The organism is Terrabacter carboxydivorans, from assembly GCF_039532035.1.
GTDB lineage: Bacteria > Actinomycetota > Actinomycetes > Actinomycetales > Dermatophilaceae > Terrabacter > Terrabacter carboxydivorans.
Genome location: NZ_BAAARE010000002.1, coordinates 57,672 through 112,168, shown reverse-complemented (window position 1 = coordinate 112,168; position 54,497 = coordinate 57,672). Strand labels below are relative to the sequence as shown.

The window sequence follows — 54,497 nt, the reverse complement described above, 5'->3', positions numbered from 1 at the left end:
GAACGCCCTTCAGCCGGCACAACAGGGCCACGCCGTCCGCGAGAGCCGGGCACCCGGCATACGCCATCGGTGGGCATCGCCCGGCTAGCGTGTGGGCCGTGACGACCGCACCCCTGACCAGCGACGACACGAGCGACCGGACGGCCGTCCAGGCCGTGGTCGACGCGTTCTTCTCCGCGTTCGTCTCCGGGCCCGACTGCTCGGAGCGGATGGACCGGCTGCGCGGGCTGCTGCTCCCCGAGGCCGTCGTCGTGCGGACCTGCGGTCTGGAGCCGGCGGTCATGACGGTCGAGGAGTTCATCGCGCCGCGCGAGGCGCTGCTGACCGGCGGCTCGCTCACGGACTTCCACGAGTGGGCGCTCGAGGGGCGCATCGACGTCTTCGGCGACATCGCGCACTGGTTCGGCAGCTACGCCAAGGCGGGCACACAGACCGGCGAGAAGTTCACCGGGCGCGGCATGAAGACGATCCAGCTCGTCCGCACCGCGCAGGGTTGGCGCGTCAGCGCAGCCGCATGGGACGACGAGCGCGAGGGCCTCGAGCTGCCGCACGCCTGACCCACACTGTGGCATTGCGGTTCACTGGGCATCGTGGCTGCGCAGCGCCTGGGGACCGCTCCCCTGCCGGACGGGGGACGGGTGGCGTATGCCGTGACGGGCCGTGGTCCGTTCCTCGTGGTCGCCCCGGGGTGGCTGAGTCACCTCGAGATGGGCTGGGCCATCCCCGTCGAGCGGATGTTCCACGAGGCGCTGTCGTCCGGGCGCACCCTCGTGCGCTACGACCGGCCCGGCTGCGGGCTGTCGGACCCCTACGACGGCCCGCGCACGATGGAGCTCGAGATGGCGACGATCGCTACCGTGACCGAGGCGGTCGGCGCGGACCGCTTCGACCTGTTCGGCTGGTCGCTCGGCGCAGCGGCCGCCGTCCGGTGGACCGCCGAGCGACCGGACACCGTCTCGCGACTCGTGCTCTACGGCGGCTGGCCCGCCGGCGAGTCCATCGGTGACGCCGACAGCCGGCGGCACGTGCTCGGCCTGCTCGCGACGCACTGGGGGCTGGGGTCCGACCTGCTCACCGAGCTCTTCGCCCCCGACGCGGATGCCGGCACGCGGCGGACCCTCGCCACGCCTCCTCGGGCGGGACGGCCGTCGCCCTGCTTCAGCTCGCGTACGCCCTCGACGTGCGCCCGCTCCTCGGTCAGGTCCGCGCGCCGACCCTGGTGCTGCACCGGCGCGGCGACCGGGCAGCACCCTTGACCGGGGGCGTCGCCCTCGCACAGTCCATCCCGGACGCGGATCTCGTTGAGCTCGAGGGTCGCTCACACCTCCCGGCCCTCGGTGACGCGCAGGCGGTGGTCGACGAGGTGCGGCGCTTCCTCGGGCTGCCGACATTGCGCCGTGCCGTGCCGACGGGTCTCACAGCACGCCAGACCGAGATCGCGGCGCTCGTCGCCGACGGCCTGACGAACCGCCAGATCGCCGAGCGGCTCGGCATCTCAGAGCGATCCGCGGAATCACACCTCGAGCGGATCCGGCTGCGCCTCGGGTTCAGCTCTCGGTCGCAGGTGGCCGCCTGGTACGTCGCGCGCACCGGGTAGACCTGCCCGACCGACGCAGTCCCCGGGAAGTGGGGTAGTTCCACGCCTGCGTCTCCCGCCGCGTCCGGCCAGCCTGAAGTCATGTCACGACGCATCGCCTTGCTCGCCGTCTCCGCCGCCGCCTGGTGCGGCTTCGTCGCCGTCATCGTGTGGACGATGGCCTTCCTCGCCGGGGTGTGGCTCCCCCGGACCGTCGACGGCCCGGCCCGGATCCCGACCGGTTGGGCGGTCGCGGTCGACCTCGCGCTCCTGCTGCTCTTCGCCGTCCAGCACTCCGTCATGGCCCGTCGCCCCGCGAAGGCGTGGTTGCGCCGGCACGTCCCCGCCGAGCTCGAGCGCACCACCTACGTGCTGGCCACCGACATCGTCCTCGCGCTGCTGCTCGCCCTCTGGCAACCCTGGGACCAGGCGGTCTGGCACGTCGACGGCGTGGCGGCATACGGCCTCTGGGCGCTGAGCGCGGCGGGCTGGGCCCTCGCGATCGCCGCGACCTACGCCGTCGACCACCTCGAGCTGTTCGGCCTGCGCCAGGCCGGTTGGGGCGCCCGCCCCCGGCCCGACGCCGGCGCGCCCGGGGCGCTGCAGGTCGGCGGTCTCCACGCGATCGTGCGCCACCCGCTGATGACCGGGATGGTGCTCGCGTTCTGGGCCACGCCTCGGATGAGCGCGCCGCACCTGCTCTTCGCCGTCGCCGCGACCGGCTACATCGCCGGGGGGACCACCTTCGAGGAGCGCGACCTGCGCCGGACTTTCGGGGACGCCTACGTGGCGTATGCCGCCCGCGTCCCCGCGTTCGTGCCCGGCCTCCGCGTGGGGCGGGGTGGGATGGCGGTCGCGCCGTCACGCCGGGGCCAAGCCTGACCAGCCGCTCGGCAAGCGGCCGGTGTCACTCCCCCCGGATGCGGTCCGGCTTGAGCACGACCAGGGCCGCCGCGACGACGAGTCCGGCGACGATGCCGACCACGAGGCCGCGACCGACGTCCTTCGTCAACGCGCCACCCATGAGCCCGACGAGCGCGCCGATCGACGCACACCCGGTGAACGTCGCGATGACCTTGGCCCAGAAGGGCGCCTGCACCTCACCAGCCATGCCGCCACAGTAGTGGCGTGCCGGTGCCGACCGGACGGGTCTCAGCCGCGGGAGCGGTGGCGCACCCAGAGAGCCAGCTCGGTCCGCGTGCTGAAGCCGAGCTTGGCCAGGGCGCTGCGCACGTGGGATTCGACCGTGCGCACCGACACGAAGAGACTGTGGGCGATCTGTTTGGTTGGTGCACGCGTCGGCGACGGCCGGCGCTGCGGCCGCCACGTGTCGGCGGTGGTGGCTAGGGTCGGCGGCATGGTGGCCCACCAGCTCACGGTCGAGCACGCGCGTCGCATCGCCGTGCACGCGCAGCTGCTCGACCGGCCGCGCCCGACCGACCTCGTCGCCACCGTCGAGCGGCTGACCATCCTGCAGATCGACCCGACCGCGGCCATCGCCCCCAACGCCGACCTCGTGCTCTGGAGCCGGCTCGGCCGCACCTACGACCCCGCCGACCTGACCAGGGCCGTGGAGCACGACCGCAGCCTCGTCGAGACCGTCGCCTACGTCCGCAGCCCCGTGGACGTGCCGGCCGTCATCGCCGAGGTGCGTGAGACCGAGCCCTACCCGTTCATGGCCGACTGGCTCGAGGCCAACGACTCGTTCCGGCGCGACATCCTCGCCCGGCTCGAGTCCGACGGGCCGCTCCTCTCGCGCGACATCCCCGACACGAGCGTCGTCCCGTGGCCCTCGACGGGCTGGACCAACAACCGCAACATCACCAAGATGCTCGAGGCCCTCGCCCTGCGCGGCGAGGTCGCGATCGCCGGGCGCAAGGGCCGCCAGCGCTACTTCGACCTCCCCGAGCGCGTCTATCCACCCGACCTGCCGCGCCTCACGCTCGAGCAGGCCGTCGCGCACCGCAACGAGCGCCGCCTTGCCGCCCTCGGCATCGCCCGCTCGAGCGGCACCGTCATGCCGGGCGAGGGTCCCTTCGTCGGCGAGGCGGGTGAGCCCGCCGAGGTCGCAGGGATGCCGGGCACGTGGCGCGTCCACCCGGCATACCTCGACGTCGTCGACGACTTCCGTGGGCGCACGGCCCTGCTCAGCCCGTTCGACCGGCTCATCCACGACCGGGCTCGCGCCGAGCAGCTCTGGGGGTTCGAGTACATCCTCGAGATGTACAAGCCCAAGCAGCAACGCCGCTGGGGCTACTTCGCGCTGCCGATCCTGCACCACGACCGGCTCGTCGGGAAGCTCGACGCACAGGCCGACCGCAAGGCCGGCACCCTCGTCGTCAACGCGATCCACGAGGACGTCCGCTTCACCAAGGCCATCACCACGGCTGTCCACCGCGAGATCCGTGACCTCGCCGCGTGGCTGGGCCTCGAGCCCAGCGGCCCCGCCGCGCCCTAGACCGACCACCAGGAGACCCAATGCGCAAGATCGTCGTCTACACCATCACCTCGCTCGACGGCTCCGTCGACGACCCGACGCGATGCTTCCCGCCCGACGTCGACCCCGAGCGTCCCCACCCGCCGACCTTCGACGACGGCCTCATCGAGCGCGAGGCCGCGCTCATCGAGCAGCAGGACGCCGTGCTGCTCGGCCGTCACATGTACGACGAGTGGTCGCGCTACTGGCCCACCTCCGACGAGCAGCCCTTCGCCGACTTCATCAACGGCGTCAAGAAGTACGTCGTGACCTCCTCCCCGCTCACCACCGAGTGGGGCGACGCCGAGGCCGTCACGGGTTCCCTGGCCGACATCGTCCGCGACCTGAAGGCGCTGCCCGGCAACGACATCGGCGTCCACGGCAGCATCGAGCTCGCGCAGTCACTCCTCGCCGAGGGGCTCGTGGACGAGCTGCACCTGGCCGTGGCGCCCGTCGTCGACCCGGAGGGTCGGCGCCTCTTCGAGCGGGCCACCGGCCTCCAGCGCCTCAACCTCGTCAGCGCGACGCCGACGCCGACCGGCGCCCTCTGGCTCGTCTACCGACCCGCCGGCGCCGAGTCCCGCTGACCCAGCGTGCGGTTGACGCGGTAGCCGCGCACGGCCCGCTTGGACTGCGCCGACAGGACCGACCCGTCGCTCTGGTGCGAGAGCACCGACAGCCTCGACATGTTCGACAGCAGCGAGGCGGCGCTCATCGACGACCCGATCGACAGGAACGACGCGAACGAGCCCACGCTGCCGATCGACAGCACCGACCCGACGCTCCCGATCGAGAGCACCGACCCCGTCGACCCGATCGACAGGAACGAGTCCCGCGACGCGATCGACCACTTCCCCCTGCGTGACCTCGGCATGCGGCCCAGCCTAGGCACGGCATGCCGCCGGCCATGCCGAAACGCCCCCCGACCAGACCTCCCCTCGGTCCGCGGCTATCGCGCGGCGCGACCGCGGGACGGAGGAGGGGACGTAGCCTTGGCGACCCGCACGCGGGCCGGGCGTATGCCGTGTCGTCCCGTCTTCTCGCGCGCGCCGTCCCGCTCGACCCTCAGGAGCCCGCATGACCGTGCCGCCCGTTGACGGCCCGACCGAGCCGCCGCACGTCACCGAGACGCGGACGGCCTACGACACCGTGGCCGTCGACTACGCGAGGCTGCTCGAGGGCGAGCTCGCGCGCAGCCCGCTCGACCGGGCGCTGCTCGGGCACTTCGCCGAGCTCGTCGAGCTCGAGGGAGGCGGACCCGTCGTGGACGTCGGCTGCGGCCCGGGGCGCATCACCGGCCACCTCGCGGCCCTCGGTCTCGACGTCAGCGGCATCGACCTGTCGCCGGGCATGGTGGCGGAGGCGCGTCGCCGCCACCCCGACATCGACTTCAGCACCGGGAGTCTTGCCGCGCTCGACCTCCCCGACGCGTCCGTCACCGGCGTCGTCGCGTGGTACTCGATCATCCACACCCCGCCGGCGTCGCTCCCGCAGGTCTTCGCCGAGCTGCACCGGGTCATGCGCCCGAACGGCCTGCTGCTGCCGGCTTTTCAGGCCGGGGGCTTCTCCGTGCGGCACGAGCAGGCCTACGGCCACACGGTGACGTTCGAGGCGCACCGGCACGACCCCGACCACGTGGCGGGCCTGCTCGCGCAGGGCGGGTTCCGGGTCACCGTCCGCACCGAGCGCGCCGCCCAGGACTACGAGAAGACGCCCCAGGCCTTCCTCCTCGCGCGACGCGGGTGACGCCGGGGCACCGGGCCCGGCATCTTGTCCAACGTTCGGAAGGAATCGAACGAGTCGGCCGTTGTCGACTCAGACGTCCCCGACCGGGGAACCGACCGAAGAAGGAGCTGAGCGTGCGCGCGATCTGGAACGGCAAGGTCATCGCCGAGAGTGACGACACCGTGGTCGTCGAGGGCAACCACTACTTCCCGCGTGAGTCCGTCGACGAGAGCGTGCTGCTCGACAGCAGCACGCAGACGACGTGCCCGTGGAAGGGCCAGGCGTCCTACTTCTCCCTCGCCGTCGACGGTGAGACCAACCGCGACGCCGCGTGGTACTACCCGACGCCGAAGAGCGCTGCCGCGCAGATCCAGGACCGCGTCGCCTTCTGGCGCGGCGTCACCGTCACCGACTGAGGACCGGCGCCCGCGGCCGCGGCGCCGTCAGGCGGTGTGGCGGGCCGCGAGCGCGCGGGCGATCCGTTCGACGAGGTCGTACGGCACCCCGTCGGCGTAGAAGAACTGCACGGTGTCCTTCGTCGCCCGGTGAGGTGCGACCTCGGCCTCGAGGTCCGGGTCGAGCGCCCCGACGGGGTAGAGCCCGACGTGCTTCTTCCATCCCGCGAAGTGGATGCCGTAGCGGTCGGCGAACATCACGGCCGGCATGCCGTAGCGGATCTTCTCCTCACCGCCGGGCACGCCTCGCAACAGTGCCGCTCGCACCTGCTCGAGCACCTCACGCTGCTCTGCAGGAAAACCGTGGAGGTATGCCGGCACGGACGTCGGAGCCGCCGTGGCCTTCGTGGCGGCCTTCGTCGCGGCCTTGCTCGTGGACGTGGTCGTCGCCTTCGTCGTGGCCTTGCTCGCCGCCCTTGTCGTGCTTGGTGTTGCCGGTGGCGTGTCCGTGTCGCCCATGGGTCCCCTCACCGTCCCCTCACGTCCGGTCGTGGCCTCGTGACCGTGGCTCTGTTCTGCGGCCTTGTCTCGCCTGCCACTTCTCGGTCGGCCCGACCTCATCAGTGTGACCGACGACGTGCCGCTGCGGCCATGCTCGATTCGCCGGACACCGCTGCGCGGATCGCCTAGCGTGAGCCGATCACCAGGGGATCAGGGAGCACGATGCGCAGGACCAAGGGACTCGTCACGATCGCCGCCCTCGTGGCGCTGGCCGCGATCGGCGGCAACGCGGCGCGCGGCTCGGACGACCTGACCCCTGCCGGCCCCACGGCTGAGCCGCCCGTCACGGTGACCCACACCACGGCCCGTCCAGCGGTGGCGAAGCCGACGACCACCCCGCCCGCGAAGGCACCAGCCACGACGCCGGCGACCAAGCAGACGACGGCGAAGACCACCGCTGCCGCCACGACGTGGACGGTGACCAAGGTCGTCGACGGCGACACGATCTGGGCCTCCCGCGGTGGCGTGACGCAGAAGGTCCGCTTCATCGGCATCGACACCCCGGAGACGGGCCAGTGCGGGTTCACCGAGGCCCGCAACGCCCTGCGCGGGATCATCGGCGGCCAGCGCGTCACCCTGACCCCGGGCGCCCGGACCGACGTCGACCGCTACGGCCGAGCCCTGCGCTACGTCGACGTCAACGGTGTGGACGCCGGGTTGCGCCTCATCAAGCAGGGGTATGCCGTCGCCCGCTACGACTCGCGGGACGGCTACGGCTCCCACCCGCGTGAAGGCGCCTACGTGCGCGCCGATGCCGTGAGCCCCAAGGCCGCCTGCGCCGACCCGAACGCCGCCAGCACGTCGGGCGGCACGAGCGGCATCTCCGGCGGCATCTCGGGTGCGTGGCCACAGGCGGGCGACAAGTACCCCTGCCCCCGGTCGCGACCGGTGAAGGGCAACGAGAACTCGATGATCGCCCACGAGCCGAGCGACCGGTACTACAACATCACCAAGCCCGAGCAATGCTTCGCGACGATGGCCGACGCAGAGGCGGCCGGCTTCCGCCCCGCCAAGGTCTGACAGGGCGCCGTCCATCGGGATCATCACCCTGGTGTGGCGCCGCTGGCGCCGACCGCCCACGCGGCCGGCTTCGGCCCCCGCCAAAGGGCTGAAAGGTCTTCGCCGGTTTCCGCCCCGCCCGCCGCCGATCCCCCGCAACACGCCGGGAAACCGTCATACCTCGCCGGCTGCAACCGCCTGAGCTGACGGTCCCCGGGTGTGTTGCCGGAGCGGGGGCTCGAGATGGTCAGTCGGCGAGGGTCGGCGAGGGGTCAGCCGGGGAGGGTCAGTCGTCGAGGCCGAGGATGCAGGCCGTGCCGATGTCGACGAAGCCGACCCGGCGGTAGATGTCGGCCGCCGCGTCCGACCCCGCCGACAGGAAGACCGTCTCGACGCCCCGCCGCCGGCACGCGGCGACGAGGGTGCTCGTGATCGCCGTGCCGTGTCCGCGCCCCCGGTGACCGGGCGGCACGGCGATGCCCATCAGCTCGGCGACGTCGCCGCGAGGGGCCGCCGACCCCGCACCACAGAGGCGGTCGCCCTCGAACGACGCCACGACGACGAGGTCCCCGCGCTCCATCAGCTCGGGCTGCCGGCCGGGGTCCTTCGGCTCGACGTCGTCATGTCCGGCGAACCCCGCCGACACCGACCCGAGCGCGAGCGACAGGTGCGGCTCGGCCGGCCGCAGCTCCCGGGCCCGCGGGTCGCGGGCGACCGGGACGTCCGCCGGCATCGCGAGCAGGGGGTAGCGGTGCGGTTCGTGACCGGCCGCGCGCACCGCGGGCAGCAACGACGGCGTCACCTGCTCGACCCACTCGATCGCCCGCGGCACCCCGAGCGTCTGCTGGCGCTCGAGCACACGGCATACGTCATCGGCGGTGAAGCCGGCCTGACGCCCCAGCCGCGGCCGCGCGTAGAACTGCCACCCGGTGCCCTCGTCGGCGACGAAGAGCGTGAAGGGGCCGACCTCCAGGGCTGTCGCGACGGCGCGCGGGACGCAGTCGTAGTACGTCTCGATGCGGTCCAGCCGCGCGTCGTGAACTCGCCCCATCGCGCCACCATGACAGTCGCCGACCTCTGACGGCGACCGAATTGTGGCCGGTCAGCGCCGTCCGCGACGGGTGCGGAGGTAGTCGGCGACGACGTACTCCCCGAGCCGCGCGATGTCGGGCGTGAAGACGCGACCGCCCGCGCGCCGGGCGACGGCGTCGACGAAGCGCGCCAGCCCCGGGTCCTCCCCGAGCATGAAGATGTTGAGCTGGGCGCCGGACCGTCGCAGCTCGTCGACCTCGGCGACCGTCGCACGCACCGTCTGCTGCGTCGCCGGCCAGTGGAACGTCGGCCGGCCGTCGGACTCGAGGTGCGCGGTCGGCTCACCGTCGGTGACGACGAGCACGACCGGCTCGGCGTCGGGGTGGCGGCGCAGGTGCCGCCCGGCGAGCATCAGCGCGTGCTGGAGGTTGGTGCCCTGGACCCACTCGGGGTCGGCCTCGGCGAGCTCGACGGGGGTCAGGCGTCGCGCCGCGAGGTTGAAACCGATGATCTGCAGCGCGTCGTGCCGGAACCGGGTCTGCACGAGGTGCGAGAGCGCGAGCGCCGTCTGCTTCATCGGCCCCCACCGCCCCTCCTGCATCATCGAGAACGACATGTCGACGCACAGCGCGACCGCCGCCACGGCGCGCCGCTCCGTCTCGGCCACCGCGAAGTCCTCGACGAGCAGCTCCACCCCACCGCGTCCGTGTGCCGTGTCGCCCGTCACCGGGGACGCTCCCCCGCCCGAGCGGGCGTTGCGCTGCAGGGCGTTCGAGACGGTGCGGACCGTGTCGATGGGCAGCTCGTCGCCGAACTCCCACTGCCGGCTGAGGCCGGTCAGCTCGTCGGCCTGGCCGGCGGCGCGGTCGTCGTGGTCGCCGCGGCCGGCAGCCTCGACGCGCTCGAAGACCCGCTTGAGCGCGCTCTCCCCCAGCCGCCGCACGGCCCGCGGCGTCAGGCGCAGGCCGTCGTCGCCGCGCGAGACGTAGCCCTGCCGCTCGAGCTCTCGCTCGAGCTGGCGCAGCGCCTCCATGTCGCGGGCGGCGTCGGCGCCGAGGTACTGCTCGAGCCGCTCGACGTCGACGTCGTCGAGGGTCGCCCCGAAGTAGCTCTGCCCGAGCTGCTCGCCGAGCTGCTCGAGGTCGGCGAGCTCGGCGACCGCGTCGACGGCGTCGCCGTAGCCCATCGGCTCGCCCTGTCCCTGCTGCACCGGGCTGCGCCGGTCGAGCCCGGGGCGCAGCGCCCGCAGGTTGTCGGACAGCTGGGCCATCTGCGAGGCGAGGTCGGGGTCGCCGAGGGCGTCCGACATCAGCTGGCCGAGCTGCTCGCGCTGCTCGGGGGTCAGCGACGCCATGAGCCGGTCGGCCGCGGCCTGCCTGCGTGCGAGGGCGTCGATGAGCTCGTCGACGTTCTCGGGCTGCTCGGGGAAGAGGTCGCCGTGCTTGTCCATGAAGTCGCGGAACTGGTCCTCGGTGTCCTCACCGCGAGCGTGCGCGGCGAGCAGCTGGTTGAGGTCGGCGAGCATGTCCTTGACGGCCTGCATGGCCTGCGGGTCGTTGCCGGACAGCGCCTGCTTGAGCCCCTCGAACTGGGCGCCGACGACCTCGCGCTGGAGCATCTGCTGGATCTGCTCGTAGGTCTGGCGCGCCTCGGGCGAGTGCCACTCGTAGTCCCCGAGCGCCCGGACGGCGCCGGCGACGTCGTCGGGGATCGTCGCGAGGTCCATCTCCGCGAGGCGGGCGTCGTCGCCGGGCTCACCGGAGAGGGTGTCGCGCTCCTCGGCGAGCGCCTGGTCGAGCATGGCCCGCACCTGGTCCAGCGTGCCGCCGAGGTCACCGCGCCGGCGGGCGGCCTCGCGCAGCCGGCGGACGCGCTCGGCGAGGTCGTCGAGGCCGCGGCGCCCATCCATGCCCCGGCGGAGCAGCTCGCGCAGCGACTCCCGCAGGGAGCCGCCGGCCAGCACGTCCTGCCCCACCTCGTCGAGAGCGGAGCGCACGTCGAAGGGCGGCGCGAGCGGGTCGGGTCCGCCGTGCCAGGGCGAGTAGCGGAACCGCCCGTGCACGTCACCTCCATCACCGGGACCCCGCGGCGTCATCGGCACGACCTAGGCCCCGTAGACGGTGCGACCGGCGACGGAGTCCTTGTCGATGCGTCGCGTCAGGTGCAGCCCCTCGAGGACGAACTCGATGGCCGCGGCCACCTGTCCCGGGGTCGCGTCGTCGCCGTGCCCGAGACGGTCGAGGACCTTCGACAGCCCCGACACCGGCCCCACCTGGGTCAGCAGGTCGGCGCCGGGCACGAGCTCGCCGGTCTCGACGACGGCGCCCTCGGCGAAGAGGTTGGTGAAGCCGGTCAGGTCGAGGCCCGACAGCCGGGCGCGATACGTCTCCGCGACCGCGAGGCGCAGCAGGTGCGTCAGCACGTCACGCTCCCGGCCCTCCTCGCCCATCTCGAACTCGACCTTGCCGAGGAGGGTTGGCACGACGGTGGGGACGTCGCAGACGCGCGCCACGGCATACGACTCCCCGGTGCGGGCGGCGCGACGCAGCGCTGACCCGGCCACCCCCTCCGCCGCCGCGATGGCGAAGCGCGCCGAGACACCGGAGCGCTGGTCGACGGCGGACGACTCGCGCAGCCCGCGGGTGAAGCGGGCGACGACCTCGAGCAGGTGCTCGGGCACGTCGGCGACGAGGTGGGACTCCTGCGTGATGAGCGCGACCTCGTCAGCGACCTCGGTCGGGTAGTGGGTGCGGATCTCGGCGCCGAAGCGGTCCTTGAGCGGGGTGATGATGCGGCCGCGGTTGGTGTAGTCCTCGGGGTTGGCCGTCGCGACGAGGAGGATGTCGAGCGGCAGGCGCAGCGAGTAGCCGCGGATCTGGATGTCGCGCTCCTCGAGCACGTTGAAGAGGGCGACCTGGATGCGCTCGGCGAGGTCGGGCAGCTCGTTGAGGCCGAAGATGCCGCGGTTGCTACGCGGGACGAGGCCGTAGTGCACCGTCTCGGGGTCACCGAGGGTGCGGCCCTGCGCGACTTTGACCGGGTCGACGTCGCCGACGAGGTCGCCGACGCTCGTGTCGGGGGTCGCGAGCTTCTCGGTGTAGCGCTCGCTGCGGTGGCGCCACACGACGGGCAGGTCCTCGCCGAGCTCGGCGGTCATCCGCCGGCAGCGCACGCACGACGGCTGGTGCGGGTCGTCGCCGATCTCGCAGCCCTCGACGACGGGGCTCCACTCGTCGAGCAGTCCCGCGAGCGTGCGCATGAGGCGGGTCTTGCCCTGGCCGCGCTCGCCGAGCAGGACGAGGTCGTGGCCCGCGAGCAGCGCCGTCTCGAGCTCGGGCAGCACGGTCTCGTCGAAGCCGACCATCCCCGGGAAGGCGTCCTCACCGGCCCGCAGCCGGGCCAGGAGGTTCTCGCGGAGCTCGCTCTTGACGCTGCGGTGCACGTGGCCGGAGGCGCGCAGCTCGCCGAGGGTGGAGGCGCCGGTGTCGGGGTGGGTCATTGCTTCACGCTACGTCCGACTCCCGACAGTGTCGAAGGGTCCGTCGAGGGCTGGTCGTACGCTCGTCCAAAAGCGGACGAAATGGGCGTAACGCTCGGCCATGGGGATCGTTGACCGGTGGGCGTCGGGCGAGTCCGACGAACGTATGCCGTGTGCCCGGGGCGTCCAGAAGCGTGGCGACCCGCTGGTGGCTCGGTCACTGCACCACCCGCGCGGCACCGAAGAGGGTGCGCGCACACCTCCATGCATCACGGCGCGACCCGCGGATCCCGTCCCGCAGGTCGCGCCGTGGCGCAGGTGGCGCTGTTCGAGCGGTCGAGCGGTTGAAGCCGTGGCGCCGGTGGCTCAGCTCGCCGAGGACTCGCTGCGGTCGCCCGCCCAGTCGGTGTGGAAGCTGCCGTCGCGGTCGACGCGCGTGTAGGTGTGCGCCCCGAAGTTGTCGCGCAGCGCCTGGATCAGGGCGGCCGGCAGGCGGTCGCGGCGCAGGCCGTCGAAGTAGGCGAGCGACGACGCGAAGGCCGGAGCCGGCACGCCGCGCTCGGCCGAGACGGCGACGACGCGGCGCCAGGCCTGCACGCCCTCGCCGATCGCGTCGGCGAACCACGGCGCGGTCAGCAGCGTCTCGAGGTCGGGCTCGGCGGCATACGCCTCCTTGATGCGGTCGAGGAAGCGGGCGCGGATGATGCAGCCGCCACGCCAGATCGTCGCGACCTCACCGAGGTCGAGGTCCCAGCCGTGCTCCTTGGAGCCGGCGGCGAGCTGGTCGAAGCCCTGCGCGTAGGCGACGATCTTGGAGGCGTAGAGCGCGGCCCGGACGTCGTCGACGAAGGCGTCGCGGTCGACCTGGCGCTGCGTCGAGGGGTCGAGGTCGGCGAGATCCGAGAAGGTCTCGCGGACGGCGGCGCGCTGGCTCGTGTGGCCGGACAGGCTGCGGGCGAAGGTCGCCTCGGCGATGCCGGTGACGGGGACGCCGAGGTCGAGGGCGCTCTGCACGGTCCAGCGACCGGTGCCCTTCTGCTCGGCCGCGTCGCCGACGACGTCCACGAAGGGCTTGCCGGTCGAGGCGTCGGTGTGGGCGAGCACGTCTGCGGTCATCTCGATGAGGAAGGACTCGAGGTCGCCTTCGTTCCACTCGCGGAAGACGTCGGCGATCTCGGACGGCTCGAGCCCGAGGACGCTGCGGAGCAGGTCGAAGGACTCGGCGATGAGCTGCATGTCGGCGTACTCGATGCCGTTGTGGACCATCTTGACGAAGTGGCCGGCGGCGTCGGGGCCGAGGTGCGCCGCGCACGGCGTGCCGTCGACCTGCGCCGCGATGGAGTCGACGACGGGCTGGAGCCGCTCGTACGCGTGGTCGGAGCCACCGACCATGATGGACGGGCCGTTGAGCGCGCCCTCCTCACCGCCGGAGACACCCATGCCGACGAAGTGGATCCCCTTGTCGGACAGGGCCTTCTCGCGGCGCAGGGTGTCGGCGAAGTGGGCGTTGCCGGCGTCGACGAGGATGTCGCCCTCGTCGAGCAGCGGCACGAGCTCGTCGATGACGGCGTCGGTCGGGGCGCCGGCCTTGACCATGACGATGATGGCCCGGGGCTGCTCGATGGCGGCGACGAAGTCCTCGATCGTCTCGGCTCCGACGAAGTCGCCCTCGTCGCCGAACTGCTCCACGAGGCTCGTCATGCGCGAGGTCGTGCGGTTGTGGACCGCCACCGTGTGGCCGTGTCGGGCGATGTTGCGGGCGAGGTTGCGCCCCATCGTCGCGAGGCCGGTGACGCCGATCGTTGCGCGTGTCTCCATGAGGGCGGCAACCTCCTCGGCGTCCGGCGCATTCCATGCCGTCCACCCCTCGGCACGCACCACCCCTCCCACCACCCTGCCGACGCGCCCGGCGATGGGGTTGGGTGGACCCATGGACGCGGGAGTGCAGCGGCGGGTCAGGGAGCTGGGCGACGAGCTGGTCGGCGCGCTGTCCGCCCTGCCCGCGGACACCGACCCGGGCGTCCGCGAGGCGCTCACCGACGGCATCGGGTCGCTGCGCCGGCTCGCCGACGTGCTCGAGCAGGCGTCCGCCGCGGCCGCAGCGGGCCGACCGGCGCCCGTCGACGTCGTCGCGCCGGTGCTCGGGGTCGACGGCTGCAAGGCCGGCTGGGTCGGCGCGCTGCTCGAGCCCGGGGCGCCCCGGCCGCGCGTCGTCGTGGCTCCGACCGTCGCCGAGCTCGTCGCGATGGTGCGCGAGTCGACCGGCATCCGCGTGGTCGGCATCGACATCCCGATCGGCTTGCCCGACAGCACGATCCGTCGGGCCGACCAGCTCGCGAGGAAGGCGCTCCCGGGCAAGGCGTCGTCGATCTTCTCGACGCTCACGCGCTCGGCGTATGCCGCGGCGACGCGGCTCGAGGCCGACACCGTCAACCGTGGGCTCGTCGGTCAGGGTGTTGGCGCGCAGGCCTTCGCGCTGCGCGACAAGATCGTCGAGGTCGACGCGTGGCTGCGCACCCGGCCGACCGTCACGGTGCTCGAGATCCACCCGGAGGTGTCGTTCGCGGCCATGGCGGGCGCCCCGATCGCCGCGAGCAAGAAGACCGACGAGGGGCGCGACCGGCGCCTCGAGGCCCTCGCCGCCGCGGGCATCTCGCGCCCGTCCGTGCTCCAGGGATCGGGGTATGCCGTCGACGACGTGCTCGACGCCTGTGCCGTCGCATGGTCGGCCGCCCGGCACGCTGCGGGCCTGGCGCGGTCGCTCCCCGACCCGCCCGAGGTCTTCTCCGACGGCCTCCCGGCCGCGATCTGGGCCTGACGACGGCCCGCCGGCGGTCGTGCCCGAGCATGGGCCCATGCGCATCACGGTGGACGACCTGACCGACCCGGCCGTCATCGACCTGCTCGAGGGGCACGTCTCGCAGCTGCGGTCGATGTCGCCGCCGGAGAGCACGCACGCCCTCGACCTCGACGGGCTGCGGGCGCCGGGCCTCACGCTCTGGGTGGCGCGCGACGGCGACACGGTGCTCGGCTGTGGTGCCCTGGCCGAGGTCGGGCCCGGACACGGCGAGGTGAAGTCGATGCGCACCGCCCCGGACGCGCAGCGCCGCGGGGTCGCCCGCGCCGTGCTGGGCGAGATCCTCGCCGAGGCCCGCCGCCGTGGACTGGCACGAGTCAGCCTCGAGACCGGCTCGGACGACTTCTTCGCACCGGCCCGGGCGCTCTACGCGGCGCACGGCTTCACCGAGTGCGAGCCGTTCGGCAGCTACCGCCCCGACCCGCTCAGCACCTTCATGACCCTCGAGCTCTAGACACTCGAGCTCTAGACACTCGAGCTCTGAGTCTTCGGCGCTGACCCTGCCCACTGTGACCCGACCGGGCACGACGAGAACGAGGTATGCCGTCGCGACCGGCGCGTGACGGCATACCTCGTCTGCGTGGGGTGGAGGGTCAGGCGGTCGCGGCCTGCTCGGGAGCGCGACGGATGAACAGGACGATGACCGCGGCCAGCACCGCGGCTCCGGCGCAGAGCGCGAAGAGCTGGCGGTAGGCGGTCAGCGACGGCACCGCGAAGCTGCCGAGGATGACGGTGTTGGCGGCGAGGATGCTGCCGCCGAGAGCCGAGGCCAGGGAGCTGCCGAGGCTGCGGAAGAGCGTGTTGAGGCCGTTGGCGGCCGCGATCTCCGACGACGGCGAGTGCTCGTTGACGAGCGAGGGGATCGCGGCGTAGCCGATGCCCGTGCCGACGCCGACCACGGTGGTGCCGACGATGACCTCGGTCAGCGACCCGGTCCAGACGATCCGCATGAGCCAGCCGAGGGCCACGACGACCGCGCCGAGGGCGAGCGTGCGCGGGGCGCCCCACGAGCCGATGAGCCGAGCCGCGACCGGGGAGAAGAGGATCATCGCGATGCCGCTCGGCAGCAGGGCGAGCCCACCGGTCATGAGGCTGGCCCCGAAGCCGTAGCCGCTCGCCTCCGGCGCCTCGATGAACGACGCGGTGCCGAGGAACGAGGCGAAGAGGGCGAAGCCGAAGAGGACCGAGGCGACGTTGGTCAGCACGATCGGGCGACGGCGCAGGGCACGCAGGTCGACGAGCGGCTCGCGGATGCGGGTCTGGCTCCAGCCGAAGACGGCGAAGAGGACGGCGGAGGCACCGAGCAGCCAGTAGATGCGGGCGTCGGACCAGCCCCAGGCGGCGCTCTGCGTGAGCGGCAGCAGCAGCGCGAGCAGCGCTGCGCCCATGAGTGCGGCACCGACGAGGTCGACGCGGCCACCGCTGCGCCCCGGCGCCTCGGGGACCATGAGCCGGATGCCGAGGAAGGCGACGAGCCCCGCCACGGAGGTGATCCAGAAGAGGGCGTGGAACGAGAAGTGCTCGGCGACGAACCCGGCCAGCGGCAGGCCGAGGGCACCACCGACGCCGAGCATCGCGCTGACGAGCGCGACCGACGAGGCGACGCGCTCCTTGGGCATCGTCGTCATGAGCAGGCTGATGCCGAGGGGGATGGTGGCCGCGGCGAGGCCCTGGACGGCGCGACCGACGATGAGCAGCGCGACGTCGTCGGTGAGTGCCGTGACGAGCGAGCCGACGGTCAGTGCGGCGAGCGCGACGAGGAGCAGGCGCCGCTTGCCGAACATGTCACCGAGGCGTCCCATGATCGGCACGCTGATGGCCGAGACGAGCAGCGTCGAGGTGAGCAGCCACGAGACGTTGCTCGCGGACGTGTGGAGGTCGGCCGGCAGGGTGGCGAGGACGGGGACGAGCAGGGACTGCGAGAGCGCCACGACGAGCGCGCCGAGCCCGACGAAGACGAGCTGGACGTTGGCCCGACCGGCGGCCGGGGTGGGGGTCACCTCCGAGGTGGCGCCTGAGGGGGCGGGTGCTCGGGTCGAGGCAGCCGCCTCGGGCGGCTCGGTGCTGACGGACATGGGTTGCTCCTACGAGATCTGGGTGTGCTGGCACTGTACGCCCAATGTGGCACTCAGTGTCACTCAAGCCACTTGATGACAGTCGGTGCTAGGGTGGGCGCCATGACCACGCCCCCGACGAGCCTTCGCGAGCGCGCCCGCGGCGCCGTCCGTGACGAGGTGTCGAGGCAGGCGTGGAGCCTCTTCGCCGAACAGGGCTTCGAGCACACGACCGTCGACCAGATCGCCGAGGCGGCCGGCATGTCGCGCCGCACCTTCTTCCGCTACTACGACAGCAAGGAGGAGCTCGTCCTCGAGCGGCTGCTCGAGTCGGGCGAGGCGGTCGTCGAGGCGATGCGCGGACGGCCCGCCGACGAGTCCGCCTGGGCGGCCCTGCGCCGCGCTCTCGACGCCATCGTGACCGTGCAGGAGACGCACGCCGAACGCTCGCGGCCGCTCCAGCTCATGCTCCACCGCGAGCCGGTGCTGCGCAGCACCGTCACCGAGCAGCACCGCCGGTGGCTCGAGGCGCTGACCCCGCTCGTCGGCGAGCGCATGCCCCGACGGCGCTCACACCGGGGACCGGACGTGCGCGCGGCCGCCCTGACGAGCAGCGCCCTGGCCTGCCTCGAGATCGCCCAGGCGACGTGGGCCGCCGACCCCACCGTGCACCTCGCGCCCCTGCTCGACGAGCTCATGGGCGCGGTCTCACCGCTGGCCTGACTCCTCGCGGGAGCGCGACGAGGTATGCCGTCGCGACCGGACGCGACGGCATACCTCCACTCTCGCGGGACGGGGTCAGCCGGAGACGGCGGTCCGCAGGGCTCCGGCGGTCGCGTCCCAGCCGGGCTGGGTCGGGTGGACGAACTCGGCCGTGTCGCGACCGGGGGTGCCGACGGGCACGAGCCACGCCCTGGAGTTGTCGGCGACGACGTGCGGGTCGAGCCCGTGCACGCGTCCGCCCCAGGCCTGCTTCACCGTGTCGACGAAGTGGTAGTTGCCGGCACCGGGCTCGGCGTTGAGCTCGGCGATGCCCTGGGCCTGGAGCTGGTCGCCGAGGCGCTGGAGGTCGTTGAGGGCCTTGCCGGCGTCGTAGACCGGGGCGGCCTCGGGGATGCCGTAGCTCTCGGTGTTGATGAGGAACGGGTAGCTGAGCAGGTAGACCTGCGCGTGGCCGCCCGACTTCTGCTCGACGGCGCGCAGGGCGTCCTTGGTGCTCTCGACCATCTGGGGGGCCTTGGCCGTCGCGGCGTCCAGCGCCTGCTTGCAGCTCGTCGGGTCGCGCAGCGTCAGGCAGTCCACGACGATCGTCGAGAAGCCGATGTCGTTGCCCCCGATGGTGACGAAGACGTAGTCGGTGTCGGGCGTGACCGCGTCGATCTGCGCCCGCGTGGTGAGCTGGCACGAGACGGTGCCGGTGTAGAGGTCGTTGACGCCGGCGCCGGCGACGAACGTGTAGCGGTAAGAGAAGTCCGGCTGGGCGGGCACGCCGCACAGCCGCTCGGTCTGGGCCCGCTTCAGCCACTCGCTCTGCTGGTCGGGGTAGGCCGCCGGGTCGATCGAGTAGGTCGCGGACTTCGTGAACGCGTTGCCCAGGTCGCGTGGGTGGAGGATGTCGGCGACGACCCCGCCGCTGCACGCGACGTCGGTGTAGCTCGCACCGATGGACGTCGCGACCTGCGAGCCGTAGTTGTCGGGCGAGCGGTAGCAGTCACGCTCCTCGTAGGTCCCCGTGCCGTTGCCGGCCGAGTAGGAGTCGCCGAGCTGGACGACCTGGGGCGTCGTCGTCGCCGAGGCGCTCGTGACGGGCGCCAGCGCCGCCGTGGCGGCGAGGGTGCCGCAGGCCACGACGAGGGCGGCCGCAGCACGGCCGAGACGGGTGGTGCGTGGGGAACGGGGCACGGCTGGACTCCTTCGTCCGGTGTCGGTCTCGTAGAGAGAACGAGGCCGTCGCCGGGGAGGTCACGCGGCAGGCCCGGCGCAGCGCCCCACGGAGGTGGCCGTGGAGGTCACCCCACGCACGAGGAGGTATGCCGTCACGACGGGCGTGACGGCATACCTCCCTCTCGTGTGGCTGGGCTCAGCCCTGCGCGAGCTGGGACACGTCGTCCCACTTCTCCCACGTCTCGATCCGCGAGGCGTAGTCCGCCTTGGCGATCGAGAGCGGAGCGGCGCCGAAGAAGACGCGCAGCGGAGGCTCGTCGGCGTCGACGACCTTGAGGACCGCTGCAGCCGACGCCTTGGGGTCGCCGGGGCCGGAGGTGTTGCGCGCCGCGCGCTCGCGGTGGGTGCGCTCGCGGATGTCGTCGTAGGTCGACAACGGCTCCGAGTGCTTGGCCGACGGGCCGGCCCAGTCGGTGGAGAACCCGCCCGGCTCGATGAGGGTGACCTTGATGCCGAAGGGCGCGACCTCCTGCGCGAGCGACTGGCTCAGGCCCTCGAGCGCCCACTTCGACGCGTGGTACGCGCCGACGATCGGGAAGGCGGAGATGCCGCCGATCGAGCTGACCTGGATGATGTGGCCCGAGCCCTGCTCGCGCATGATCGGCAGCGCGGCCTGCGTCACCCAGAGGGCGCCGAAGAAGTTCGTCTCCATCTGTGCGCGGACGTCGTCCTCGCTCAGCTCCTCGACGAAGCCGAAGTGGCCGTAGCCGGCGTTGTTGACGACGACGTCGAGGCGGCCGAAGCGCTCGTGCGCCTGCTTGACGGCGGCGACATCGGCGTCACGGTCCGTGACGTCGAGGGCGATCGGCAGCAGCCGGTCGCCGTAGATCTGGGCGAGGTCGTCGAGGGTGCTGGTGTCGCGGGCGGTCGCGGCGACGTTGTCGCCCCGCTCGAGGGCGGCGGCCGCCCACTCGCGACCGAACCCACGGGACGTTCCGGTGATGAACCACGTTTTCGTCATGCGTTCGACGCTATGACTTCGAGTGCGCTCCAACGCAAGCCGTGCCGGCGCGGACGGCCGGGGGGGCATGGGTGGGCGCGGGTGGCCGTGGGTGGGCGTGGGAGATAACGCTTTCGCCACGTCAGTCACCGAACGGACACGATGGGGTCTCTCCGGCCGGAGGCGCACTCGTCGTGGCTATAGCGTTCGGACCATGCCCACCCGCCTGCGCCGATCCGGCGCTCTCCTCGCCGTGCCCGCCGCCGTCCTCCTCGCCTCGTGCGGTCCGGGCCAGGCGAGCCCGGCAGCGCAGACCAGCGCGTCCTCGGCCACGTCGACGACGCCCTCGTCGACGCCCACCACCTCGTCCGCGGCCCCCACGAGCGCGGCCCCGCCTGCTGCGGCCGCCCCCAAGCGGTCCAAGGCGTCGCTGGAGAAGGCGCTCCTGGGCATCGACGACCTCCCGGCCGGGTTCTCGGTCGAGCCTGCCGACCAGAGCGGCGAGGGTGGCCCCGCGGTCTCGTCGAAGGACCCGCGCTGCAAGACGCTCGTGACGATCATGAACGCCGACAGCGCTCCCGGCGCGACCGCCAACGCTGCGACGTCGTTCTCCGGCGGCCAGGACGGTCCGTGGATCGACGAGCAGCTCGCGGCGATGGGTGGGGCCGAGCGCGTCTCGGCCTTCCACGCCCAGGTCCGCGCAGCCGTCAAGGCCTGTTCGAAGCTGACGCTGCGACTGCCCCAGGGCACCTCGACGATGGCGGTGCGCACGGTCAAGGCCCCGACGATCGGCAAGGACCCTGTCGCCTTCCGGATCTCCGCCCAGGGCGGGCCCCTCGACGGGTTCGAGTCCACGCAGGTGGCGACGGGTGTCGGTGACGTCGAGCTGATGATGAGCTTCCTCGGCGCCGTCCCCGACGACATCGACGGAGGCACCCAGGTGGCCTTCGACAAGGCCGAGCAGACGCTGGGGGTCAAGGCTTCGAGCGTGAGCTGACCCCCTTGGCAGCTGCGCAGACGGTTCTGAGCATCTCCCGGGCCCGACGTCCCTAGAGTGACGCCATGGTCGACGTCAGCAGCCGTCCCGCCCGGCTCGCGGCCGAGCTGCACCGGCGCGGAGCGCAGTTCGTGGTCGTGGGCAGCACGGCGCGGTGGCTGACGGCGGGTGGCGGCTCGCCCCGCGACCTCGACGTGGCCGTATGCCCTGTGGACCTCCCCGCACTGGCGCGTGCCCTCGACAGCCTGGGGGTGAGGACCACGGTAGATCGCCTGGCGAGGGGCGGCCAGTCGCACGTCGACACGTCATGGGGACCCCTGGACGTCTTCGTCGACGACGCGCTGCGGTGCCGGGTCGGGACGTACGCCCGCGGAGGTCGCACGTGGCAGCTGGCGGTGCTGCCGGCATGACCCGCCGCCCGACGGCGAGCGGCCTCACGCCGTTGGAGGTCACTCTCCTGCAAGCGATCGAGGATCTCGGTGGGGTGGCCTTCGGAACGCACGTGAGCACCCTCCACGTGCTCGAGCGACTCGAGGCGGCGACCGGGCTCGGACGCCGTTACTCCGAAAGGGTTCTGGCCGACCTCGTCGCCGACTGGGTACGGCACCTCCCGCTCGTCGACGGCGACGGCAACTTCGGTTCCATGTCGGGCGACGAGGCGGCCGCGGCGCGCTACACCCGTGTGCGCCTCTCACCCGTTGGTGCGCTGACCCTGAGGTCCGAGCGGGGTGAGGTCGGCCCGCTCCCGATCGACCTCATCGAGGGCTCCCTCTACCGTGGCGGTCTCTTCGCACCGCTCGACCCGGCCACGACCATCCGCGCCGTCCTCGTTGGTGCCGGCAGCGGTGGGGTGCCCCGCACCCCCACCGGCACGATCACCGCCGACCCGGCCGGCGTGGACAACAGGGACGGCCGGTGGGTGCAGCGCTACCAGCTCGGTGCGACGATCCGTACGGGTCGTGACCACGCCGAGCTGGTCATCACCTCGCCACCTTTCCTCGTCGCGACCGACGCGCTCGTTACGAGCCTGTGGGACCGCATCGAGCAGGAGCAGCGCCGCACGGAGCTCGGCAACCTGTCCCTCCCAGGCACACCTCCCTCCGTCGCCGGCGACGAGCCGGTGCCCATCCGGGACGTCGTGGACGCGACGTCCGGACGCACGGGGACCTGGGTCGTGGTCTACCCGAAGGAGGGTGTCGACATCATCGACGCCGTCGACTGGGTCAGAGCGGTGTGGCCGGTCACCGTCCACGTCGACTGCCTGGCGGGTGACGAGATCTATGACCGTTTCGCGGACTGGCTCGACCTCGACAAGAGCGGCGTGCACGCCCTCGATGAGCTGCTCAACGAGGTCGAGCCCGACGACGACTGACCGCACAGGCCGTCGAGATGAAACACGGCTGTCACGCGGACCTGACCGAGGCGCAACGTATCGGGTGCAACGTGGTGGTGACGGCTTCGCACGCGTGATCGCGAAGTGCATGCGATGAGGCCGCCGCGGGGTCGTCTGCCGTGATCCGCGTCCCCGCGAAGGAGCAGCCATGAACCGCATGAGGTCGATCGTCCGCTGGCTCGACGACTACACGCTCTGGGCCTTCAACCCCACCGCCCGTTCGAGGTGATGCCGGCACCGACGCACGTGCCGACATCACCTCGAACCAGGTGAGGGTCAGGGGGCTGGCGTGGTCCGGGCGGTGCGGGCGAGCCACTCCAGCGCGTCCTCGGCCGTGCGTAGTACGGAGATGTGCCCGTCGTCGGGCTGGAGCCAGAGCTGCGCACCCGGGATCGTGCGGGCGAGCCACTCGCCGTGCGTCGCCGGCACCATCCGGTCCGCGCCGCCGTGGACGACGAGGGTCGGGGCGGTGATGTCGGCCGGGTCGAAGCCCCAGTCGTTCACGTAGGCGAGGTCGTCGTCGATGAGGGCTGCCGGACCGGCAGCGAGAGCCGGCCCGACGACCGACCCGAGCCAGCCCCAGGGCCCCGAGAACGCCGCCTCGTCGGCGGGCACGAAGCCGAAGTCGACCTCGCCCTCCGGCACCTGCGCGGCGGCGGCCTCGTGCGCCTCCTTCGTCGCACGCCCGGCGGCGGCCGCGCGCAGCGACGCCTCGCCCCCGGGCGCCATGCCGGCGAACCAGTCGAGCCCGGGGGCACCGAACGGAGCCACCGGCGAGATGCTGACGACCCCACGGACCCGGTCGCCGAGCAACGCCGCGGGGGCGAGGTCGTGCGTGCCACCGCCCGAGTGGCCCATCACCGCGAAGGAACCCACTCCGAGAGCGTCCGCGACGGCGGCCACGTCCCGCGCCGCAGAGGCGACGTCCCGGTCGGGGCGCGGGGTCGAGCCGCCGTAGCCGGGGCGGTCGTAGGACACCCACCGGACCCCGAGCCGCGCCGCGGCCTCGAAGAGCGGGCGCGGCGGGGCGCCGACGTTGGGCGTGCCGTGGTGCCAGACGACGACGAGCGGCTCGACGCCGGGCATGCCGGGGTCGCCCGTGTCGTAGACGTGCAGCACGTGCCCGTCGCCGAGGTCGACGTCGCTCTCGGTCACCGGGCTCGTCGGGCTCGTCTGGGTCGTCGGGCTCGTCGGGCTCATCGGGGTCTCGCTCACAGGGCTTCGGCCTTTCGTCGGAGGTGGTCCTGCTCGGGGATGCTCGTCGTCAGGCGCGACGCGAGCAGGTAGCTCTCGCGGGCGCGCTCGGTGTCACCGGCCAGCTCGAGCAGGTGCGCGCGGACGGCGTGCAGCCGGTGGTGCCGGGCGAGGCGCTTGTCGTGCTCGAGGTCGTCGAGGAGGGCGAGGCCCGCCGCGGGTCCCTCGACCATGGCGAGCGCCACGGCCCGGTTGAGGGTGACGACGGGGCCGGGTGCCAGCTGCTCGAGCAGCCCGTAGAGCGCGAGCACCTGCTCCCAGTCGGTCTCAGCCGCCGACGGCGCCTCGTCGTGGACGGCCGCGATGGCCGCCTGCACCTGGTAGGGGCCGAGCCGCGTCCGGGTCAGGGCGTCGGTCACGAGGGCGACCCCCTCGCGGACGTATGCCGTGTCCCACCTCCCGCGGTCCTGCTCGGCGAGCGGCACGAGCTCACCGGCAGCGTTCGTGCGCGCCGGCCGCCGCGCCTCCGTGAGGAGCATGAGGGCGAGCAGGCCGGCCACCTCGCCGTCGTCGGGGCGGAGCTCGCGCACCTGCCGGGTGAGCCGGATCGCCTCTGCCGTCAGGTCGACCCGATTCAGGGCGTCACCGCTGCTCGCCGTGTGACCTTCGGTGAAGACGAGGTAGAGGACGTGGAGCACCTCCCGCAGCCGCTCGGGCACGTCGTCGGGGGCGGGCATCCGGAACTCGGCGCCGGAGTCGCGGATCTGCTTCTTGGCGCGGCTGATCCGCTGGGCCATCGTGGCCTCGGGCACGAGGAAGGCGTGCGCGATCTGGGCCGTCGTCAGCCCGCCGACAGCCCTGAGCGTCAGGGCGATCCGGGCTGCCGGGGTGAGCGCCGGGTGGCAGCAGAGGAGGAGCAGCGTCAGGGTGTCGTCGTGGTCGGGCGACCCCACGGCATACGCCGCCGGAGCCACGAGGCTGTCCGCGGGCGCCCGGGTGGCGTCGGCGATCTCACGACGCTCGCGGGCTTCGTCGCTGCGCAGGCCGTCGACGAGGCGCCGCGAGCCGACGCGGATGAGCCACGCCTTGGGGTCGTCGGGCACCCCCTCCCCGGGCCACTGCCTGGCGGCGGCGAGGAGTGCCTCCTGCGCGGCCTCCTCGGCGCGGTCGAAGTCCCGGTAGCGGCGCACGAGCGCACCGATGACCTGCGGCGTCACGCTGCGCCACAGGTCGTCGGTGACCACGGCTCCGCCCATGTGCCAGTCCTCCTCAGAGGTCCTCGGCCGATCCGCCCATGAGGGGACGCACCTCGACGGCGGCGAACCGCGCGTCCGGGAATCGTCCGGCGATCTCCTCCGCCCGCTCGGGGGACGCGCAGTCGACGACGAAGTAGCCCGCCATCTGCTCCTTGGACTCGATGAACGGCCCGTCGGTGACGAGACTCTCCCCCTCACGCACGCGAACGCTCCGAGCGGTGAGCGGGTCGGCGAGCGCCTGGGCCGTGACGAGCTCGCCCGACTCGCTGATCTCGGCCATCAGCTCCTCGAAGTCGCGCAGCATCCCAGCACGCTCGTCGCCGGACATCGCCGCCGCCTCGGGCGTGCGCAGGAAGATCGGGTGCCCCCACGTCTGCGGGTTGCTCCAGATCATCAGCAGGTACTTCATCTCGACTCCCTCGTCGCGCCGTCGTCGCACGGCCTCGGCATCGCGCTGTCATCGGGACGTCGGAACGGCCAGCGCCATTTCGACACCGGTGCCGACCCTTCCACAGACGACCGGCCGTCGGGTGCCGCGATAGCGTCGCAGCGTGTCCGCCGACGGCCAGCCCGCCCCTGCCCCGACCGCCCTCGACGAGCGCGCCGCGGAGGCCGAGCGGTCGGTCACGGCCCTCTTCGGGGGCTCGCTCGGCGGCCTGCCGCTGACCCACCTGGCCAGCATCGCCCACCCCGCGCCGACCGGGCCGGGACCGCTCGGACGGTTCCGCGGCACGTGGCACTACTGGTGGCAGGCGCACTACCTCGACGCGGTCGTCGACGCCGGGCTGCGCGCCCTGCGCACCGGAGACGTGGCCGCAGCCCGGGCGCGCGCGGCGCTCGGCGACCGGCTCCTGGCGACCATCCGGCTGCGCAACCGCGCGCGGTGGACCAACGACTTCTACGACGACATGGCGTGGCTCGCGCTCGCCTCGGGCCGGCTGCAGGGTCTCCATGCGCAGATCGGCCGCACGGCCCGCAGCCGTCGGCTCCGATCGGCCGACCGGCACCTCACCGAGCAGCTGCGCGCCGCGCACACCGACGACCTCGGCGGCGGGCTCTTCTGGAGCCGGGACCGCGACTTCAAGAACAGCCCCGCCACGGGCCCGGCTGCCCTGCACCTGGCACGACTCGGCGGGACGGCCGAGGCGCGCCGCCTCGTCGACTGGCTCTACGCGCGCCTCTGGTCGCCGGCGAGCGGGCTCGTGCTCGACGGCATCCGGCTGAGGGCGGGGACCGAGGTGCTCGTGCCGGACGTCTGGTCCTACAACCAGGGCACGGTGCTCGGCGCGCTCGTCACGCTCGGGGACCCCGGGAGCCTCGGTCGCGCGGCCGCTCTCGTCGCGGCCGTCGACGAACGGCTCACCGTCGAGGTCGACGGCATGCGGGTGCTGCGGACCCACGGGGGCGGGGACGGCGGCCTCTTCACCGGCATCCTCGTGCGCCACCTGGCCCTCGCGGCCGGCACCGCGGCCCTCGACGAGGCGTCGCGGGCGACCGCCGCCCGGCTCGTGACCGGCACGGCCGACGCCCTGTGGCGCGGGCGGGGCAGCCTGCCCGTCGCCGGGCGCCGGGACCCGACCGCCTTCCCCGTCGAGCCGGGTGGGCACCCGCCGGCGCCCCCGCTCGAGCTGTCGCCGCAGCTGCAGGCGTGGACCGTCCTCGAGGCCGCCGCGACGCTCGCCTGACCCGACGAACGACCCTCCGTATGCCGTGACGCCCGTTCGCTGCGTGTCGCGCAGCGTGTCGCCCGACCGGTTGCACCGACGGTCGCCGGTCGCCCGCGGAGGTCTCGCTTCGGGCACGAAGGCTGGGAGCGGGCTGGGAATCGCGCCCCTGCGGGGTGAGACTCGAAGGTGCGCACCCGCCGAACCGTCACCGCTGCCGTCGCCGGCCTGACTGCCGCCCTGCTGCTCGGCGCCTGCTCCGCCGTGGGGCCCACCGACGACCGTGGCAACGGCACCACGGGTCCGCGGCCCACGGCATACGCCAGCCCGTCGCGCGCGACCAGCACGTCCCCGACCGTTGCGCCCAGCTCGACGTCGAGCGGCCCCCTCGGGCCCACGCCAACACCCTCGAAGGCGGCACCCGACCCCGCGTCGATCGACGCGCTCATCGCGACGCGCTACGTCGCCGGCGACCTGAGGCTCGGGCGGGAGCAGGGCAGCACCAGCGCCTACCGGCAGTACTTCGTGACCTACGAGAGCAACGGGCTGACCATCTCCGGGCGCATCAACATCCCGCGCGGCACGGGGCCGTTCCCGGCGGTCGTCCTCGCGCACGGCTACGTCGACCCGGCCGTCTACACCAACGGCGAGACGATGCTGCGGGAGCGCGACCACCTCGCCCGACACGGCCACGTCACCCTGCACATCGACTACCGCAACCACGCTCAGTCCGACAAGGACCCGCGCAACGACGCGAACCTGCGCGCGGGCTACACCGTCGATGCGATCAACGCCGGGCTCGCGCTGCAGAAGGCCTCCTACGTCGACCCCCGACGGCTCGCGATCGTCGGGCGGTCGATGGGCGGCGGGGTCGTCTACAACGCGCTCGTCGTGCGGCCCGGTCTCTTCCGCGCGGCCGTGGCCTACGCCCCGGTCAGCTCGGACACCGTCGACAACTTCGACAAGTGGGTGCGCCGGGACGCCTCCCGGTCGGGCGCGGCACGGGCGGTCATCGGGCGGCTCGGCACCCCGGAGGCCGATCCGGCTGCGTGGGCGGCGACGAGTCCCCGCACGTACTTCGGGCGCGTCACCGAGCCGCTGCTCATCCACCACGGCACGGCCGACGAGGAGTGCCCGCTCGCCTGGTCGCGCGAGTCGGTCGCCGCGCTCCGGGCCATGGGCAAGTCGGTCGAGCTCGACGTCTACCCCGGCGGCCGGCACACCCTCACCTCACCGCAGTGGGACACCTCGATCCGGCGCACCGAGGCCTTCCTCTCGAAGCACCTGACCTGACAACGTCGCTCAGCGCTCGGACAGACCCAGCAGTCGGGCACCGTTGTGCCACAGCACCGCCCGCATCCAGTCGTCACCGAGACCGAGCCGGGCGAGCGCCTCGAGCTGGTGGGCGTAGGCATACGGGATGCTCGGGAAGTCCGAGCCGAGCACGACCCGGTCACGCAGGCCGGCGAGGCGCTCGACGTAGCCCTCGGGGAAGGGTGCGAAGCGGTTGGTGAAGTCGGTGCCGTTCATCGTCGTGTCGAGGTGCACGCCGGCGAACTCGTATGCGAGGTCGGCGAACTCGTGGTACTCCGGCATGCCGAGGTGCGCGATGACGAGCACGAGGTCGGGGTGTCGGCGCAGCACCTCCCGCACTGCTTCCGGTCCCGTGTGGCTGCCGCGGAGGGGCGCCGAGCCGGCGTGGACCACGACGGGCACGCGTGCCGCCTCGAGCCGCGCCCACGCCGGCTCGAGTCGCTCGTCGTCCGGGGTGAAGTCACCGACCTGGACGTGCATCTTGAACAGGCGCGCACCGTCGTCGAGCGCTCGGGCCACGTAGTCGCCGACGCCCGGCTCCGGGTAGAAGGTCGCGCAGTGCACGGCATCGGGCACGCGCCGGGCGAAGTCGGCGCACCAGTCGTTCAGCCACTGGGCCATGCCCGGCTTGTGCGGATAGGCCAGCGCCGGGATCGCCTTGAGCCCCAAGGTGCGCAGGGTGTCGAGCCGCTGCGCCTCGTCGTCGCGGTAGGTGACCGGCCACGGCGCGCCGTAGTGGGTCTCGGCCTCGTCGAAGTAGCCCCACACCTTGCGCTGCATCGAGTCGGGCAGGAAGTGCACGTGGATGTCCGCGAGCCCCGGGAGCCCCAGTGAGGTCAGGTAGGCCGGCACCGCGGCATCCGTCGTCGGGCCCGGTGTCGTCGTCGTCGCGTCTGCCGTCGTCACGTCTCGCAGCGTAGGACGTGCCCGACCGCCGACGGATCACGGGCCGACCGGGACCGTGACGCACGAGCGCGCCACCGCCCGAGGGCGGCAGCGCGCTCGTCGACGCTCGTCGACACAGGCAGGACTCAGTCGGCGAGGGCACCCATCGGGTCCCACGCGGGCAGCACGATCGGGTCCTGGTCCAGCGCCGCCTGCAGCTCGGCGGGCAGCGCGTCACGACGGACCGCCACCTCGAAGACGAACTCGGCGAACCACGAGTCGTTCATCGTCATGAAGCCCTTGTCGCCCTTCTCGGTGCCCCAGCTGTTCTCGACGCGCCAACGACGGGGCACGTCGTCGTGCAGGTCGACGCCGGTGAAGAGCATGGCGTGCGTCATGAGCGACTCGTGGTGGAGCAGCCGGTCGGCCTTGCCGAGGCTGGGCTGGGTGCCGTAGAGCGCGGCGTGGTCGAAGAGCGCTGCGTCCCAGACGCCGAGGTCGGCGTGGGACATCTGCCCGGTGTCGCAGCCGAACCACACCGGCTCGCCACCGACGATGGCCTGCGCGGCAAGGGACTTCATGAGGTCGGGCTCGACGTTGAGGTAGGCGACGGGCGGCGCACCGACGACGTTGCCGAGGTGCTCGACGGTGAACGTGCGGCCGTACGGGCTGGTGGCGCGCGGGTCGTTGACGAGGCAGACGTAGTCCTCGAGCGGCACCGTCACGTAGCGCTCCGCGAACTCGAGCGGGGTCATGGCGCCGTCGCGGTGGAAGCCGCCGTCGCTGTCCTTCCACTGCCAGACGAACGACTCGGGCGGGGTGCCGAGGTGGATGCACAGCAGCCGGTGGATCGAGGCGAGCACCTGCTCCTTGGCGTCCTGCAGGTCGTCGTCGCCCGCGCCGCCGGCAGCGAGCGCCCGCAGGTCGCGCGCGGCCTGGCGCAGGATCGTGGAGATGTCGCGGTTCATCAGGCGCGTGTTGCTCGAGCTCTTCGTCTCGGGCATCGCGACCTTGGGCACGAGGCCGTGCTTGACGACGAGCGCGACGAACATGTTCCACTGGCCGCCGTCCTCGGCGGGGGTCGCGAGCAGGTGGGCGACCGTGCGGTCGTCGACGTCGCGGTCGGCCGTCGCGATGACCGACTCGAGCCAGTGGTTGGCCTTCTCGAACTTGTCCCAGAAGAGCAGGTGGTTCTGCGAGAACTCGAAGTCCTTGACGCCGAGCTTCTCCCGCGCCCCGGCTCGCAGCAGGTTGGTGCCGGCGAACAGCCAGCAGCGTCCGCTCTTCTCCTGCGACGTCGCGCTCCAGTCGTCGAGCAGGTGCGACACCGAGTGGTCGATGCCCGTCACGACCCTGCGGTCGAGCGCGATGTCGTCGACCGAGGTCGTCGTGACGGCGTTCTGCAGCATCCGTGCGGTGGGGTCGGCCTCGAACGCCTTCGTGAGGCGCTCGACGAGGTCGGGGGCGAGGTCGTGCGGCATGGGCCACTCCTTCGAGCTTCTCGGGATCCTTGCATCGTATGCCGGAGGTTTCCGTCCGCACGGGGGCTCCGTCCCGCGGGTCGACGATGCGTCCCGACGCGGCACGTCCCTGCCCCAACTCCCGTCGAGTGAGCGCCTCGTCCCAGCCCTCTCAGGCTCGCGCGCGGGCCGCGTCACGCGCCTAGCCTCGAAGGGGAGAGACGTCGCGGCGGCTCGAGCCGCCTGGAGGTGGACGCACCGTGGAGACCGAGCTGTTCGTGCACTTCGCCGAGATCGCCGGCGTCTTCGTCGGGTTCGGCGCCCTCATCAGCCTGCGCAGCGCACACGTCACCGACGTGCACGACGTCGTCTACCTCGAGGCCGTGCTGGCCCTGGGTGTGTGGGTGGTGGTCTCTGCCCTCGTGCCGGTCGTCGTGAGCAGGTACGGCGTCGTCGGCCACGCCCTCTGGCTGCCGGCGGCCCTGCTGGCGCTCGCGATCTGGGTCGTCTTCCTGGTCTCCTTCACCCGGAGGCCCGAGACGAGGGCGCTCAACCGCAGCGTGGAGCGCCTGGACCGCTTCTTCCCCGTCGTCGGGCGGGCCCGCTCGATCGAGCGGTCGCGCGAGATGACCGAGCACGCGCTGCGCTGCCGGGCGCACGACATCGTCGCCTGCCCGCGCTTTGCGCAGCACGTGGCCGACCTGACCGAGGGCCACGCGCCCAAGGCTCGCATCGCCGACTGGTCCTAGCCGCTCACGCCGAGAGCGAAGGTCCTTGGCGGGACGCCGGCTCCCGGCGAGGATCGGGCCCATGAGACTTCTCGTGCTCGGAGGCACCCACCACGTCGGTCGCGCGTTCGTCGAGGCGGCCGTCGCCCGCGGAGACGACGTCACCACGGTCACCCGCGGCATGAGCGGCACGCCGGTCGAGGGCGCCGAGGCCCGCCACGCCGACCGGCTCGACCCCGACGCCCTGGGCGCGGCACTGGGTGACGACGAGTGGGACGCCGTCGTCGACACCTGGTCGGCGGCGCCGGTCGCGGTCCGGACCTCGGCGCGTCTGCTGCGCGGACGCGCCTCGCACTACACGTACATCTCGTCGTGCTCGGTCTACACCTGGCCGATCGCGCCCGGGTACGACGAGAGCGCACCCGTCGTCGACGGGGACGCCGGCTCGCAGGACGCCTCCGACTACGCCGCCGCCAAGCGGGGTGGGGAGCTCGCGGCCCTCGCCGAGTTCGACGGCGACGTCGCGATCGCCCGGGCCGGGCTCATCCTGGGACCGTACGAGATGGTCGGCCGGCTGCCCTTCTGGCTGGGACGGGTCGCCGCAGGAGGTCGCGTGCCGGCGCCGGGTCCGCGCGAGCGACCGCTGCAGTACGTCGACGCCCGGGACATCGCGGACTGGGCGCTCGGGTCCCGACCGGTCGGCACCTTCAACACCGTGAGCGCGACGGGCCACACGACGATCGGCGCCCTGCTCGAGCAGGTGCGCGCCGTGACGAGCAGCGACGCCGAGCTCGTCTGGCTCGACCCGGAGACCGTCGAGGCCGCGGGCGTCGAGCCGTGGACCGAGCTGCCGATCTGGGTGCCACCCACCGGCGAGCTGGCCGGGCTGCACGCCCTCGACACGTCGGCTGCCGCGGCGGCCGGGCTGCGCTGCCGGCCGATGCCCGACACGGTGGCCGACACGTGGGCCTGGCTGGAGCGCGAGGGGCTGCCCGAGCGGCCGACCAACCGCGGCGGCGGTCCGATGGACGCCGCCGCCGAGGCCCGCCTCTGGGCCGCCCACGCGGCCCGCACCGCCACCTGACCCCGCCCCCCCTCGAGTGGCCCCGTCGTCACGGACGGCACACCACGCGCAGCACCCCGCTCCCCGATCAAGTGGCTCGGGCGTCACCCGCGTCGCACCCTCCACGCCACCACTGTGACGACGAGGCCACTCGACGGTCAGGTGTGGCGGTGGCGGCGGGGGGCGCGGTGGTGACAGCGGTCAGCGGGTGCGGGCGCGGTGGGCGGCGGCCTTGACGCGGCTCTGGCACTGGGTCGAACAGAAGCGCCGGGTGCCGTTCTTCGACCCGTCGACGTAGACGCGGTCGCACCCGGGCGCGCCGCAGAGGCCGAGCCGGCCGCCGAGGTCGCTGCCGAGCGCCACGGCGAGACCCGAGGCCAGGCCAGCCTGCCACCCGCGGACGTAGCCGTCGTCGGGCCCGTGAAAGTGCAGCTGGAAGCGCCCATCCGCGTCGGGGTCGAGCCGCGGACGCGCGGCGGTGGACTCGAGCAGGGCGTTGACGATGGCGGCGGCCGTGGCGAGGTCGTCGCCCGCCGCGGCCTCGAAGACGGCGCGAGCCTGCGGCACGAGCTCGAGGAGGGCCTCGGTCTGCGCCGCCGTGGGCCGCGAGCGCCGGTCGGGGGTCGACGTCGCGTCGGCCACGGCCCGCACGAGGTCCGTCCCCACCGGAGGGGCGTATGCCGTCCCGCGGGCCTCGCCGGGGCTGGCGAGGTTGACGAGCGCCACCGCGACGTCGAGGAGCCGCTCGACGTGACTGTCGAACTTCATTTGACCAGTCACCTGTTCGATCGTAGGTTCATGACTGCCAAAGTATAGTTCGACAGTCAGGAGGCCTTCCGTGAGCGCCACCCCACGAGCCCTGCGCATCCGACGACCCTCCCGACGGTCCTCCCTGCCGTCACGGCTGTGGGTGCTCATCGCCGCACGCTGCGTGAACCGGCTCGGCGGCTTCTCGATGGCCTTCCTCGGCGTGCTGCTCGTGCGCGAGCTCGGCGCCGGCCCCGGGGAGACCGCCCTCGCCCTCACCTGCTTCGGCGTCGCGACCATCCCGTCCCGCATCCTCGGCGGCCACCTCGCCGACGGCTGGGGCCACCGGTCGACGATGGTCCTCGGCCTGGTCGGCTGCGCCGTCGCCCAGCTCGTCGTCGCAGCGGCGCCGACGGTCACGTGGGTGCTCGTCGGCGCCATCCTGCTCGGCCTCGCCTACGAGATCGTCGAGCCGCCGACCCAGGCCCTCGTCTCGAATCTCGTCCCAGCACCGGACCGCGCCTTCGCCTACTCCGCCCTCAACGCCTCGCTCGCCGTCGCCGGCGTCCTCGCCGGGCTCGTCGCCGCAGCCGTGTCGGGCTTCGGGCTCCGATGGCTCTTCGTCGTCGACGCCGTCACCTGCCTGGCCGCCGCGCTGCTCGTGGCGACCCGGATCCCTGCAGGGACCGCCGGTGCGGACGCGACCCGGCGCGCGGGGCACTCGCCGGCACACCCGGACCCGAGCCCACGTCTGGTGGGGAACCCGCCCGCTGCCGCGGGGTCGTCACGGGCACGCTGGGTCGGCGCCCTCACGGACCCGCGGCTGCGCCCGGTCGTCGCGTTCGGCACGGTCGTCGCCACCGTGACGATGCTCGTCGTCCTCGGTGTGCCGCTCCTCGTCGAGCAGCGCGGCCTCGCCCCGGCGACGACCGGGTGGATCCTCGCCGCCGGTGCCGCCGCGAGCGTCCCCGGCGCGTGGGTCGCCGCCGCGCTCCGTCGCCGGGTCGACGAGCGGGGAGTCCTCCTCGTCGGCGAGGTCACGGCAGCGGCAGGCCTCGGCACGATCGCGCTCGCCCCCCATCCGGTCGGACTGACCGCCGGGCTCGTCGCCTTCGACATCGGCAGCCTGCTCGTCATCGCCACGACGATGGCGCGTGCCGGCACCCTCGCTCCCGACCACGCTCGGGGCACCTACCTCGCCGTGCTGGGACTGACGTGGGGGCTCGCCACCTCGGTCGCACCGGTCGTCCTCACGACGCTCGGCACGGCATACGGCCCCGGAGCACCCTTCGGCGCCGCGGCGCTCGTGCTCCTCGCGTCGGCGGTGCTGCGCGCCCGTCACGGCCGACCGCGATTGGACCCTACCCTCACGTAAGGGTAGGTTTTGGGCTCGTGCCCCAGTCCCGTGCGTCCACCGACCTGCTGCAGATCGGCGACGTCGCCGACCGCACGGGGCTCAGTCTCCGCACGATCCGGCACTACGAGGAGGTCGGGCTGCTGCCCGAGCCGCAGCGCAGCCCCGGCGGCTTCCGGCTCTACTCGCGGCTGGCCGTCGAGCGACTCCTGCTCATCAAGAGGATGAAGCCGCTCGACTTCACGCTCGAGGAGATGCGCGAGCTCATCGAGGTCCGCGACGAGCTCGCCGGTCCCCGCGTCACCCCTGCACGGCGCACCGAGCTGACCGAGCGGCTGCGCACCTACCTCGCGCTCGTCGAGAGCCGGCTCGCCCGGCTGCGCGAGCGCGTCGAGAGCGCCGAGGTCTTCGCCCAGCAGCTCGCCGACGAGATCGACTGAGCCGCCGGGCGACCCGCCCCCTGAGCCACTCACCACCCGTCCACACGCCGGACACCGTCGTCCCGCAGCCACCGGCCGCACCCCTCGCGCACCGACACCGAGGACGTATGCCGTGCCGTTCCCCCGTGCCCAGCGCACCCCCGCCCGAGGAGCCGACCCATGCCGCCAGCACCCACACCCCCAGCACCCGAACAGACACCAGAGCCGGCACCGGAGACACGTCCGGCACCACCGACGGGCTCCCCGACGGCCGAGGTGCATCGCGCGCCGTTCCCGCACGAGCACGACGTCACGTCGGTGCGCGCCGCCCTGCGCTCCCCGAAGCGCCTGCGCATCGAGGTGCTCGGCGGACTGGTCGTGGCCCTCGCGCTGATCCCCGAGGCCATCTCCTTCTCGATCATCGCCGGCGTGGACCCGCGCGTCGGCCTCTTCGCGTCGTTCACGATGGCCGTCACGATCGCGGTCGTCGGCGGTCGGCCCGCGATGATCTCGGCCGCCACCGGTGCGGTCGCCCTCGTCATCGCCCCCGTCGTGCGCGAGCACGGCATCGACTACCTCGTCGCGACGGTCATCCTCGCCGGGGTCATCCAGGTGCTCCTCGGCCTGCTCGGCGTCGCCAGGCTCATGCGGTTCGTCCCCCGCTCGGTCATGGTCGGCTTCGTCAACGCTCTCGCGATCCTCATCTTCCTGGCGCAGCTGCCCCACCTCATCGGCGTGCCGTGGGTCGTCTACCCGCTCGTCGCCGTCGGGATCGCCGTCATGGTGCTGCTGCCCCGGCTCACCACGGCCGTCCCCGCCCCGCTCGTCGCCATCGTCGTGCTGACCGCCTTCACCGTCATCGCCGCGGTCGCGGTCCCCACCGTCGGCGACGAGGGCCGGCTGCCCGACAGCCTGCCCGGCCTCTTCTTCCCCCACGTGCCGCTGACGCTCGAGACCCTCGGGATCATCGGCCCGTTCGCCCTCGCCATGGCCCTCGTCGGGCTCATGGAGTCACTGATGACGGCGACGCTCGTCGACGACGTGACCGACACGCACTCGTCCAAGACGCGCGAGGCGTGGGGACAGGGCGTCGCCAACATCGTCACGGGCTGCTTCGGCGGCATGGGCGGCTGCGCGATGATCGGCCAGACGATGATCAACGTCAAGGCGTCCGGCGCCCGCACGCGCATCTCGACCTTCCTCGCCGGCACCTTCCTGCTCGTGCTCGTCGTCGGGCTCGGCGACGTCGTGGCCGTCATCCCCATGGCCGCGCTCGTCGCCGTCATGGTCATGGTGTCGGTCGGCACGATGGACTGGCACAGCATCCGGCCGGCCACGCTGCGCCGGATGCCCCGGAGCGAGACCTTCGTCATGGTCGTGACCGTCGCGGTCGTCGTCGCCACCCACAACCTCGCCATCGGCGTCATCGTCGGGGTGCTCGTCGCCATGGTGCTGTTCGCCCGCCGCGTCGCCCACTTCACCCGGGTGGTCGACGTGGCGCACCCCGACGAGAGCACGCGGGTGTATGCCGTCGAGGGCGAGCTCTTCTTCGCCTCGAGCAACGACCTCGTGACGCAGTTCGACTACGTCGGCGACCCCGAGCACGTCGTCATCGACCTGTCCCGCTCGCACGTCTGGGACGCCTCGAGCGTCGCCACGCTCGACGCCGTCACCCAGAAGTACGCCGCTCGCGGCAAGACCGTGACGATCACGGGCCTGAACGACGCGAGCCAGGAGCGCCACGACCGGCTCGCCGGCCACCTGACCGGCGCCCACTGAGGGCCGTCAGGGCCTGATGCGCGCGGGCCACCGGCACCCGTGGCCCGCGCGGAACCGGGACGGGGCCACCCGGCATACGCCATCGGGCGACAGTGCTCAGTGACCGCGGTTGCGGCGGCGGACGTCCTTGGGAGGGCGGCCGCCGGCATACGAGCGGGAGGGGTCGACGACGTAGCCCTGGCGCAGCGCCTCACGGCCGACGAGCATGCGGAAACCCATGCGGTCACGCTTGCTCAGCGTCACCTCGGCGGGCACCGTGCGGCCCGCGAGGGTGAGGTCGAGGGTCACGACGTAGCGCTTGGTGACGTGGCCCGACGAGCTGCGCACGCTGCGGCGGTCGTGGACCGGGCACTCGACGGTCTGCGTGTCGTCGGAGGTGTCCTGCCAGGGGTGCACTGTGAAGCGGACCCACGGCTCGCCGTCGCGCTCGAACTCCTCGACGTCCTCCGCGTGCAGCGACGACGTGCGGGCGCCGGTGTCGACCTTGGCCTTGACCCAGGGCAGTCCCACGCCGGGCAGGGAGACCCACTCCCGCCATCCGACAGGAGTGCTTGAATAGGCCGGCCCAGACACCCGCCCATCTTGGCAGGACCCTGCATGAAACTCGCGATCCTCTCGCGCGCGCCGCGTGCCTACTCGACCCAGCGCCTGCGCACCGCCGCGCTCGACCGCGGACACCAGGTGCGGGTCCTCAACACGCTCCGCTTCGCCATCGACCTGTCCGGGCCCGAGCCCGACCTGCAGTTCCGCGGTCGGCCGCTGTCGGACTACGACGCGATCCTGCCGCGCATCGGCAGCTCGATCACCTACTTCGGCACCGCCGTCGTGCGCCAGTTCGAGCAGATGGACGTCTACACGCCCAACACCGCCAACGGCATCGCCAACGCGCGCGACAAGCTCCGCGCGGCGCAGATCCTCTCGCGCCACCAGATCGGCATGCCCGCGACGACCTTCGTGCGCAACCGAGCCGACGTGATGCCGGCCATCGAGCGGGTCGGTGGCGCGCCCGTCGTCATCAAGCTGCTCGAGGGCACCCAGGGCATCGGCGTCATCCTCGCGCCCGACATCAAGATCGCCGAGGCGATCATCGAGACGCTGCACAGCACCAACCAGAACGTCCTCATCCAGAGCTTCATCAGCGAGAGCCGGGGCCGCGACATCCGCGCCCTCGTCGTCGGCGACCGGGTCGTCGCCGCGATGCGGCGCCGCGCCAAGGGCGAGGAGTTCCGCTCCAACGTCCACCGCGGCGGCACCGTGGAGCCGGTCGAGCTGACCCCGGAGTACGAGCAGGCCGCGGTCCGCTCGGCGCAGATCATGGGTCTGCGGGTCGCCGGCGTCGACATGCTCGAGGGCAACGACGGACCGCTCGTCATGGAGGTCAACTCCTCCCCCGGGCTCGAGGGCATCGAGACCGCCACGAAGCTCGACGTCGCCGGCGCGATCATCGACCACATCGCCGGCCAGGTCGCCTTCCCCGAGATCGACGTGCGCCAGCGCCTCACGGTGTCGACGGGCTACGGCGTGGCCGAGCTCGTCGTGCACGCCGGCGCCGACATCATCGGCAAGACGATCGGCGACTCGGGTCTCGAGGAGGGCGACCTGCAGGTGCTGACCCTGCACCGCGGCACGAGCGTCATCCCCAACCCGCGCCGCCGTGTCGTGCTCGAGGCCGAGGACCGGCTGCTGTGCTTCGGCCGCCTCGAGGAGATGCGCTCGATGATCCCCGAACGGCGCCGCCGGCGCGCCAAGGTGCGCAAGCTGCCGAACGACCCGATCCACACCGTCGCCTGAGACGTATGCCGGGTGCCCGCCACCGCGGGCACCCGGCATACGGCTCGGCGGGTGGTTCTGGTCGTGCTGGTCGTATGCCGTCAGGCGGAGGGCGTGACGTAGACCTTGCGGAGCGTCTCGGTGACGGTCCACGTCGTGGGCTCCCCGGCGTGCAGCCGCACGACGGAGCCGGGGGTCAGGTCGAGCGGCTCGCCGTCAGCGACGGTGAGCACCGCGCGGCCGGAGAGCACGACGAAGACCTCGCCGGCCTCGACGTCGGTGACGGTGCCCGGTGTCATCTCCCAGACCCCGACCTCGGCTCCGGCGACGTCCGCGAGGGAGGTGACCGCTGCGGTCGGCGCGCCGGCCAGCACGTCGACACCCGCGGGGACGGGCTCGTCCAGCGGGCCGCCGAGGACGTCGGCGGCCAGGAGGCGCTGCTGCGCCGCGGGGAGGGGGCGGGAGGGGTCGGTCGTCACGCCGGAGGACTAGTGCGAGCCGTTCTCGTTCCGGTGGCGCACGAGCTCGGCCCGCAGGCGGGCGACCTCGGCCTCGGCGGCGGCCACCCGGTCGTCGGCGCTGACGACGGCATCGTGGGCCTGGTCGCCGGTCGCCTCGGGCACGCCGTCGCCGCCGCGGGCCTCGCCGGCGTCGCGGACCTCGTGCCCGTCGGGCGAGGTCTTCATCTGGTCCACCTCGGACTTGAAGATGCGCGCCGAGCGCCCGAGGCTGCGCGCCATGTCGGGCATGCGCTTCCAGCCGAAGAGGACCACGACGGCGATGGCGATGATGGTGAGCTCCGGCCACCCGAGATCAGCCACGGGAACCTCCTGATGGTCGGCGGGACCGGCTGACCCGGCTCCCGCGCACGCATGCTGAAGCAAAACCGTAGGTTTGCAGGATGGGAACCCGCCGGGAGCGCGCTGTGAACGGGCCGCGTGCGACGGGTCAGGCCGGGTCGGGACCGGTGGCGCGGGCGGCACCCAGGGCACCGAGGGCGTCGAGGTCGCGCTCGGCGTAGAGCCGGTGCTGCCACTCCTCGTGGAGGACGGTGCGCAGCGTGCGGCGCACGGCATACGACTCCGGCTCGGGGTAGCCCGGCTCGAGCACGGGCACGGTCTGCTCGGTGAGGCGCTCGTCGGTGAGGCCGTCGAGCACGCGGCGCACCCTGGCCATCCGGTCGGCGCGGAGCGCGAGCACCTGCTCGAGCGTGGGTCGGGCCTCGCGGTCGCGGGGCACGGGCGGGCTGTCGGGCATGTCGTCGTGCGGCAGGTCGAGCGCGTCCCACGGCTCGGGATCACCCAGGAGCGCCCGGCAGACCCAGGCGTCGGTCGCGAAGACGAGGTGGCGCAGCGTCTCGATGAACGACCACTCGCCGTCGACCCGCTCGTGCAGCTGCTCCGGCGACAGGCTCCGGGCGCGCTCGACCGTGCCGGCCCAGCGGCGCTCGACGACGTCCCAGGCCTCCCGGTAGCCGGCAGCGTCGGTCGGTCGCATCTTGGCCCGGTCCGGGTCGCGCCGGTCGAGCTCGGCCTCGATGAGCGGGGCGACGTCGACGCCGTTGATCACGAGGTTCTCGACGTCGCCGCTGATGTCGACGTCCTCGAGCCAGACGTCGCGGGCCCGCAGGCCGCGCAGGTCGACCATCCGCAGCGAGGCACCCCGGAGGTCGACGTCGTGCAGCCGTGCGCCGTCGAGGTGGACGTCCTCGAACGTGGCACCCGTCAGCCGGACCCTCTCGAAGCGAGTTCCCGTCCGGTCGTCATAGGTCACATCGGTCATCGCTGTTCTCCTTCGCGTCACCGGCAGCCTAGGGGCTGACCCGGACGTTCGGCGTCCGGTCACCCGGTGCTCGTCGCGGCGTGCGCAGGAGCAGCCGGGACCGAGAGGCCGTCGGCCACGGACACGACGAGGCCACCGAGGATGAAGGCCGCGAGGGCGGCCGCGAGCGCCCCGGTCGGCAGCACGGGGATGAGGCGCCGCGCGCCTGTGACGTTGACGGTGCCGGTGCCGCTGTGGTGCTCGTGGGCGAGGGCGTGACCCTTGCCCCGCGCGAGCAGGTAGCGGTTGACGGGGTAGGCGGCGGCGAACGCGGCGACGAGCGAGATCGACATGCCGACCCAGAAGACGGCGTTGACGAGGCCGGCGTTCATGGCGCCGGAGATGACGGCCATGACGATGTTGTCGACGACCTCCATCGTCAGGATCGAGACGGTGTCGGCCGCCAGGACGAGGCGGAGCGCGACGCCCAGCGTGAGGTCGCCGCGCAGCAGGGGCAGGCTCGAGAGGGTGTAGCCGAACACGAAGGCTAGCGCGATCGACAGGGCGATCGTCTGGCCGTTGCCGAGGCCCACGGCGGTGCCGACCACGAGCCCGAGGATCTCGCCGATGGCGCAGCCGGTGAGGCAGTGGAGGGTGGCGCTGGCAGCCATCGAGCCGAGGCCGCTGCCGCCGTGTCCGGCGTGGTGGTCGTGGTGGTGGCCGGCGTGGTCGTGGTGGTGCGTTGCCTGCTGGTCGTGGGATGCGTGGGCTGCTTCGGTCATGGGCTCGATGCCTTCCCGTTTGGCACCGCATACCCCCCATGGGTATGCAGTGCCTCGGGGGAACGCAGCCACCCGGGGATCTGTTCCCGGGCCGACGCCCGGCCCGGCCGACGCTCGTGCCCTGTCCAGGTGCGCCGAGGGCGTGGACGGTCGCCGTCCCGGCCGTGCGTGGAGCACGTGGCGGGGTGCGGTGGGTTGGTGCGCCGGCCCCGGCCCACGCGAGAATGCCGGCCATGACGACGCCGGCCGGTGCAGACGACGTGCACGAGCTCCTCCTCGCCCACGCGGACCGGGCCACCACCGGCCCCCTGGACGACCCGGCCGTCGTCGCGGCCGTCGTCGGCGTCGAGCGGCTCGTGGTCGCCACCGGGTCGACGGACACCCGGGTCCTGCGGGACGCGCTGGAGGGACGTCCCGTGGCGGGCATCGACGCCCGGCAGGCGGCACACGTCGTCGAGCTCGTCGAGGAGGCGCACACCCACGTGGCCGCCGGACTCATCCGGCGCGACGCCGGGCAGCCGGTCGACGCCGGGGTCGTCAACCCGTCCTCCGGGGGCTACGAGATCACCACCGACGCCGACCTGCTCCGGGCCGCGGTGCGCGCCGCGCAGGGCTCGATCAACGCCATGCCCTACTACGGCGCCCGCTACGGGGCCCGGGGCTCACGCTTCGCGACGACGGACTCGGCATGGCTCATCTCCCTCGCCGGGCTCGGGGAGGACCGTGCCGTCGGCCAGGTCGAGTGGCTCTCGCGTGTCCTCGCCGCGCGCGGCATGCCGTCCTGGCTGCTCGAGGTCCATCTCGACGCCCTCGTGGCGGAGGTGCGTTCGGTGGCGGACGAGGCGGCCGTGGGATCGCTGCCCGCCGCCGCTCTGGCCCTGGCACGCGCCCGCCGCCGGCATGTGGGCGACGACCTGATGCGCTCGGCCGACGAGTGGGCCGATGCCCGGGCAGCCGAGCTCGGGCAGCCCCTGCCGGTCCCGCGCGCAGGGGCCCTCATGGCGGCCGCGGTCGCCGACGTGCGGGCCGGGGTGACCCGCGACGACAGCTCGCTCATGGACTGGCTCACCGATCCCGAGCGGGTGCCCGACGCGGTCGCCACGGCGCTGCGCGAGGTGCGTCAGCGCATCCTCGACCACGCCCTCTGACGCGCCGTCGAGGGCGGTCAGGAGCCGCCGACGACGTGCCCCGTCGGTGTCGCACGGAGGTCCCGAAGAACGGGGCTTGACCTTGACGCAGGGGCAGGGTTGCAGCCTTGTCGCATGACCACAGCACACGCCATCGAGACCATCGGTCTCACCAAGTCCTACGGTGACCAGGAGGTGCTGCGGGGCGTCGACCTGGTCGTGCCACGCGGCACCGTCCTCGCCCTTCTCGGCTCCAACGGGGCCGGCAAGACGACCGCGGTCAGGATCCTGTCGACGCTGCTGCGCGCCGACGGCGGGAGCGCGTCCGTCGACGGCCATGACGTGGCCACCGCGCCGGCCCGGGTCCGCGAGTCGATCAGCCTTACCGGCCAGTTCGCCGCGGTCGACGAGGTTCTCACGGGGCGCGAGAACCTCGTCCTCGTCGCCGAGCTGCGTCGACTGGAGCGTCCCGACCGGGTCGCCGAGGAGCTCCTCGCCCGGTTCGACCTCGCCGAGGCGGCAGACCGCCGCACCGCCACCTGGTCGGGGGGCATGCGACGGCGCCTCGACATCGCGATGAGCCTCATCGGCGACCCGCCCGTGCTCTTCCTCGACGAGCCGACGACGGGCCTCGACCCGCAGTCGCGCAACGAGGTCTGGAGGACCGTGCGGGAGCTCGCCGGCCATGGCACGACGGTCCTGCTCACGACGCAGTACCTCGAGGAGGCCGAGCAGCTCGCCGACCGGATCGCCATCCTCCACGAGGGACGGATCATCGCCGAGGGCACCCTCGCCGAGCTGCAGCAGCTCTTCCCACCGACCACCGTCGAGTACGTCGAGAAGCAACCGACGCTCGAGGAGATCTTCCTCGCGATCGTCGGCCCCGACGACGCCGTCACGACAGGAGACCAGCGATGACCACCGACGTCGGGCACGTCACGAGCGACACCACCGTCCTGCTCAAGCGGTCGCTGCGCCACATCCTGCGCAGCCCGGACACCATCATCACCACGGCCGTCACGCCCATCGCGATGCTGCTGCTCTTCGTCTACGTCTTCGGCAGCGCCATCCGCGTCGGCGGCGGCAGCTACGTCGACTACCTGTTGCCGGGCATCCTGCTCATCACCGTCGCCTCCGGGATCGCCTACACGGCCTTCCGGCTGTTCACCGACGTCTCGAGCGGCATCTTCGAGCGCTTCCAGTCGATGCCGATGGCACGGTCGGCCGTGCTGTGGGGACACGTGCTGACCTCGCTCGTGGCCAACCTCGTCTCGCTCGCCCTCGTCGTGCTCGTCGCGCTGGCGATGGGATTCCGTTCCGGCGCAGGCGTGCTCGCGTGGCTGAGTGTCCTGGGCATCCTCGTGCTCTTCACGCTGGCGCTCACCTGGCTGGCCGTGATCCCCGGGCTGACGGCGACGTCGGTGGACGGCGTCAGCGGCTTCTCGTACCCGCTGATCTTCCTGCCCTTCATCAGCTCGGCCTTCGTGCCGACCGAGGGCATGCCCGGACCGGTGCGGTGGTTCGCGGAGCACCAGCCCGTCACCTCGATCGTCGACACCATCCGCCACCTGTTCGCCGGGCAGCCGCTCGGCACCGACGTCTGGGTCGCTCTCGCCTGGTGCGTCGGGCTGCTCGTGCTCGCGTACGCGCTGGCGATGCGCACCTACCGTCGCAAGATCGCCTGACGACGGGAGAATGCCGGCATGCTCACGATCAGCCAGCTCGCGGCCTACGCCGGGGTGACGGTGCGGGCGGTGCGGCACTACCACGCCAAGGGCCTGCTGCCCGAGCCGGAGCGCGACCGCTCGGGCTACCGGCGCTACGACGCGGCTGCGGTCGTCCAGCTCGTCAGGATCCGCGTCCTGGCCGATGCCGGCGTGCCCCTCTCGCGCGTGCAGGAGCTGCTGACGGCGGGCGACGAGGAGTTCGCGGCGGCGGTCGAGCAGATCGACCGCCGTCTGCGGGCCGAGATCCGCGACCTCCAGCGGCACCGGCAGCGGATCGCCCGGCTCGCGGCCGGCGAGAGCCTGGCGCTCCCGCCCGAGGTGGTCGCCTACGTCGACCGGATGCGCGAGCTCGGCTTCCCGGAGCGCCTCATCGAGGTCGAGCGCGACAGCTGGATCATCATCGCGGCCCAGATGCCCGATGCGGTCGCCGCGCTCATGCAGATCAAGCAGACCCAGATCGACGACGAGCCGCTGCGCCGGCTCTACCTCGACATCGGCGACCTCGTCGACTGCGGCCCCGACGACCCGCGCCTGCCGGTGCTGGCCGACCGGGTGGCGGCCTTCATCGAGGCCGCTGCGGCTCAAGGGGAGGGCGTCGAGGACGAGCACCCCGTCAGCCAGGAGCTGGTCGAGCTGCTCGACGCGGCCTTCCTCGAGTCCTTCGCCTGCGCCGGCCGCCTGCTCGAGCTGCTCGAGGAGCGCGGCTGGACGGGCTGGACCGACATCCGACGCATCGAGGCCGCGCACTGAGCCGCACCCTCAGACGGTGAAGACCCACCAGCAGAGCTCGTTGCGCCGCCGCTGGTCGTCGAGGACGAGCTCGCGGACGGCCACCGGGAGCTGCTCGTGCTGCCACGCACACTCGGCTCGACCTGCGGCGTCGGCCTGCTCTGGCTGCGCGGCCGCCCGAACGGCCTTGATGGCGTAGGCGGCTGCACCCAGGTCGTGCTCCGCCACGTGGGCGACGCACGCCGCCTGTCCTGCGGCGTATGCCGCGAAGCGAGCTGCGCCGCGCAGGTCGCGGGCCGCGCCCATGGCGTGACCGCCCGCGGCGCGCGACCGCATCATCGGGACCTCGCCGCGCACCCAGGCACGAGTGTGCTCGATGGCGTCGCGGGGCCGGGGGTCCTCCGCCCGCTCCGCCTCGAAGAGCGGCAGCACGTGCTCGGCGCAGGCTGCCGCCCAGAGCGCGAGCAGGTGGTGGTCGGCATCCGTGAGGGTCCCGCCGCGCCGGACCGTGACGAGGCGGGGGTCGCGCGCCGCGGGGAGGATCACACCCAGCACTCCCGGCGCGAACGCCGTGCCGGGCAGGGTGACCGGCGGTGCGCGGTCACCTCGACGGTCGGCACGGACGTCAGAAGTTGTTGGCCATGTTGGTGAAGCGGCTGAAGTGGCCCTGGAAGGCGACGACGATCGTGTCGGTGGGACCGTTTCGGTGCTTGGCCACGATGAGGTCGGCCTCGCCCTCACGGGGGGAGTCCTTCTCGTAGGCCGCCTCGCGATGGAGCAGGATCACCATGTCGGCGTCCTGCTCGATCGATCCCGACTCGCGGAGGTCGCTCATCGCGGGCTTCTTGTCGGTGCGCTGCTCCGGACCACGGTTCAGCTGCGAGATGGCGATGACCGGGACCTCGAGCTCCTTGGCGAGCAGCTTGAGCGCACGCGAGAACTCCGAGACCTCCTGCTGGCGCGACTCGACGCGCTTGCCCGAGCTCATCAGCTGGAGGTAGTCGATGACGACGAGCTTGAGGTTCTCGCGCTGCTTGAGCCGTCGGCACTTGGCCCGGATCTCCATGAGCGACATGTTGGGCGAGTCGTCGATGAAGAGCGGGGCGTCGGAGACGCGGCCCATCGTCGAGGCGAGGCGGGTCCAGTCCTCCTCGCGCATCGTGCCCTTGCGCATGTGCTGCAGCTGGATGCCGGCCTCGGCCGAGAGCAGACGCATCGTGATCTCGGTGCGGCTCATCTCGAGCGAGAAGACGACGGCAGCCATCTTGTGCTTGATCGCGGCCGACCGGACGATGTCGAGCCCGATGGTCGAGTTGTGGGTCGGGACCATCGACTCGCCGGCGAGGTACAGGTGGTCGGCTGCCTCGACCTCGATGCAGCGAACCGGGACCGACTCGACCGGACGGACGTCGACGATGAAGCGTGACGACCTGCGCGTGACCGACTTGCGTCGCAGCTCCTTGTGCAGCAGCGCCTTCCGCGGCAGCCAGAACACGTCTTCGTCACAGGTGAAGTTGACGTTGTAGGCCGTGGACGAGTCCTCCGAGCGCCCCTTGACCCGCCGTGTCGCGATGGTGCATCGGTAGCCGAGGCTGATGACGAGCTCACGCACGCCCTCGGCCAAGACCCGATTGGTCACGGTGAGCTGGACGCCCCCCGCGTTGGTCACCGTGCCGTCGGTGTCGAGCAGGCCGGCCAGCAGGTCGCGACGCTGAGCCTCGCTGGCTCGGAGGTAGGACTGGGGGATGTGCTTGTTGCCCACCACACCCAGTCCCCGCAGCAGGGCCGTGACGGTGCCGTGCTCCTCGCGACACGCCTGGCATCTCTGCAGGCCGGACGACGGCCCCCCGCAGTCGGGGCAGGACGCCTGCAGGTTGGACCCGCCGAGACCCTTGGACCGACCACCACACGACCGTCCGCAGGTCTTGACCTGAGAGGTCTGCGGGATGAACTCGGTGCCACAGACGACGCACGAGCGGGCAGCCACCGGCGCAACCGGAAGACTCATCGAGTAGCGCATCACGGCAGCCAGTGGCTTCACGACGAGGCCTTCGGCCTCGAGACGCATCACGAGCTCGGGGTCTGCGGTGGTGATCGAGGCCCCGGCGCTCGTGCCGTCGCCGAGCCAGGCTCCGAGCACGTACGGGGAGACCGGCAGCGCACGGTGGTCGAGCTGGAGAGCCTCGGCGTTCGTCACCGAGTGGTTGAGCCTGGCCTCGTTCGTCTTGGTGCGCAGGGACGCGGCGATCTCGGCCGTCGTGCGAACCGACCCCGAGGCCGTGCCGCGGCGCTCGGCCCGCGACTGGGTCAGCCACTGGTGCTGCTCGTCGGCGACGAGCACCGAGCCGTCCGAGAACTCGACCTCGTAGCACGGGCGGTCGACCATGACCTCCGTGGCGGCCACGACGCGAGTGGGCAGTCCGTCCGACCCGATCACGAAGTCACCGACGGAGACCTCGCCCATGGTGGTCCAGCCGTCCGGAGTGACGAGGCGCGTGTCGAGAGCGAGTGCCTTGCCCATCGCGGGTCGGGCGGCGATGACGATCATCTGGCCGGGGTGCAGGCCGTTGGTCAGGGCGTCGAAGTCGGTGAACCCGGTGGGCACACCCGTCATCTCGCCGGAGCGGCCCGACGCGACCTCGATCTCGTCGACGGTGGCCTCGATGACGTCACCGATGGCGTGGTAGTCCTCGCCACCGCGCTTGTCGGCGACGGCGTAGACCTCGGCCTGGGCGGCGTTGACGATGTCCTCGACGTCGCCACCGCCCTGGGCGTAGCCGAGCTGGACGATGCGGGTGCCGGCCTCGACGAGACGGCGCAGCACCGCGCGCTCGGCGACGATCTGGGCGTAGTAGCCGGCGTTGGCGGCGGTCGGCACCGAGGCGATGAGCTGGTGGAGGTAGGCCTGTCCGCCGACGCGTCCGAGGTCACCGCGCTTGGTCAGCTCGTCGCTGACGGTGATGGCGTCGGCGGGCTCACCGCGGCCGTAGAGGTCGAGGACGGCGTCGTAGATGAGCTCGTGCGCGGGGCGGTAGAAGTCGGTGCCCTTGAGCTGCTCGACGCAGTCGGCGATGGCGTCCTTGGACAGGAGCATGCCGCCGAGGACCGACTGCTCGGCCCCGACGTCCTGGGGCGGGAGCCGGTCGTCGGGCGGCCCCCCGTCGCGGCTCGACGACGACGCAAAGGCGCTCGTGCTCAGCTCGTCGAGCGACACGTGCTCCCCTTCCCCTGAGTGGTGGATGACATCGGTGCAACCGGTCCACACCAGTAGACATCGCGGCGCCGACAGCGCCGCGGAGGGGGCGGCGACGAGCCCTGTGCGGCCCGTCCGCTCCCCTCCCCGAGGAGCACCGCCCCACCGTAGGTGCCCTGGTCGGCCGACACCAACCTCAAGCGCCTCCCTCTCCTCCACCCCTGTGGACAACCGGTGGACGGACAGCCTCGACACGCCGTCAACAGGTGTGGACAACGTGTGTGCACAACTGTGGGCATGTGGCGGCGGTCACACCCTTCCGTGCTGGTTGACCTGCACAGATGCCCGTCCACGGGCTGTGGAGAAGAAGTTCCTCACCCCTGTGCGCTGTCCACAGTCGTGCGCGACACGCCCGACCGTGGGGTATGCCGGGTGCCCGGGTCCCGAGGGGTCGTGCTCACAGGCCTGCGGCCGAGGCGTCGTAGTAGTCGCGGTTGCGCAGGCGCGCCGCCGCGGTCTCGTCGAGGACGGCCGTCGCGTCCGCGTGCCACTGGAGCACCGAGGCCGGGCACGAGGCCGACAGGGGGCCCTCCAGGGCAGCCGCCACGGCCTCGGACTTGCCCGGCCCCGACGCGACGAGGACGAGGCGCCGCGCGTCCAGCACGGTGCCCAGGCCCTGGGTCACGCAGTGCGTCGGCACGTCGTCGATGCCGGCGAAGAAGCGCGCGTTGTCGTGCCGGGTCCGGTCCGACAGGCGCTTGACCCGGGTCCGCGACGACAGGGCCGAGCCGGGCTCGTTGAAGCCGAGGTGGCCGTTGGCCCCGATGCCGAGGATCTGGACGTCGACGCCGCCGGCGTCGGCGATGAGCCGATCGTAGGCGGCGGCGCCGGCGACGAGCTCGTCCTCGTCCCGGCCCGAGCCGTCCGGCACGTGCAGGCGCTCCGGAGCCAGCCCCAGCGGGCCGCAGACCTCGCGCAGGAGCACCTCGCGGTAGGACTGCGGGTGCCCGACCGGCAGGCCGACGTACTCGTCCAGGGCGAAGCCCCGGGCGCGCGTCAGGTCGAGCCGCCCGGCTCGCACCGCGGCGGCGAGCTCGGCGTAGAGCCCGAGCGGGGACGAGCCGGTGGCGAGCCCGAGCACGGGCTCGGGACGGCGCGCAGCACCGAGACCGTCGATGACGACCTCCGCGGCTCTGCGGGCCACGTCGGCGGGCGTGGGCAGGACGAGCACCTCCATCAGCCCACCCTCCCACCGAACACGACGCGAGCACCGGCACCGGCACCGGCACCGGCATCGGAGACACCGAAGTCACCGCCCTCCCCAGGGAGATCGAGAGCGACACCGCTCCCAGCGACAGCGCCACCACCCTCAGCGCCACCACCCTCAGCGCCACCACCCTCAGCGCCACCACCCTCAGCGACACCACCCCCGGCGATACCGGCAAGCCCGGCGGGGGAGCCTCGGTGGCACCGGGACCGGCACCGCCCAGACCCAGCCAGGCGGCCCCGAGGGCCGCCACCGGCACGTCCGCCGCCAGCAGCTCGACGCGGTCCGGCAGCCCGAGCGTCTCGATGATCCGCGAGGCCCGCCCGCGACGCGCCAGGTCGGCCCGGACACCGCGGAGCAGGGGCTCTCCGAGGCCCGCGAGGCCGCCGCCGATGACGACGCGCTCGGCACCGGAGGCGAGGGCGAGCACCTGCACCGCGAGGCCCACTCCTGCGCACAGGACGTCGACGGCCGCGGCGGCGAGACCGTCACCGGCCGTCGCTGCGACGAAGGGGTCGCGCGCGCGACGCCGGCCCTCCGGCCACAGCCGCGCGAGCGCGGACCCCGAGGCCACCGTCTCGAGGCAGCCGACCTGGCCGCACGTGCACGGCGCGTCCCCACCGACCGGGAGGTGGCCGATCTCGCCGGCGACACCGTCGATGCCCCGCACGACCACGCCGTCCCGCACCACCGCGGACGCCAGACCCGTGCCGAGGTTGAGGTAGGCCAGCGTCGGAGAGGCGGCAGGTCCCACCGACCCTGCAGGGCTCCCGGCCGGGGTCAGCAGTCGCCAGGCGCCGAGCGCTGCGGCCTTGACGTCGTTCTCGACCGACACACGCACCCCGAGGCGCCTCGACAGCTCACCGCCGAGGTCGAGCGCGTCGACCCCGAGGTTGACGGCGTGCCGGGCGACTCCGCTCACGGGGTCGACGAGCCCAGGCATGCACGCGCCGACCGACACGGCCTCTGAGGATGCGCCGGGCCCGCACAGGACGTCGACCGCTGATCCTGCGCCGCCTCCGTCGAGCACCTCACGGGCCAGGCGCACCGCCACCTCGACGACCGCGACCGGTCCCCGGCCCGACGGCGCCGAGCGCAGCGCGTGCACCTTCCCGTCGTCGGACACGAGAGCCACGGCGGTCTTGGTCCCACCGATGTCGATGCCGAGCCTCGGCCCGGCCGTCATCGCGCCGGCACCCCGAGATAGCGTCCGAGCGCCTCGGCGACGACGACGGAGCCGCCGAAGGTCACGAGGTCGGCGCCGCCACGGGGCCACCCGCAGTCCACGACGATCGTCGGATGTCCTTGCGCACGAAGCCGGTCCGCCACGGTCCACAGGGGGTGGCCGGCCGACAGCCCACGTCCGGCAACGGCGACCTTGGCCCCGGCCGGTACGTCGGCCTCCTCCGTCGTCAGACCCACGGCTCGCGGTCCCCAGGCGACGCGACCGACCGCGAGGTTGGGGTCCGATGCCACCTGCACGATGACCGGCCGCCCCGGCGCGTCGAGCCACGCCCGCACCGCGTCGCCGACCTCGAAGCCGCCGACGAGCGCGCCGTTGAGCGACCCGCGCTCCTCATGCGAACCCTCGCCCCTGGGCGCCACGTCGACCGCGAATCGCCCGGACAGCAGGGCCACTCGCGCCACTGCCTCCTCGAGTCGCGCCACCGGAAGTCGCCCGGACGCTGCTGCCTCGACGACGGCGTCGACGACCTCGAGGTAGCACTCCTCCGTCGTCTCGGACCCCACGCAGAGCAGGTCGCACCCGGCGACGAGCGCACGCACCGCAGCCTCCGGGATGCCGGTCTCGGCGGAGGCGCCGGCCATGTCGAGCGCGTCGGACACGATGACCCCCTCGAAGCCGAGCCGTCCGCGCAGCACGTCCTCCAGCACTGACGCCGAGAACGTCGCCGGACGCTCGGCGTCGATGGCGCTGACCACGACGTGCGAGGTCATGATGCACGCGACGTCCGCCTCGATCGCGGCCCGGAACGGCTCGAGCTCGCGCGCGTCGAGCACGTGCGCCTCGACGTGCACGCGGGGCAGGGCGTGGTGCGAGTCGGTCACGGTGTCGCCGTGGCCCGGGAAGTGCTTGGCGCAGGCCGCGACGCCGACCGACTGCACGCCCGCGACGTAGGCCGCCGAGTGCCGTGCCACGTGCGAGGCGTCGGCACCGAAGCTGCGCACGCCGATGACCGGGTTCTCGTCGGCCGAGTTGACGTCGACGACGGGCGCCAGGTCGAGGTTGATCCCGTATGCCGCGAGCTCGCGTCCGATGGCCGACGCGGAGTCCCGCGTCAGCGCGATGTCGTCCAGGCGGCCGAGGAGCGCGTTGCCGGGCTGGGTCGAGCCGGTCGGGTAGTGCAGTCGGGTCACGTCGCCGCCCTCCTCGTCGACGGCGACGAGGAGGTCCGGGGCGACCGACCGGAGCGACGCGCACAGCTGCGCGAGCTGGTCGGGGCCCACCACGTTGGCGCCGTAGAGGCAGACGGAGGCCAGGCCCGCGGCATACTCCCGCTCGATCCACGCGGGGACGGCGGTGCCGACGAATCCGGGCATGAGCGTGCCGACGGCGAGACGCCGCAGCGCCTCTCGTGAGGTGGTCATGTCAGCCCTTCACCGCCCCGCCGACGAGGCCGTTGCTCATGCGCCCCTGGACGACGAGGAAGAAGATGATGACGGGCACGGCGACGACGGTCGACGCGGCCATGACCTGGCCCCAGTCGGTCTCGCGGGTCGCGCTCGCCTGGACGAAGCCGCGCAGCCACAGCGGCAGGGTGCGGGACTGCTCCTCGGTCATGACGACCAGCGCCACGGTGAACTCGTTCCACGCCTGGAGGAAGGCGTAGACGCCGGAGGCGACGAGCCCGGGAGCCAGCAGCGGGAACGTGATCCGCAGGAAGGCCTTGGTGCGCGAGAGCCCGTCCACCATGGCGGCCTCCTCGAGCTCGACCGGCACTCCGGCCACGAAGCCGCGCAGCATCCACACCGTGAAGGGCACGACGGCCGCGGTGTAGAGCAGCGCGAGCCCGAGGATGTTGTTGAGCAGGCCGATCGAGCTCATCATCTTGTACTGCGCGATGAACAGGCCCTCGGCCGGCAGCATCTGGATGAGCAGCAGCGCGAGGACGAAGGACCGGCGTCCGCGGAACCGGAAGCGGCTGATCGCGAGGGCCCCGAGGAAGGCGACGACGATCGCGGCGGCGACGGTGATGAGGGTGACGGCGAGTGAGATCCCCAGTGCCCGAACGAAGCCCGCGTCCCCGAAGACGGTGGCGAAGTTGTCGAGCGACCCGCCGAAGGGCAGGAAGGTCGGGGTGCTCGACTGGAGCGTCACCTTGTCGAGGAACGCCGAGTTGAGCATCCAGTAGACGGGGAACGCCCAGACGAGGGCGACGGCCACGGCCACGGCCGTGAGCACCGTGCGCCGGGTGGAACGTCGCGACCGGGCGCGGCCGAGGGTGCGGCTCACGACTCCTCCTTCATGAGGGAGCGGACGTAGTACCAGCTGACGGCGACGGTGAGCAGCAGCATGAGGATCGACACAGCGCTGGCCATCCCGAAATCGCCTGCGCCCGTGCCGAGCTGGTAGATGTAAGTGCCGAGCAGGTGGGTCTCGTTGGCCACCCCGCCGGCGTCCTGGAGCAGCTTGACCTGGGTGAAGACGCGCAGGTCCCAGATCAGCTGGAGCAGCAGGACGATCGAGATGACGGGAGCCACGAGCGGAAGGATGATGTGCCGCAGGCGTTTCCACCCGCCCGCACCGTCGATCTCGGCGGCCTCGAGAACCTCCGGCGACAGCTGGGTGAGGCCGGCATAGATCGACAGCGTCACGAAGGGCACGCTCATCCACACGACGATGACCGCGGCAACGACGAAGAACGACAGCGGCTCGACGAGCCAGTTGTGCCCCTGCGCGTCGACCCCGACGCGCTCGAGAGCCCAGTTGAGCAGTCCGTTGCGCCAGTTGACGATCCACGTCCACACCGTCATCGAGGCGACCACCGGCATGGCCCACGCGAGGAGCAGCGCGACCTGCAGCGTCAGCCGCCCGACGCGACCGACCGCACCGATGAGCAGCGCCAGGGCGAGCCCGACGGCGACGGTCGTCAGCGCGCAGACGAGGCAGAAGGCGAGGGAGCGCCCGACGATGACCCAGAGGTTCGGGTCGGTGAGCAGGGCGGTGTAGTTCGCCAGGCCGACCCACTCGGGCGGCTGGCCGAACTGCTGCATCATCCCGAAGTGCTGGAAGCTCGTGACGACCTGCCAGCCGACGGGGTAGCCGAGGGCTGCGACGAGGAGCACGACGGCGGGCACGACGAGCACGGCGGGCAGGTGGCGGCGTGGGCGAGGAGCGGGAGCCGCCGGGAGAGGCGCGGAGGTGGTCTCCGGGGGTGCGGTGGCCGTGGAGGTCATGGGCGGGGCCTTTCGGACCGGGGTCCGGCGGCCGGCTGGGAGGGGTTCCCGGCCGCCGGACGCGGTGTCACGCGGGCGTCAGGTCACTTGAGGTTGAGCAGCGGCGTGATCTCGGCGTCGTACTCCTTGGCGAGCGCCGTCAGGTCCGAGGCGTCGCGGATCTTGGAGAAGAGCTCCTCCATGATCATCTTCGACTCGACCGTCGCCCAGCCCGGAGCGGCCGGGGTGAGCTTGGAGTTGGAGGCCGACGCGATGAGCGCCTTGGCGAACTGGTCGTCACCGAGCGAGCTGACGTAGTCGCTGTTGGCCGGGCCGAGGCCGGCGCCGCCGAGCTTCTTCTGGTAGTCCGGCGAGAAGATGATCTTGAGCAGCTCGCGCGACAGGGCCTGGTTCTGGCTGGCCTTGGAGATGGCGATGTTGGAGCCGCCGGCGAAGACCGGTGCCGGCTTGCCGTCGCTGCCCGGGAGCACGAACGCGCCGAACGTCGCGTCGTTCCACTCGCGGACCTTCTTGCCGTCCTTCTCCTTGAGGTCACCGATCGACCAGTGCGCCCAGCCCGGGGCCATGATCGTGGCGGCCGCGAGCGAGGTCCTGCCCGTGACCTTCTGGTTGGCGTCGAGGATCTCGTCGGCGTCGTTGACGTAGAGCCACGGCGTCTGGTCCTTGGCGTCTGCCGGCGCCTTGGAGGCGTTGCGGTAGAGGTCCTGCAGCTGGGTCAGGCCCTTGACGCTGTTGGGGTCCGAGAGCGTCGAGACCCACTGCCCGTTCTCCTGCTTGGCGAGCTCGCCGCCGTTCGCGAAGATCCACGAGATGCCGTTGCGCCAGTCCTGGCCGCCGAGGAAGAAGCCGGAGAAGTTCTTGATGCCCCGCGGGTTCTTGGCCGTGATCGTCTTGACCGCCGCGTCGAACTCGTCGAGCGTCTTCGGCTGGGCGACGCCGGCCTCCTTCCAGAGGTCCTTGCGGGCGAAGAGGTAGCGCGACCCGAAGTAGTAGGGCAACGCGTACTGCTTGCCGTCGACCGAGCCCACGTCGACGAACGACTGGAGCAGCTTGCTGCCGCCGAGCTGCTGGTAGAGGCCGGAGACGTCGCTGAAGGCGCCGACGTTGGTGAAGGTCGGGCTCTGGGTGTTGCCGAGCTCGGTGACGTCGGGGGTGTTCTTCGGGTCGGGCAGCGCCGTCGTCAGCTTGGTGACGAGGTCGGGCCAGGTCTGCTCCTCGATGGCGAGCGTCGCGCCCGTCTTGGCCTTGAAGGTGTCCTGCAGGTAGGTGCGCAGCTCCTTCGGGGTGTCGGAGCCGGCGAGCCAGAGGGTGATCGTCTTGCCGGCGTTGCCCGCGGTTCCCGACGCGGGCGGGTCGGTGGCCCCGCCAGTCGCGCCGCCACCGCACGCGGTGAGCACGAGGGCCGCGGTGGTCGTGGCCACGGCCAGACCCAGGG

57 protein-coding genes and 1 pseudogene (2 of these 58 cut by a window edge) are annotated in these 54,497 nt (G+C 72.5%); 28 read left to right on the top strand and 30 right to left on the bottom strand.

Annotated elements, in window-relative coordinates; genetic code table 11:
* From ABD297_RS02490 to ABD297_RS02470, 5 genes are all read left to right on the top strand, one after another.
* Positions 1-2, top strand: partial view of a TetR/AcrR family transcriptional regulator gene (locus ABD297_RS02490; RefSeq protein WP_344252652.1) — a 2-nt sliver only. 568 nt of this gene lie to the left of the window's left edge; only 2 of the gene's 570 nt are visible here; the start codon falls outside the window, past its left edge; its stop codon straddles the left edge of the window (only 2 of its three bases are visible, at positions 1-2).
* Between the two features lie 96 nt (positions 3-98).
* Positions 99-557 (top strand): DUF4440 domain-containing protein, encoded by a 459-nt coding sequence (locus ABD297_RS02485; protein ID WP_344252649.1) that lies wholly within the window; start codon positions 99-101, stop codon positions 555-557.
* A 33-nt stretch (positions 558-590) separates the two neighbouring features.
* Positions 591-1,256 carry an alpha/beta fold hydrolase gene (locus ABD297_RS02480; RefSeq protein WP_344252647.1) on the top strand — a complete coding sequence of 222 codons (666 nt, stop codon included), beginning with the start codon at positions 591-593 and terminating at the stop codon, positions 1,254-1,256.
* Positions 1,253-1,597, top strand: coding sequence for a LuxR C-terminal-related transcriptional regulator (locus ABD297_RS02475; protein ID WP_344252645.1), 345 nt, complete (start codon positions 1,253-1,255; stop codon positions 1,595-1,597). The genes ABD297_RS02480 and ABD297_RS02475 overlap by 4 nt, the downstream gene beginning before the upstream one ends.
* 81 nt (positions 1,598-1,678) lie before the next feature.
* Positions 1,679-2,458: a methyltransferase family protein gene (locus tag ABD297_RS02470; RefSeq protein WP_344252644.1), complete on the top strand. Its 780-nt coding sequence runs from the start codon at positions 1,679-1,681 to the stop codon at positions 2,456-2,458.
* 25 nt (positions 2,459-2,483) lie between these two features.
* On the opposite strand, the gene ABD297_RS02465 is transcribed toward ABD297_RS02470, so the two are convergent.
* Both ABD297_RS02465 and ABD297_RS23680 read right to left on the bottom strand, forming a co-directional pair.
* A complete protein-coding gene (locus tag ABD297_RS02465) occupies positions 2,484-2,687 on the bottom strand; it encodes a hypothetical protein (protein ID WP_344252643.1) in 204 nt (67 codons plus the stop codon).
* Between the two features lie 41 nt (positions 2,688-2,728).
* Positions 2,729-2,935, bottom strand: a complete 207-nt coding sequence (locus ABD297_RS23680) for a response regulator transcription factor (RefSeq protein WP_425581121.1) — start codon at positions 2,933-2,935, stop codon at positions 2,729-2,731.
* On the opposite strand from ABD297_RS23680, the gene ABD297_RS02455 reads away from it, so the two are divergent.
* Both ABD297_RS02455 and ABD297_RS02450 read left to right on the top strand, forming a co-directional pair.
* Positions 2,934-4,034 (top strand): DNA glycosylase AlkZ-like family protein, encoded by a 1,101-nt coding sequence (locus ABD297_RS02455; protein ID WP_344252640.1) that lies wholly within the window; start codon positions 2,934-2,936, stop codon positions 4,032-4,034. The two genes, ABD297_RS23680 and ABD297_RS02455, sit on opposite strands and share 2 nt — an antisense overlap.
* Before the next feature lie 20 nt (positions 4,035-4,054).
* Entirely contained in the window at positions 4,055-4,639 is a 585-nt protein-coding gene (locus ABD297_RS02450) for a dihydrofolate reductase family protein (RefSeq protein WP_344252638.1), read from the top strand.
* On the opposite strand, the gene ABD297_RS02445 is transcribed toward ABD297_RS02450, so the two are convergent.
* Positions 4,609-4,926, bottom strand: a complete 318-nt coding sequence (locus ABD297_RS02445; RefSeq protein ID WP_344252636.1) for a hypothetical protein — start codon at positions 4,924-4,926, stop codon at positions 4,609-4,611. The genes ABD297_RS02450 and ABD297_RS02445 overlap by 31 nt on opposite strands.
* 203 nt (positions 4,927-5,129) lie before the next feature.
* Between ABD297_RS02445 and ABD297_RS02440 the strand changes: the two genes are divergently transcribed.
* Positions 5,130-5,798, top strand: coding sequence for a class I SAM-dependent DNA methyltransferase (locus ABD297_RS02440; RefSeq protein WP_344252634.1), 669 nt, complete (start codon positions 5,130-5,132; stop codon positions 5,796-5,798).
* A gap of 113 nt (positions 5,799-5,911) precedes the next feature.
* Positions 5,912-6,193 carry a DUF427 domain-containing protein gene (locus ABD297_RS02435; protein ID WP_344252632.1) on the top strand — a complete coding sequence of 94 codons (282 nt, stop codon included), beginning with the start codon at positions 5,912-5,914 and terminating at the stop codon, positions 6,191-6,193.
* A gap of 27 nt (positions 6,194-6,220) precedes the next feature.
* On the opposite strand, the gene ABD297_RS02430 is transcribed toward ABD297_RS02435, so the two are convergent.
* Positions 6,221-6,691: an iron chaperone gene (locus ABD297_RS02430; RefSeq protein ID WP_344252630.1), complete on the bottom strand. Its 471-nt coding sequence runs from the start codon at positions 6,689-6,691 to the stop codon at positions 6,221-6,223.
* 204 nt (positions 6,692-6,895) lie between these two features.
* Here ABD297_RS02430 and ABD297_RS02425 point away from each other — a divergent pair, with 204 nt between their 5' ends.
* On the top strand, positions 6,896-7,753 hold the full coding sequence (locus ABD297_RS02425) for a thermonuclease family protein (protein ID WP_344252629.1): 858 nt from the start codon (positions 6,896-6,898) through the stop codon (positions 7,751-7,753).
* Between the two features lie 265 nt (positions 7,754-8,018).
* Here the strand turns inward: ABD297_RS02425 and ABD297_RS02420 are convergent, their stop codons facing one another.
* From ABD297_RS02420 to gndA, 4 genes are all read right to left on the bottom strand, one after another.
* Positions 8,019-8,783 (bottom strand): GNAT family N-acetyltransferase, encoded by a 765-nt coding sequence (locus tag ABD297_RS02420; RefSeq protein WP_344252628.1) that lies wholly within the window; start codon positions 8,781-8,783, stop codon positions 8,019-8,021.
* A gap of 51 nt (positions 8,784-8,834) precedes the next feature.
* Positions 8,835-10,859, bottom strand: coding sequence for a vWA domain-containing protein (locus ABD297_RS02415; RefSeq protein ID WP_344252627.1), 2,025 nt, complete (start codon positions 10,857-10,859; stop codon positions 8,835-8,837).
* 9 nt (positions 10,860-10,868) lie between these two features.
* Positions 10,869-12,263: a sigma 54-interacting transcriptional regulator gene (locus ABD297_RS02410; protein WP_344252626.1), complete on the bottom strand. Its 1,395-nt coding sequence runs from the start codon at positions 12,261-12,263 to the stop codon at positions 10,869-10,871.
* A 345-nt stretch (positions 12,264-12,608) separates the two neighbouring features.
* On the bottom strand, positions 12,609-14,060 hold the full coding sequence (gene gndA / locus ABD297_RS02405; RefSeq protein ID WP_344252625.1) for an NADP-dependent phosphogluconate dehydrogenase: 1,452 nt from the start codon (positions 14,058-14,060) through the stop codon (positions 12,609-12,611).
* Positions 14,061-14,172: 112 nt separating this feature from the next.
* Here gndA and ABD297_RS02400 point away from each other — a divergent pair, with 112 nt between their 5' ends.
* Together ABD297_RS02400 and ABD297_RS02395 are read left to right on the top strand one after the other, a co-directional pair.
* Complete coding sequence (locus ABD297_RS02400) at positions 14,173-15,060, top strand: DUF429 domain-containing protein (RefSeq protein ID WP_344252623.1); 888 nt, start codon at positions 14,173-14,175, stop codon at positions 15,058-15,060.
* Positions 15,061-15,097: 37 nt separating this feature from the next.
* Positions 15,098-15,553 carry a GNAT family N-acetyltransferase gene (locus ABD297_RS02395; RefSeq protein ID WP_344252621.1) on the top strand — a complete coding sequence of 152 codons (456 nt, stop codon included), beginning with the start codon at positions 15,098-15,100 and terminating at the stop codon, positions 15,551-15,553.
* A gap of 139 nt (positions 15,554-15,692) precedes the next feature.
* Here ABD297_RS02395 and ABD297_RS02390 read toward each other — a convergent pair whose 3' ends face one another.
* Positions 15,693-17,174: an MFS transporter gene (locus ABD297_RS02390; RefSeq protein ID WP_344252619.1), complete on the bottom strand. Its 1,482-nt coding sequence runs from the start codon at positions 17,172-17,174 to the stop codon at positions 15,693-15,695.
* Between the two features lie 102 nt (positions 17,175-17,276).
* Here ABD297_RS02390 and ABD297_RS02385 point away from each other — a divergent pair, with 102 nt between their 5' ends.
* Complete coding sequence (locus ABD297_RS02385; protein WP_344252617.1) at positions 17,277-17,876, top strand: TetR family transcriptional regulator; 600 nt, start codon at positions 17,277-17,279, stop codon at positions 17,874-17,876.
* A gap of 75 nt (positions 17,877-17,951) precedes the next feature.
* Here the strand turns inward: ABD297_RS02385 and ABD297_RS02380 are convergent, their stop codons facing one another.
* Positions 17,952-19,055, bottom strand: a complete 1,104-nt coding sequence (locus tag ABD297_RS02380) for an SGNH/GDSL hydrolase family protein (RefSeq protein ID WP_344252615.1) — start codon at positions 19,053-19,055, stop codon at positions 17,952-17,954.
* Between the two features lie 178 nt (positions 19,056-19,233).
* Entirely contained in the window at positions 19,234-20,058 is an 825-nt protein-coding gene (locus ABD297_RS02375; RefSeq protein WP_344252613.1) for an SDR family oxidoreductase, read from the bottom strand.
* Between the two features lie 193 nt (positions 20,059-20,251).
* On the opposite strand from ABD297_RS02375, the gene ABD297_RS02370 reads away from it, so the two are divergent.
* The 3 genes from ABD297_RS02370 (at position 20,252) to ABD297_RS02360 (ending at position 22,406) form a co-directional block, all read left to right on the top strand.
* Positions 20,252-21,034: a hypothetical protein gene (locus ABD297_RS02370; protein ID WP_344252612.1), complete on the top strand. Its 783-nt coding sequence runs from the start codon at positions 20,252-20,254 to the stop codon at positions 21,032-21,034.
* 65 nt (positions 21,035-21,099) lie between these two features.
* A complete protein-coding gene (locus ABD297_RS02365) occupies positions 21,100-21,444 on the top strand; it encodes a hypothetical protein (protein ID WP_344252610.1) in 345 nt (114 codons plus the stop codon).
* 92 nt (positions 21,445-21,536) lie between these two features.
* Positions 21,537-22,406 carry a DNA gyrase subunit A gene (locus ABD297_RS02360; RefSeq protein ID WP_344252608.1) on the top strand — a complete coding sequence of 290 codons (870 nt, stop codon included), beginning with the start codon at positions 21,537-21,539 and terminating at the stop codon, positions 22,404-22,406.
* Positions 22,407-22,703: 297 nt separating this feature from the next.
* Here ABD297_RS02360 and ABD297_RS02355 read toward each other — a convergent pair whose 3' ends face one another.
* From ABD297_RS02355 to ABD297_RS02345, 3 genes are read right to left on the bottom strand one after another with little or no spacing between them, the layout of a single operon-like run.
* Positions 22,704-23,642, bottom strand: a complete 939-nt coding sequence (locus tag ABD297_RS02355) for an alpha/beta fold hydrolase (RefSeq protein WP_344252606.1) — start codon at positions 23,640-23,642, stop codon at positions 22,704-22,706.
* Positions 23,639-24,877 carry an RNA polymerase sigma factor gene (locus ABD297_RS02350; protein ID WP_344252604.1) on the bottom strand — a complete coding sequence of 413 codons (1,239 nt, stop codon included), beginning with the start codon at positions 24,875-24,877 and terminating at the stop codon, positions 23,639-23,641. Before ABD297_RS02350 ends, ABD297_RS02355 begins: the two co-directional genes overlap by 4 nt.
* Positions 24,878-24,890: 13 nt before the next feature.
* Positions 24,891-25,286 (bottom strand): YciI family protein, encoded by a 396-nt coding sequence (locus ABD297_RS02345; RefSeq protein ID WP_344252602.1) that lies wholly within the window; start codon positions 25,284-25,286, stop codon positions 24,891-24,893.
* A gap of 142 nt (positions 25,287-25,428) precedes the next feature.
* On the opposite strand from ABD297_RS02345, the gene ABD297_RS02340 reads away from it, so the two are divergent.
* Together ABD297_RS02340 and ABD297_RS02335 are read left to right on the top strand one after the other, a co-directional pair.
* Positions 25,429-26,562, top strand: a complete 1,134-nt coding sequence (locus ABD297_RS02340) for a glycoside hydrolase family 76 protein (RefSeq protein WP_344252600.1) — start codon at positions 25,429-25,431, stop codon at positions 26,560-26,562.
* 168 nt (positions 26,563-26,730) lie between these two features.
* Complete coding sequence (locus tag ABD297_RS02335) at positions 26,731-27,834, top strand: alpha/beta hydrolase family protein (protein WP_344252599.1); 1,104 nt, start codon at positions 26,731-26,733, stop codon at positions 27,832-27,834.
* A gap of 9 nt (positions 27,835-27,843) precedes the next feature.
* On the opposite strand, the gene ABD297_RS02330 is transcribed toward ABD297_RS02335, so the two are convergent.
* A complete protein-coding gene (locus tag ABD297_RS02330; protein ID WP_344252597.1) occupies positions 27,844-28,761 on the bottom strand; it encodes an amidohydrolase family protein in 918 nt (305 codons plus the stop codon).
* A 125-nt stretch (positions 28,762-28,886) separates the two neighbouring features.
* Positions 28,887-30,221: a C1 family peptidase gene (locus ABD297_RS02325; protein WP_344252596.1), complete on the bottom strand. Its 1,335-nt coding sequence runs from the start codon at positions 30,219-30,221 to the stop codon at positions 28,887-28,889.
* A gap of 239 nt (positions 30,222-30,460) precedes the next feature.
* Between ABD297_RS02325 and ABD297_RS02320 the strand changes: the two genes are divergently transcribed.
* Entirely contained in the window at positions 30,461-30,949 is a 489-nt protein-coding gene (locus ABD297_RS02320; RefSeq protein WP_344252595.1) for a hypothetical protein, read from the top strand.
* Between the two features lie 61 nt (positions 30,950-31,010).
* On the top strand, positions 31,011-32,012 hold the full coding sequence (locus ABD297_RS02315; protein WP_344252594.1) for an NAD-dependent epimerase/dehydratase family protein: 1,002 nt from the start codon (positions 31,011-31,013) through the stop codon (positions 32,010-32,012).
* Positions 32,013-32,192: 180 nt separating this feature from the next.
* On the opposite strand, the gene ABD297_RS02310 is transcribed toward ABD297_RS02315, so the two are convergent.
* On the bottom strand, positions 32,193-32,759 hold the full coding sequence (locus ABD297_RS02310; RefSeq protein ID WP_344252592.1) for a CGNR zinc finger domain-containing protein: 567 nt from the start codon (positions 32,757-32,759) through the stop codon (positions 32,193-32,195).
* A 70-nt stretch (positions 32,760-32,829) separates the two neighbouring features.
* Here ABD297_RS02310 and ABD297_RS02305 point away from each other — a divergent pair, with 70 nt between their 5' ends.
* The 3 genes from ABD297_RS02305 (at position 32,830) to ABD297_RS02295 (ending at position 36,290) form a co-directional block, all read left to right on the top strand.
* Positions 32,830-34,113, top strand: coding sequence for an MFS transporter (locus tag ABD297_RS02305; RefSeq protein ID WP_344252591.1), 1,284 nt, complete (start codon positions 32,830-32,832; stop codon positions 34,111-34,113).
* Between the two features lie 17 nt (positions 34,114-34,130).
* Entirely contained in the window at positions 34,131-34,532 is a 402-nt protein-coding gene (locus ABD297_RS02300; RefSeq protein WP_344252590.1) for a MerR family transcriptional regulator, read from the top strand.
* A 159-nt stretch (positions 34,533-34,691) separates the two neighbouring features.
* Positions 34,692-36,290 carry a SulP family inorganic anion transporter gene (locus ABD297_RS02295; RefSeq protein WP_344252589.1) on the top strand — a complete coding sequence of 533 codons (1,599 nt, stop codon included), beginning with the start codon at positions 34,692-34,694 and terminating at the stop codon, positions 36,288-36,290.
* Between the two features lie 96 nt (positions 36,291-36,386).
* On the opposite strand, the gene ABD297_RS02290 is transcribed toward ABD297_RS02295, so the two are convergent.
* On the bottom strand, positions 36,387-36,863 hold the full coding sequence (locus ABD297_RS02290) for an ATP-dependent zinc protease family protein (protein WP_344252588.1): 477 nt from the start codon (positions 36,861-36,863) through the stop codon (positions 36,387-36,389).
* Positions 36,864-36,887: 24 nt separating this feature from the next.
* On the opposite strand from ABD297_RS02290, the gene ABD297_RS02285 reads away from it, so the two are divergent.
* On the top strand, positions 36,888-38,081 hold the full coding sequence (locus tag ABD297_RS02285) for a RimK family alpha-L-glutamate ligase (protein ID WP_344252586.1): 1,194 nt from the start codon (positions 36,888-36,890) through the stop codon (positions 38,079-38,081).
* Between the two features lie 80 nt (positions 38,082-38,161).
* On the opposite strand, the gene ABD297_RS02280 is transcribed toward ABD297_RS02285, so the two are convergent.
* The 4 genes from ABD297_RS02280 to ABD297_RS02265 all read right to left on the bottom strand — a co-directional run bounded on the left by ABD297_RS02280 (position 38,162) and on the right by ABD297_RS02265 (position 40,603).
* Complete coding sequence (locus ABD297_RS02280; protein WP_344252584.1) at positions 38,162-38,539, bottom strand: cupin domain-containing protein; 378 nt, start codon at positions 38,537-38,539, stop codon at positions 38,162-38,164.
* 9 nt (positions 38,540-38,548) lie between these two features.
* The gene (locus ABD297_RS02275; protein WP_344252582.1) at positions 38,549-38,881 is read right to left on the bottom strand and encodes a Sec-independent protein translocase subunit TatA; all 333 of its coding nucleotides are present in this window, start codon (positions 38,879-38,881) and stop codon (positions 38,549-38,551) included.
* 127 nt (positions 38,882-39,008) lie between these two features.
* Positions 39,009-39,842: a DinB family protein gene (locus ABD297_RS02270; protein WP_344252579.1), complete on the bottom strand. Its 834-nt coding sequence runs from the start codon at positions 39,840-39,842 to the stop codon at positions 39,009-39,011.
* Between the two features lie 59 nt (positions 39,843-39,901).
* Positions 39,902-40,603, bottom strand: a complete 702-nt coding sequence (locus ABD297_RS02265; RefSeq protein ID WP_344252577.1) for a DUF4396 domain-containing protein — start codon at positions 40,601-40,603, stop codon at positions 39,902-39,904.
* A gap of 233 nt (positions 40,604-40,836) precedes the next feature.
* On the opposite strand from ABD297_RS02265, the gene ABD297_RS02260 reads away from it, so the two are divergent.
* The 4 genes from ABD297_RS02260 to ABD297_RS02245 all read left to right on the top strand — a co-directional run bounded on the left by ABD297_RS02260 (position 40,837) and on the right by ABD297_RS02245 (position 44,207).
* Positions 40,837-41,751: a hypothetical protein gene (locus ABD297_RS02260; protein ID WP_344252575.1), complete on the top strand. Its 915-nt coding sequence runs from the start codon at positions 40,837-40,839 to the stop codon at positions 41,749-41,751.
* Between the two features lie 114 nt (positions 41,752-41,865).
* The gene (locus ABD297_RS02255; RefSeq protein WP_344252573.1) at positions 41,866-42,648 is read left to right on the top strand and encodes an ABC transporter ATP-binding protein; all 783 of its coding nucleotides are present in this window, start codon (positions 41,866-41,868) and stop codon (positions 42,646-42,648) included.
* On the top strand, positions 42,645-43,415 hold the full coding sequence (locus ABD297_RS02250) for an ABC transporter permease (RefSeq protein WP_344252570.1): 771 nt from the start codon (positions 42,645-42,647) through the stop codon (positions 43,413-43,415). Before ABD297_RS02255 ends, ABD297_RS02250 begins: the two co-directional genes overlap by 4 nt.
* 18 nt (positions 43,416-43,433) lie before the next feature.
* The gene (locus tag ABD297_RS02245) at positions 43,434-44,207 is read left to right on the top strand and encodes a helix-turn-helix domain-containing protein (RefSeq protein WP_344252567.1); all 774 of its coding nucleotides are present in this window, start codon (positions 43,434-43,436) and stop codon (positions 44,205-44,207) included.
* A gap of 9 nt (positions 44,208-44,216) precedes the next feature.
* Here ABD297_RS02245 and ABD297_RS02240 read toward each other — a convergent pair whose 3' ends face one another.
* From ABD297_RS02240 to ABD297_RS02210, 8 genes and pseudogenes are all read right to left on the bottom strand, one after another.
* On the bottom strand, positions 44,217-44,732 hold the full coding sequence (locus tag ABD297_RS02240) for a putative immunity protein (protein WP_344252565.1): 516 nt from the start codon (positions 44,730-44,732) through the stop codon (positions 44,217-44,219).
* A gap of 79 nt (positions 44,733-44,811) precedes the next feature.
* Positions 44,812-47,400, bottom strand: coding sequence for a replicative DNA helicase (gene dnaB / locus ABD297_RS02235; RefSeq protein WP_344252563.1), 2,589 nt, complete (start codon positions 47,398-47,400; stop codon positions 44,812-44,814).
* 436 nt (positions 47,401-47,836) lie between these two features.
* Positions 47,837-48,616 (bottom strand): glucosamine-6-phosphate deaminase, encoded by a 780-nt coding sequence (locus ABD297_RS02230; protein ID WP_344252561.1) that lies wholly within the window; start codon positions 48,614-48,616, stop codon positions 47,837-47,839.
* 379 nt (positions 48,617-48,995) lie between these two features.
* A pseudogene (locus ABD297_RS23675) lies at positions 48,996-49,832 on the bottom strand (ROK family protein); the annotation flags it as partial.
* On the bottom strand, positions 49,829-51,253 hold the full coding sequence (gene nagZ, locus ABD297_RS02225; protein ID WP_344252559.1) for a beta-N-acetylhexosaminidase: 1,425 nt from the start codon (positions 51,251-51,253) through the stop codon (positions 49,829-49,831). The gene nagZ and the pseudogene ABD297_RS23675, both read right to left, overlap by 4 nt.
* A gap of 1 nt (position 51,254) precedes the next feature.
* Entirely contained in the window at positions 51,255-52,118 is an 864-nt protein-coding gene (locus tag ABD297_RS02220; RefSeq protein WP_344252557.1) for a carbohydrate ABC transporter permease, read from the bottom strand.
* Positions 52,115-53,062, bottom strand: a complete 948-nt coding sequence (locus tag ABD297_RS02215; RefSeq protein WP_344252555.1) for a carbohydrate ABC transporter permease — start codon at positions 53,060-53,062, stop codon at positions 52,115-52,117. The genes ABD297_RS02220 and ABD297_RS02215 overlap by 4 nt, the downstream gene beginning before the upstream one ends.
* Positions 53,063-53,145: 83 nt before the next feature.
* Positions 53,146-54,497, bottom strand: the 3' portion of a protein-coding gene (locus ABD297_RS02210; RefSeq protein ID WP_344252553.1) for an extracellular solute-binding protein. 10 nt of this gene lie beyond the right edge of the window; the window shows 1,352 of its 1,362 coding nt (coding positions 11-1,362); its start codon lies off the right edge, out of view; the stop codon is at positions 53,146-53,148.

What these genes read in the sequence shown, in the direction of transcription:
- ABD297_RS02470 (WP_344252644.1), top strand. Translation starts at nt 1,679, where the DNA reads ATGTCACGACGCATCGCCTTGCTCGCCGTCTCCGCCGCCGCCTGGTGC.
- ABD297_RS02465 (WP_344252643.1), bottom strand. Translation starts at nt 2,687, where the DNA reads ATGGCTGGTGAGGTGCAGGCGCCCTTCTGGGCCAAGGTCATCGCGACG.
- ABD297_RS02455 (WP_344252640.1), top strand. Translation starts at nt 2,934, where the DNA reads ATGGTGGCCCACCAGCTCACGGTCGAGCACGCGCGTCGCATCGCCGTG.
- ABD297_RS23680 (WP_425581121.1), bottom strand. Translation starts at nt 2,935, where the DNA reads ATGCCGCCGACCCTAGCCACCACCGCCGACACGTGGCGGCCGCAGCGC.
- ABD297_RS02450 (WP_344252638.1), top strand. Translation starts at nt 4,055, where the DNA reads ATGCGCAAGATCGTCGTCTACACCATCACCTCGCTCGACGGCTCCGTC.
- ABD297_RS02445 (WP_344252636.1), bottom strand. Translation starts at nt 4,926, where the DNA reads ATGCCGAGGTCACGCAGGGGGAAGTGGTCGATCGCGTCGCGGGACTCG.
- ABD297_RS02440 (WP_344252634.1), top strand. Translation starts at nt 5,130, where the DNA reads ATGACCGTGCCGCCCGTTGACGGCCCGACCGAGCCGCCGCACGTCACC.
- ABD297_RS02430 (WP_344252630.1), bottom strand. Translation starts at nt 6,691, where the DNA reads ATGGGCGACACGGACACGCCACCGGCAACACCAAGCACGACAAGGGCG.
- ABD297_RS02425 (WP_344252629.1), top strand. Translation starts at nt 6,896, where the DNA reads ATGCGCAGGACCAAGGGACTCGTCACGATCGCCGCCCTCGTGGCGCTG.
- ABD297_RS02420 (WP_344252628.1), bottom strand. Translation starts at nt 8,783, where the DNA reads ATGGGGCGAGTTCACGACGCGCGGCTGGACCGCATCGAGACGTACTAC.
- ABD297_RS02415 (WP_344252627.1), bottom strand. Translation starts at nt 10,859, where the DNA reads ATGACGCCGCGGGGTCCCGGTGATGGAGGTGACGTGCACGGGCGGTTC.
- ABD297_RS02410 (WP_344252626.1), bottom strand. Translation starts at nt 12,263, where the DNA reads ATGACCCACCCCGACACCGGCGCCTCCACCCTCGGCGAGCTGCGCGCC.
- gndA (WP_344252625.1), bottom strand. Translation starts at nt 14,060, where the DNA reads ATGGAGACACGCGCAACGATCGGCGTCACCGGCCTCGCGACGATGGGG.
- ABD297_RS02400 (WP_344252623.1), top strand. Translation starts at nt 14,173, where the DNA reads ATGGACGCGGGAGTGCAGCGGCGGGTCAGGGAGCTGGGCGACGAGCTG.
- ABD297_RS02395 (WP_344252621.1), top strand. Translation starts at nt 15,098, where the DNA reads ATGCGCATCACGGTGGACGACCTGACCGACCCGGCCGTCATCGACCTG.
- ABD297_RS02390 (WP_344252619.1), bottom strand. Translation starts at nt 17,174, where the DNA reads ATGTCCGTCAGCACCGAGCCGCCCGAGGCGGCTGCCTCGACCCGAGCA.
- ABD297_RS02385 (WP_344252617.1), top strand. Translation starts at nt 17,277, where the DNA reads ATGACCACGCCCCCGACGAGCCTTCGCGAGCGCGCCCGCGGCGCCGTC.
- ABD297_RS02375 (WP_344252613.1), bottom strand. Translation starts at nt 20,058, where the DNA reads ATGACGAAAACGTGGTTCATCACCGGAACGTCCCGTGGGTTCGGTCGC.
- ABD297_RS02370 (WP_344252612.1), top strand. Translation starts at nt 20,252, where the DNA reads ATGCCCACCCGCCTGCGCCGATCCGGCGCTCTCCTCGCCGTGCCCGCC.
- ABD297_RS02365 (WP_344252610.1), top strand. Translation starts at nt 21,100, where the DNA reads ATGGTCGACGTCAGCAGCCGTCCCGCCCGGCTCGCGGCCGAGCTGCAC.
- ABD297_RS02350 (WP_344252604.1), bottom strand. Translation starts at nt 24,877, where the DNA reads ATGGGCGGAGCCGTGGTCACCGACGACCTGTGGCGCAGCGTGACGCCG.
- ABD297_RS02345 (WP_344252602.1), bottom strand. Translation starts at nt 25,286, where the DNA reads ATGAAGTACCTGCTGATGATCTGGAGCAACCCGCAGACGTGGGGGCAC.
- ABD297_RS02325 (WP_344252596.1), bottom strand. Translation starts at nt 30,221, where the DNA reads ATGCCGCACGACCTCGCCCCCGACCTCGTCGAGCGCCTCACGAAGGCG.
- ABD297_RS02315 (WP_344252594.1), top strand. Translation starts at nt 31,011, where the DNA reads ATGAGACTTCTCGTGCTCGGAGGCACCCACCACGTCGGTCGCGCGTTC.
- ABD297_RS02310 (WP_344252592.1), bottom strand. Translation starts at nt 32,759, where the DNA reads ATGAAGTTCGACAGTCACGTCGAGCGGCTCCTCGACGTCGCGGTGGCG.
- ABD297_RS02295 (WP_344252589.1), top strand. Translation starts at nt 34,692, where the DNA reads ATGCCGCCAGCACCCACACCCCCAGCACCCGAACAGACACCAGAGCCG.
- ABD297_RS02285 (WP_344252586.1), top strand. Translation starts at nt 36,888, where the DNA reads ATGAAACTCGCGATCCTCTCGCGCGCGCCGCGTGCCTACTCGACCCAG.
- ABD297_RS02270 (WP_344252579.1), bottom strand. Translation starts at nt 39,842, where the DNA reads ATGACCGATGTGACCTATGACGACCGGACGGGAACTCGCTTCGAGAGG.
- ABD297_RS02265 (WP_344252577.1), bottom strand. Translation starts at nt 40,603, where the DNA reads ATGACCGAAGCAGCCCACGCATCCCACGACCAGCAGGCAACGCACCAC.
- ABD297_RS02260 (WP_344252575.1), top strand. Translation starts at nt 40,837, where the DNA reads ATGACGACGCCGGCCGGTGCAGACGACGTGCACGAGCTCCTCCTCGCC.
- ABD297_RS02255 (WP_344252573.1), top strand. Translation starts at nt 41,866, where the DNA reads ATGACCACAGCACACGCCATCGAGACCATCGGTCTCACCAAGTCCTAC.
- ABD297_RS02250 (WP_344252570.1), top strand. Translation starts at nt 42,645, where the DNA reads ATGACCACCGACGTCGGGCACGTCACGAGCGACACCACCGTCCTGCTC.
- ABD297_RS02245 (WP_344252567.1), top strand. Translation starts at nt 43,434, where the DNA reads ATGCTCACGATCAGCCAGCTCGCGGCCTACGCCGGGGTGACGGTGCGG.
- ABD297_RS02230 (WP_344252561.1), bottom strand. Translation starts at nt 48,616, where the DNA reads ATGGAGGTGCTCGTCCTGCCCACGCCCGCCGACGTGGCCCGCAGAGCC.
- nagZ (WP_344252559.1), bottom strand. Translation starts at nt 51,253, where the DNA reads ATGACCACCTCACGAGAGGCGCTGCGGCGTCTCGCCGTCGGCACGCTC.
- ABD297_RS02215 (WP_344252555.1), bottom strand. Translation starts at nt 53,062, where the DNA reads ATGACCTCCACGGCCACCGCACCCCCGGAGACCACCTCCGCGCCTCTC.